We start from the raw sequence: 57671 nt of genomic DNA on the forward strand, positions 1-57671 counted from the left end.
CACTCCTGACATTCGCGTTTATACCAGCTATAACCAAGGTTTTGGCATGCCGGATATCGGCCGAATTCTGCGTGATGGTAAAAGCTTCCCCGGCGACAATCCCAGCATAGATGGCTCACTGGCGCTCACACCGATAGTCACAGATAACGTTGAAGTCGGCGCCGATTACCAAGGTAAATACTTAAGCGCTAAGCTAGCTTACTATCGTTCCGCCACTGATTTTGGTTCACGTTTGGCCTTAAATAGTGATGGTTTCTACGACGTGAAGCGCGAAAAGAGTGTGATCGATGGTATTGAAGCCAATGTCACCGCCTACATTACCAGCAATGATGATCTCGGCATGAATATCGCCTTCCAGCAGGGGGAATACGATTCAAATGGTGATAGCCAAGTCGATACCGATCTCGATGGTGCAAATATTTCGCCAAATCGTATCAACCTGTTCTGGACCCATAGCTTCGATAATGAAATGTCGACCCGCGTTCAAGCCAATTACTACATGGACCGCGATTTTAAAAACGCGGCGGGCAACAAGTATGCGGAATTTGATGGCTACACGACAGTCGATGCTTCCTTCTCAATGCCGCTTTACACTGGCACCCTGAGCCTAGGTTTGCAAAATCTATTTAATAAAGATTATTTCAATTATTACTCACAAACCATGGGTACAAATGATCGTTATTTCAAAGGAATGGGGCGTACTGCAACAATAGGCTATACCTTACCTTTCTAAGTGAAAGGCCCATTTTGAAACATAAAAAAGCGCAATTACATTGCGCTTTTTTATTGTGTGGAAGAAAGCAAATTATGCCTTGGTCACGACCCAGAGTGCGTGTAATAAACCAGGGAACCAGAACAGTAAACATAACACGATGTTTATTAGCAGATCTTTACCCGCTCCCGCCTTCAAAAATACAGCAACTGGGGGCAATAAAATCGCAATAATGACTAAAAGTAGTTTATTTGTATCCATAACAGAACATCCTCAAAACGGAGATTGTAGGCAAATCAACAAGATCTAACTTCGCAGGAAGACTCAGAATTTGCAATTCTTTTAGTTTGCAAGGCGTAAATAATCCCAGTAGCAGCCTAAATGAAGGCCCTTACCATTCCCTAAAATGAAAAAGGATATTCAACCCATTATCCGTCCAGAGTAGACTAAGATATCCAGCAAACTCCAACCGAAAATCCCTAAAAGCATCTATAGTTAAAGAAAAATATGAAGTAAAAGAATGATATTTGATCCCCAAGCCTTATTACTCATCAAGTTTATTTGCCTGCTTACTAGCACGGCTGCCGTCGCATGGGGACTCATTGCACAACCTTTAAAAATTGCCACTCAAGCCAGTATGCGCTTTTCTCTGGCGAACTTGTTCGTCCTCCTTGGCATCATACTCAACAGCCAACGCACCGAAGCCTCCAGTTACTTTTTTTGGTTCTGCTCGGATATGGCGATTTTATTTGGCTTCATTCTAGCGCGTTGGGGAACAAAGGCGCTTTTTAGACTCAAGCCCAGCGTAAAATCGGATCTTATTCTTTTAGCACTCACCGCTGGTGTGATGCTCTTGGTTCCACCTAATTTCAGCTCCGAACGCATTTTGGCCATCGTATTCTCAGCCTGCGCCGCGCTCATTTTCGCCATGTTAACTCGAGATAACTATCTTGCCATCAAACGCGATACGGGAAATCGAGTTGCCATCGCTATGGTCATGCCTTTAGTCGCCATGGTGGGTATTTTTATCATTCGTATCTTTATCGCCCTGCTTTCTCCCGAAGAAAGTCCGATGTTTATCGCCATGCACACGCAAGAAGCCATACCTGTGCTTTGGTTCTATGTCTTTCTGGCCCTATTGATCAATATCGTGATGATAGGTAATGCCATGACTCGGCTTGTCAGTAAAATCCGCATGTTAGCGGAGCGGGACCAACTCACAGGCCTGTGGAATCGCCGTGCTATGCATAAGTTTTTAAACAATATCCATCAACGCTGGCTGCGGGATAAAGTACCTTACAGTATGATTTTATTGGATCTTGATCATTTTAAAGATATCAACGATCAATATGGGCACGATGCGGGCGATCTCGCCCTGTTGACGGCGGCGAGACTGTTTGGCTCGGTATTGCGAGAAAATGACGCCCTATGTCGTCACGGTGGAGAGGAGTTTCTGGTGATTTTACCCGCGACTGATGCACCCGCGGCCAGAGTCGTCGCCGAGAAATTGCATCAAGTACTTAAGGACAATTCATTTATCTGGCAAGGTGTTACGATTAAAATCCATGCCAGTTTAGGTTACGCCACGATTTATCAAGGATGCCAACCTGACAAACTACTCATTCAAGCAGACCAAGCTATGTACCGCGCAAAATCTGAGGGCCGAGACCGTATTTGCCAAGCTTGCTAGGCTTTTGCAACATAACGCTGCAAAGATTAATCTCCTTTCGCCGGCCAAGCCAAAGTATCGGGCTCACGCCATGCAACTAGCGCCTCAGTGACACCTTCAGCACCAAAATGCTCACCTTGAGTCGGCAAATCCCGATAAGCGTAATCATGCCAACCTGTCACGTCATCACCATAGCGAAAATGCAGACAATAGGCATGCAGATAACACCGATCCGCGGCCTCTCCGCCATATAAATCATCCCCTAAAATGGGTACACCTAAGCTCGCCAAGGCAACTCTTAATTGATGGGTTTTACCTGAGTGGGGTTTAAGCAAATATAAACGCAATCCCTCGCCAACACTCAAGGAGAAAAACTGCGTAATCGCTGGATTCTCTTTAGTCCGCAGTAACTTAAACATGCTACGACGCGACTTTGCCATGTCACCAATCACCCAGCCTTGCTTCTTCTTCGGCTTGCCTTTCGCGAGGGCGAGGTAATATTTCTGCACTTTATGGGCGGTAAACAGCTCAGTAAATTGCTTGGCGGCGACCGCACTCTTAGCCAGAATCAACAGACCGGACGTGGGTGTATCGAGGCGATGAACAGCAAAAAGCTTAATCCCTAAATCTTGCTCAGCCTGCGCCACCACGCCTGCAGTCCCATCCTGACTGTGGAAATGCACTTTGGCTGATTTGGAAATAACAATAAAATCAGCCTTATCGGCTATGATTCGATACATGGAGTACTCGGCGTTGTAATGCGGATCATCGGCTTAAAACTGAATAGTGACGACTAAGCCAGGATGATTATCCGTGAGATTAATTTTGGCATTGTGCCGTGAGAGAATCGCTTTGACCATAGATAATCCTAAACCAGTACCCTGTAAATGCCGGCTAGGGTCGAGGCGCACTAAACGTTCGAACACTCTTTCTTTACTCTCGTCTGGAATACCAGGGCCATTATCGCGGATCTGAATTTGTGGGCCTGACTGAATAATCTCAATCCGCGCACCTTGGCCAGAATACTTCATCGCATTATCGACAAGATTATATAAGGCTTGGAATAATAAGTATTTGTCCCCAAAAACCTTATGGTCAGCCAGCAGCGATAAACTCAAGGTTTGCTCGTTAGATTCAGCCACAGCATCGGCCATATCCAATAAGTCAGTACACAGTTGCGCTAGGCTTAGCTCCTGCAAATCGAGTGTCTGCTGACCTTCTTCGATACGCGTGAGCGATAACATGGCATCAAACGTCGCTAAACAATGATCGAGCTCCTCGGTCAAAATGGCGCAACCTTCGCTAATCTCATTGCTCGGCTTACTCGCCAACTCTTCAATACCAATACGGATATGTGACAGTGGAGTACGTAAATCATGGGCAATATTATCGGTCGCACCACGCACTGCCATCAGGTTATTTTCAAGAATATCCAGCACATTATTAAACTGCAGCGCCAACATATCGAACTCATCCTGACGCCAACTCAAGGGTAAGCGGGTGTCATAATGACCGCGTTCAATCTGTTCACTCAAGCGGTTGTATTGCACTAATCGACGTAAAATCGCCTTAGAAAACAGATAGCCGAGCGCTAAAGTCAACACTACGGTAAGCATGACAGCCGTCGCGGCGGCACTGATAAACTTATCAATTAACGTCGCTAAGTTATCGGTACGGGTCGCAATCAACACTGGGCCGTAGCGGGTCATCACCAGACCGCCGGTAAGAATATGCAGCTTATCTGGACCACCGGTTAAGATAGGAAAATCCCGCGTTTGCGGCAGCATGGGCATGCCTTCGGGCATAAAACTCAAGGCACCGACCATATCGTAGCTATTACGCCAAGCGATCAGGGCCGTTTGTGGATCGGCGGCGCGGATTTGAGCGGCAAAACTACGGCGATCAACCGTTAGGGCAAGTTGCTGATAACGTTGGGTCTCTGACTCTAAATATTGAGTCACTTGATACTGCTGCTCAATAATCAACTGTCGATAAAGGGCAAATAGCAACGCCCCGATGATCACTATCACTAAGGTCGAAAAAACGATTGTGATGCGCCAGGCGCTGCTTTGGTAAGGCTTAATGCCTTTGTCGTAAGCGATAACCCGCTCCCCTCACGGTTTCGATAAGCTCGCCATGGCCTAACTCTTCAAATTTACGGCGTAATTTTGCGATATGCACATCGATGACGTTCGTGCGCGGATCGAAGTGATAATCCCACACTGCTTCGAACAATAAGGTGCGGCTAATAACTTGATTAGCATGTTCCATCAGATACTTAAGTAACTGGAACTCTTTCGGCTGTAGCATCAACTCCTGCCCGTCTAAAGTGACATTACGGGTCAGTAACTCCATCTTCAAACCACCAACAACGAGATCAGTTGTCACAGGCACAGATTGCCCACGGTGCATCAGTTTTTCAGCGCGAACTAATAACTCGGAGAAAGCAAACGGCTTAGTCATATAGTCGTCGCCGCCCGCGCGCAGGCCTTTCACTCGCTCATCAACGTGCGCTAAAGCGGATAAAATCAGCACTGGGGTTTGATTGCCCGTTGCCCTTAAGGCGGCCAATAATTTTAAGCCATCGAGCTGGGGTAACATGCGGTCGAGGATCACGAGATCGTACTGACTACTCGTCGCAAGTGACAGGCCTTGATGGCCATCGCTCGCTGTTTCGATATTGTGGCCCTGCTCAAGAAATCCTTTGACGATGTAATCAATCGTCGTCGCATCATCTTCAACTAAAAGTATTTTCATCTGTATGTTGCGCTCCTCAATCTTAAGCACTCGTGTGAGCACTCGATTGACTTAGATATTTCAATCCCACTTGAGTAAAGGTAACGGGCGTAAATTTTCGACATCAAAAGCCAATTTAAACTTACCCGTATCATCGAGCAGCTTAAGTTCTAAGTAACTGATACCTAAGTCGTGGTCTAACTTTGCTTCAGTTAAGAAGGCTTTATGATCTTTAGTGGCCTTAACGATTAGACCTGAAAAGGTTTGATCTTTTGCCGCGATCATACGCGTTGCCTCAACCTCACCCAGATCATCGGCGCTTACTTTACTCGCCTTTTGTTTCAGTAACTTACCATCACGGGCACGATATTCAAACCGCGTTATAGAGTTTGCTAAAGGATTAATCAACTCAAATTGATAGACTAATTCACCCTCTTGCTCTTCCATATGAAATTCGGCAATCACACCGGAGAACCCTTTTTCAATCTGCTGCATAACGCTCAACGGCGGTACATAGTCTCCACCCGCAAACATCGAATACATGCTCTGAGCCGCCGTTGCGACACCAGATACCAACATGAATCCTAGCAACCATAGTCTCATGGCCCCTCCATATAAATCAGCTAAGTTTGTATCTTATGAGACAATCAGTTAGAAGTCGATGGACCTATTGCGCCTGTATGCAATTCCAAGCTAATCCCTCACAATTTACCACTGGATATAGAATCACACTGTGTCAGCGTTAACTCAGGTTCGGCCATCAATTGATCTGAAATCCAACGTCAACAGAACCTAAATCGCTGATAAGCCAAACACGAAATCATTTTGTGGCTAATGTGTTAAGTCTACCTAATACCAGCTTAAACACCGATGGAAACAAGATTAAGCTTTGATCATCTGAGGATTTTTAAACATGACATTTTCAGTGATAACCCTCAATTTCGCCATTTAGAATCAAGAGGATTGAATTTTAGCGGTTATTTTAGTCTATCTGTGTCATTAAAAAGTGGGATTGGCAAATAAATCGCCCTCGACTAAAGTCAGATAACTTAGTGTCAGGTAACGGTATTTTTAAATCGGAGCGCAAATGAAACCAGTCATACGATGGATAAGCTTAAGCTTGTTATTAATAGCAGCATTAAGCGCTTATGCCTATGGCAGCGCCACCAGTGCATTGGTGTTCATCATCTTAGGCATGCTATTGGAAGGGACATTTTGGATTGGATTACTCGGTAAGCGAAAAACGAAATAAACAGCCTCAGTTAATTTGCAACTAGTGCGTGATTCGTCCTAACTATCCCAGTGTGAAATCGGCGCAGGCATAGCATGGGCATACCCCTGTTGATAATCACATCCCAATAAGGTTGCCACATCAATGTGCGTCAAAGTCTCCACACCTTCACAAACAACCTGCATTCCTAATCGCTGTAAATACTCAACTAAGCTCGTCAACATACGCATTGAATGTGAAGAGCGACAAGCTTGCAGCAAAAGGGAACGGTCTAACTTGATGACATCATAGGGCAATACCATCATACGCAAGAAATTACATTCTTGGGTGCCAAAATCATCCAGTACTATGCTGGCTCCTCGTGCCCGTAACATTTCAATCAATTCATGCTGTTTATCATCTAATAAAGTGTGTTCTAACACTTCAAACCAAATTTTGATGCACAGCACTTTTGCTTGAAGCAACAGCATTTGTAATAAATTTTGGTAAGTCACACTGTATGGCATAGGATTTAAATTAATGGACAGTATGCCAACGCCTTGATCGGCTAATCGAGGTAAGTCTTTGATAATCGACCTCAACATCCATATATCAATATGCAAAGAAGCATTTTTATCTAACAATAAAAAATCAATACCTGTATATGCATGACACTTGGCATCCCAACGGCGTGCAAGTGCTTCATATCCTATAACGGTTTTATCAACCCCGATAATAGGCTGATAAAAAGGCATAACCACATCAGACATAATGCAGCTTGCAATATCTTCACTCACTTTTTTACGCTTAACTGACAGCATAGATACCTACAGAATATTAATATATCTGACTCATTTTAACTAAATTGGCACTCGCTTCTATCAGATAAATCCTAAAAACAAAAAATCACTGCACTTTATTATAGGACTATTCCTATTAACGCATAAAAATCACCCATATAAAATACAGCTAAAATGTTGTTCCAATCTAACAGCAACATCAACCAAAAATGAAATCAAGACAACTCAATACAAGGTAACTCAATAATAATGCGATTATATTTAGCGCTTTTTGGTATTATTTTTTATAGCTCTCAAGTTTATGCTGCGGCAGAAATAAGCATAGGAACCTTATTTGACTATATGCCTAGCAATAAAACCACTTATTTGAAAAAAATAATGAACATGGGCGATTCAACCGCATTTATTAAAATATCGATTAACGAAATAAAATATGATGAACATGGCCTGCCCTATGAAGTGCCTGAACAAGACGCAGAAAACCGCGCCTTGATAGCAAGCCCGTCTCGCTTAATTATCCCAGCCAAGGGAGTACAAGCAACGAGATTGTTATTCTTAGATAAAAAAGACACAGAACGTTACTTTAGAGTTCGCTTTGTACCAGTGCAGCCAAAAAACAATGATGGATTTGATGAGCAAAAAACTGAACAAACGCGTGAAAAACTCACTGCCGGAATACAAATACTAACAGGTTATGGGGCATTTTTATTTATCACCCCAGAAGAACCTAAATACTCAACTGAAATAACGGAAGACACAAATAGCGCAGAAATAAAAAATAACGGGAATACGACTATCATTTTAGATTTTTTTGAATCATGTAACAAAAAAACCAAAGAGTGTTCCACAGCGACCAAATTGCACATCTTACCCAGTTCAAAAAAACAACTGGTAAAAAATAGTAACGAAAGCTATCACTTTCAATTGATTGAAGGTGATAAAACCAAAAGCATAGTTATTGGTAACTAATGCATCCTAAAGGAGACTGTAATGAAAATATGGAAAGCGGCCCCAATAACCTTATTAGTGGCCATGAACTCATTTGCGGCTGAAAAGATTGAACATCAAGTCACTGTGATTGCACAAATTCCGTCAGAGAACTTTTTTGTGCAACCAACAGGCAATGATAACTGGATCAACAGCCAGCAAAAGTTAGCATATAACGCCCATACAAAAAAGCTAGATCAATTAAATAAGCAACTAGAAGTTAAAAGTACTATTGGTGCTATTACGGGTTACTTATCAAACCCAGCCATTATCGCCAGTGGCAATGATAATATTGCACTAACAGTTAAAGTGGGCGGTATTGAACTGAAGACATCTGCGACTGAATTAGTCGATGTCGACAATGCTAAAACGGGTAAAACCCTTGCACTAGAGATCATTCCTACTGCGCCAGCAAGCGGCTATGTAGCAGGTAACTACCAAGGCATGGTCAATATGATTTTCGAATCGGAAGCGCCAATTAAAAAACCATAGAGATTTATTAAGTTAAATTTCAAAAAAGCTCCCGCGAAGGGAGCTTTATTAATTTTCAAGTTAACGACTCATGCTTTTCATTTTTTCGATATGAGGCAACACACTTGTCATCTTTGATCCTGACGATTCTGACGATTCTGATCGCAACGCTAATCTTTAGCTCTTGCTCTTTGGCGAATAACACGCCATCGGACTCGCTCAAGCTGCTAAAACAATATCAAGACTTGCCTGATGGATTTTCTGAGCATTTTTTCAATGCCCCATTAACAGTAAGAATCACCATCGATAATAAATTTCTTGGCGAAGGTGAAATAGTGTTAGGACTCGATACCAGTGTACAACTATTAAAACTCATTGACGTGAGAGAAAGCGATCTTGACGAACGTCAGCAACAATTATGGGTAACACAATTAAACCAAAAACATAAGTTGGGTTTGTGCCCAAAAGGCTGTCAGGGCGGCATATTAGCGATTGAATATAATTTGGAGAACTCTCAATTATCTATTTTAACGGCCAATATCGAAAAGCAGCCATCAAGCTCGCACTACTATGCCTTGCCTGAACAGGGAAGCTACGGCGCGCTATTTCGACAACAACTCAATTGGAGTCAATCCAATGAGAGCGATTACGCAGGCCGTTATAATTTGCAAGCCCAAGCAAGTTTAGGCCAGTGGACCACACTGCTTGAAGGTGAAGTCACTCAAAATAATGAAGAGACACTCAACTCGACTATTCAACAGTTGTATACAGAACGTCAAAACGAAGGACACTTCTATCGACTCGGGTATTTCTCCCCTTATGCCCAAGGTTTAGTTCGTCAGCCCATCATTTATAGCGGCAGCTCACAAGCTGTGATGGGCGTGATGTTGGGTGACTCTAATCAGTTATTGGTCGATCAAGCCTATGCCAGTGCCACACCCATTTATGTCACTCCGAATCGTGCAGGTGTGGTAGAAATCTACCAAAATGGGCAATTGATCAACTCGCAACAGATTAACGCAGGCTTACAAGCCATTGATACTAAAGTATTACCATCTGGCATATATGAAGTTGAAATTCGGATTCTAGAAGATGGCCAAGTCACTGAACGTCGTCGAGAAATCATTAACAAACCCATTCAATGGCAAAACACTGAAGAACCCTTTCGGGTGAACTTGTTTGCTGGAGAAAAGTTACAAGAAATAACGAATTGGGATGATGAAAGCAGACGCGGACTCAGCACGGGGGTACTCGCAAACTACTTATTAACACCGGCGATCATCCTTGGCGCTGCGGCTCAATTTATGGATAAAGGTTGGCACTACAGCGTTTCGGCTGATTGGGACTGGAACCAACAACTGCGCTTTTTGGGTAATTGGGTGATGAATGAACAACAGGGCAGCGATTTTGATTTGCAAGCAGTTTATAGCTATAGACACGGCAGCTTTGTACTCAGCCATCAGCAACAACTCAGCCAATCGCAAAGCAGTGATATCACGAATTCTAATCCCCAAAAGACGAGTGCATCTCTGCAACATAACCTAGGGAGAGGTCACTCTGTTTCGGCCTATTTGTCACATCAATCTGAGCAAGGTCAAGGCATTGACTTAGGTTGGCAGTACAGCGGCAAACTCTGGGGACGCCAAATGAGCTGGAGTTTAAATGCGTTCGATCGTCCCAGCAGCATTAACACTTCAGGCCAGCGCGACCAAGGCGGAGCACTTTATTTCAGTATGAACTTAGGCGATCAAACGCGGCGAATGGGTGGTGGCTTAGGCAGCAGAACTTCACGTTCTGGCGGGCAAGAACAGCATGCCTATGTTGATTACCAACAGCAACTAAACTGGCGTGGCATTGAAACCATAGGGATGGGACTAAACACGGATAGCTATGGTGTTGGCGCAACCGCCAATAGCCGCTTTAGCAACAATATTGTTAGCGGGGATGCCTATGCACAGTCATCGTCCTATAACAGCGGCATCACCGGCGGTATCAACCTCGATAGTATGGTTGCACTAGGGCAACAGGGTGAACTCAGCATCTCAGGCCAAAGCCAAAACCACGATGCGGGCATGATAATCGATGTCATGGCTGATACCCCAGACATCATTTTACAAGCAGAAGATGAGCACGGTGGCAGTGTCACCTTAAAGCCTGGGCGCAACTTAGTGCCAGTGACCGCCTATCGCAGTGGTAGCGTACAACTCGCCATACAGGACTTTGATGACACACCTTCAGTCATCCAACCGAGCGTATTGCATTACCACCTCAATAAGGGAGGCGTCAGTTACCAACAAATCAGAGTCATGAAGACTGTTACTGTGATTGGCCGCTTAGTGAATCAACAGGGATTGCCGCTTAAAGGCGCGCTTATCGCCAACCATGCGGGACGCAGCTTGAGTGAGACCGATGGCTTTTTTGCCGTTGAAATGAGTGAACACCATCCGAGCTTACAAGTGGAGTATCAAGGTATACAAGAGTGCAACCTTGAACTCGATTTACACCGAGTTAAACGTGAACAGAATCTATTGCTATTAGGCAATATCACTTGTAATGCCCAAACATGGGCACAACAAACATTAACAGAGAACCTAGCCAAGTGAATTATCGTTACGCTTTATATACTTTGATGGGATATCTACTACTCAGCCCATTAACACAAGCCGCCACCATTCAGGTTACTGCTGAATATAAACCTGCGCCCTATGATATTAATGGCAGTAAGTTTATTAACACGACACCATGTTCAGTAGAATGGCAAGCGGAAGGATTCTGGTGTAACGGCACTGCCTCATTAGAAAAAGAGCAGGCTATAAATATACCAATAAAGATGACCTCACGACTCGTCAGCAATGATGATAAATTGGAACATGCCATTACCTATCAGAAATTTACCGGCGAAAAGACCGTAGAGTTAACTAAAACGGGAAGTGGCAACGTCCATAAAATGAAGTTTAAATTAACGCAAATTGGCGCAACTCAAATGCCAAATATTATAAGAGAAGCTGGCACAAACGGGACACTTTGGCTAGAGAAAACTGTGCAGGGAGATTGTAGTTTTAGACAAGAAACTTGGGCTAGCCCAAGTAGATTTGAATATTTCTATGATATAAAGAATGCTAACCAAAAATCAGGTGGGATTTGTTACAATAATATATTTAAAACTACATTCACCTCAAAACACATTACCATCCAAAGGATTTATATTGGCTATAAACTGCAACCTCCCGATCCTTTAAAAATGGAAAATGGCACCTATAAGGGCAGTTTAACGTTGAGCCTTGGACGCAATAAAGATCTCGACTTTGGTGATGCAACCTATTCAGACTCAAACGTAACCATAGAATTTAGTTTAAGGGTCACGCATCAACTTAAGGTTGAGTTCCCTGCTGGTAGCAATAAAGTGATATTACAACCACCCAAAGGCTGGGCACCATGGATGAATAGTGGAAAAGCCCCCCAAAACTTGAAGGCTGAATTACCGTTTAAGCTTTGGTTTAGCGCACCATTTGATGTTTCATTGAGTTATTGCCAATATCAAAACAATGGCCAGTGCCAACTTAAAAATATTAAAAACAGTCACAAAACAAATATTGAAATCAGCTATATCAATGGTGAAGGAACATCAATACTGCTATCAACATCAAAGTACAACTTTACAAATACAGATGGAACATATATTAATGTTGCAAGAAAGCTATTGTTTGAAATTAGCAAAACCAACTTAACTGAAATGATGAAATATCCAGGAAGCACTTACCAAGGGGATGTGACGATTATGTTCGAGGCTAAAATCCCTCCACTTTAACATTAAAACAATCCCTGTTGCTGTGCATAATGAAACAACTCACTGTCACTCTTTAAACCGAGTTTTTGCATCGCATTGGTTTTTTGTGTGCTAATGGTTTTTACACTGCGGTGTAAATAACTGGCAACTTGAGTCACTGACATACCATTTGCCAGTAAACGTACCACTTCTATTTCTTTCAGTGAAAGTTCAACTGGGATGGCATATTGATTAATACCTTGTTCATTTAATAATTCACGGACGGTTTCGCCAATGTAAACAGAGCCTAACAATACTTTTTTAACTGTTTTTTCTAATTCGGCAATGACTGATTTTTTTAATAATAAGCCTTGTATTCCAATCTGTAACAGCGCTTGTAATACACCTAAATTATGTACTTGAGTCAACACTATTATGGGTAAATTTGGATATTTTCGTCTTAGCTGTTTAATCATGGCCATACCATCGACATTGTCATCATTAGGCATACTAAAGTCTGTGATCAATAAGTCACATTCATGTTGTTCTAATGTACGCCATAATTCGGAAACATTATTTGCTTCAGCAACAATGTCACAACTTGGCTGCATTTCAGCCATTAAACTACGCACGCCAGTGAGTATAATAGGGTGATCGTCGGCAAGGATGATCTTAAAAGCCATATATAACTCCTCGTGATAATGTGAACTTATGGATGCCTTATCTATACTACTTGGCATCGGTGTTTTTTTCGAGACTTAATACACTTTGGTCATAGAGATGAGTGCGACTCAAAAATTGCGTTACCAACTTCTTTGCATCTTCAGTTGCTTATCCCTGCTATGCATGACTTTTATCACTCATGCCGAACAGCCCAAAACCACAACCATTAGAGTAGGCGTACTCGCCAATGGCTGGGGACCTTTTCAACAAATTAATGACCAGATAACAACGGGATTTAGTGTCGAACTCATACAACTGCTCACCAAAAATCTTAATTACCAAATAGACTGGAAGGTTTATCCCAATTGGATGAGCCTCTATTCTGCTGGCTGTAATGGGGAAGTCGATGTCTTGCTTGACGCTTTTCGTACCACAGAGCGCACTCAATGCCTTATGTTTAGCCGCTCATACTACACCTCCCCTACTGTTGTCGTTATTCGTTATGACAGCCGATTTTTTCGCGATGTGAGTGAATTTGGCCAAGCTCGGATCGCCGTTGAAAAAGGATTCTCGACGGAGAAATTAGTCAAACTGCATTATCCAACCGTAACAGAAGTAACATTTTCTAATACAGAACAAGCACTTTCCTCCATCATTGATAAAACGACCGATGCCTATATAGGTAATCTTCATGTTGCAAACCAATACATTAGTGCACACCCTGAACTTCTTATCGTTGCCCAAGCCCCCCTGATGATGGAAAACTTACATTTAGGGATCACGAAGAACAATAGCCTGCTTGTAACACAACTCGATAACGCCTTAATGGCTCTGAGTGTAGAAGAGCGCAATGCTCTCGAAGTGACTTGGCTAGGTATGGGTGATCTTCATTTTTTAGGCCACAGTAATTTTCTACTTAGACCCAATGAACGCGAATGGCTGGCAGGTTTACCTTCACTCAGAGTCGGATTTGTAAGTCATTGGATGCCATTCTCTTCGGTTAACAATAACGGCATCTTGGTTGGTTTAATTGCTGATTACCTTGAGCAATTTAGAGAAAAACTAGGGCTAGATTATGCGGCGCAAAAAACCAGAACGTGGGATGAAATTCAAAGCGCACTCGTTAACCATGAGATTGATCTCGCCATTATTCCCACGCGATTGAAAGCACAATATCCAGACTGGCACATGAGCGAAGTGTTTACGTCTTTCCCTATTGTTATAGCCACTGCCCGCAACAGTCCGCGAATCGCGGGGCTGTCAGAACTGAACTTTCAACGCGTGGTCATCACAGATAATCTACTGCTGCCAAACATTAAAAAAGCCTATCCGAATATCGATGTTGTAGTTTCAGCCAATCCCGACGAGGGCCTGACCTTAGTAGCAAAGGGCAAAGCAGCAGCTTACATAGGTAATTTGGCCGTTGTGACTATGCTTATCGACGACAAATTTGACGATGAATTACGAGTAGCGGCACCAACGCCTTATAAAGATGAACTCGCTGTTGCCGTTCGTGAACCTTATTGGCCACTTATCCCATTAATTAACCGTGTTTTCTCCAGTATGAGTGAGAAAGAAAAACAGCAGATCCGCAATACTTGGCTAGCCGTAAATTACAGCGAAGGCATCTCTTGGCACACCTTACTCAAAACACTACTGCCGATTGCGATAGGGTTACTACTTTTCATTGGCGGCTTAACCATAGCCTATTTAAAACTCAGGCAAGAAATCAATAAACGGCGCATCGTCGAAAATGCTCTAGCCATCGCAAAAGAAAACGCCGAGCAAGCCACTAAAAGAAAAGCTGAATTTCTCGCAGCCATGAGCCATGAGATCCGCACGCCCATGAATGGGCTCGTGGGTATGGCAGAGCAACTCAGCTTTACCCCTCTTGGTATAGAACAAAAACAAATGGTGCAAATCATTAGCAATGGTGCGGAAGAAATCCTCCAGATCATTAATAACATTCTCGATTTCTCTAAAATAGACATGGGAAAAATGCGTCTGGAATCAACACCAATACTATTGCGTGAAGTTCTCGATAGTACGCTTAATATGGTCATGAATGATTTACGCACTAAAGGCTTAAGCCTCTACTTACACGTTGACCAAGGCGTAGCAGCACGGGTAACAGGAGACAGCCTTCGCATAAAGCAAATCCTATTCAACTGGGTAAATAACGCCATTAAATTCACTGAACGCGGGTTTATTGAAGTCTCAGTCAAGCTTGAAGCCGAACAAGAAGGTCAACAATTACTGCTCATTGGCGTACAAGATACGGGTATCGGCATGAACACTGAGACTCAAGCGCGAATATTCAATATTTTTGAGCAAGCTGATGTCTCGACAACACGTAGCTATGGTGGTGCAGGTTTGGGCCTTGCTATTAGCCATACACTCGCCGAAATGATGGGCGGCGACATTATCCTGAATAGCGCCCCTCATTTAGGCACATTTATTGGTTTACGCATTCGCTTACCTGTAGTGGCTCAGAATGAATTTGATGAACAATTGCAGGGATTAAAAGCATATATCGCCATCGGCGATATAAAATTACGTCACACTTTATCTTGGCATTTAGCTTCATTAGGCATTGTATTAACAGAGAATAAAGCCAATGCAGACCTGTTGTTTACTGATAATGCTTCGGATGATCGGCAACACATACTCTGCACTCACTTTAATGAAGCACTGGGTTATAGATATCAAAATGAGCAATGTTTATTGAATGCTAACCCCTTAACATCACAGGCTGTGAAGGATGTGTGTTACATCAACATGGGGTGGATTGATACTATTGTCTCAACCCCGCAAAGGGATATTCAATTTAAGTTTAACTGGCCAGAATGCAAAATATTATTAGTTGAAGATCATCAACTTAATCAGATATTGGTGCAGCGACAGCTGAAACAGTTACGCCTAACATGTGATATTGCAGATAACGGTGCCCAAGCGCTCGCCCTCATGCAAAAGACTCAATATGACTTAGTGTTATGCGATTGCCGCATGCCAGTGATGGATGGCTACACTTTTTGCCAACAAGTGAGATCGCAGGAAATCGAGGGGCAACATATTCCCATCATCGCACTCACGGCCAACGTGCTAAATGAGCAAAAACAAAAGTGCATGGCAGTTGGGATGGATGACTTACTGGCAAAACCACTGCACTTAGATGAGCTGTATGAAATGCTTTTGAAATGGCTACCGTCTGCAAAACCAGCACTTATCGATATAAAAATATTAGAGGATGCCTTTGGTCGCGAAGAGACATTAAGCAAAATGTTATTAATGTTTAAAACTGAGCTCGAAATCTCACTTCAGGATATTCAACTTAAAGCACCTCAACTTGCGGATAAGATCCATAGATGTGCGGGAACTATCAGTATGTTAGGACTCACATCAATAGCAGAGCACGCTTGGATACTCGAAGAAAAAATGAGGCAACAGGGAAATAATAATGCTGAAGCGGAATTGGCTCAATTTCAAACAACAATAGCCCAATTGATAACTGAGCTAGACGCGATAATGCGAAATCGCACCTAAATGGTGGCAGGTTTACTCAAAGTTATCATGGTGGACTAAGCTATTCCAAAATATGAATTTGTTCGGATTTGAGTGCCACCGTAGTTTGCATCCCCTTAGTAAGAGCAAGCTTTTGGGCAAAATGCAGCGAGACTTCGGTGTTAAGTTGTAACGGGGTGCCAGTGACGTAGCAGATAAGCCGAACGGATTCGCCCATCACCAGCATAGCGTCGATCGTGACATCTAATTTATTAAAACTGCGGCATAAACGCCCTTTGGAAATCGAATTAAAACGAATACCTTGATTGGGGATAACCCAACGGACTCGACTTCCCACAGGGCGATCTTTGCCATAGTCGCAGGCAATTAACTGCTCGCCAAATTTAAGCCAAGTGAGATTTTTAGTGCAGTCTTGAAATACCACTTCACCATCAAAAATATTTCTTAGCCCCATCTGCCTAGCCACAGCTTCATTTCGTGGCCGCGATAACACCTCGAAAGGTGCACCTTGCTGTAGCATCTTGCCTTGGCTGATCAAAATCATCGAATCAGCCAGCAGTAAGGCTTCATTTAAGTCGTGGGTGACCATAATCACTGGGCAAAGTAACTGTTCTTTGAGGCGCGCAAGCTCAAGGTATAAACGCTCGCGAGTTTCCCTGTCCACCGCAGAAAAAGGCTCATCCAGCAACAAAACCGACGGTTCGCGGGCAAGCGCTCTGGCAAGCGCAACGCGCTGGCGTTGGCCGCCCGATAAATGCGCCGGTAATCTATCAGGTAATCCCTGTAGATTGACCCGTTCGAGCCAATCTTTCGCGCGCGGTATGCGCTCCAATTTGGGGATATGGTCAAGTCCAGCGACTACGTTTTCTAAGGCAGTGAGATTCGGAAATAAGCCAAAATGCTGCGGCATATAACCGATATGGCGTTGCTGCGGGCTTAAGGCGATACGCGCTTTATCATCAAACCAAGGCCGATCGCCAAAGTGGATTTGTCCCGTATCGGGATGATTTAACCCAGCGATCATCCGTAGCAGTGTGGTTTTTCCACCGCCAGACGGCCCGACCACAGCAAGTACTTCACCCGCTTTACAGCGGAAATCGGCGTTGAGTTTAATGTGTTTATGATTTTGGATCTGACACTGCAGATCAGCGATGATTTGCGCCACGCTGACCTCCTAAACGCCGCGATAGACTGGTTGTTAGTGCTAACGCCGTCACGGCAAACAGCAATAAGACTAATGACATAGTGCCAGCAGCATTAAAATCGAATGATTGCACACTGTCATAAATTGCAATCGAAATCGTCTTGGTCTCGCCAGCAATATTGCCGCCCATCATCAGCACAACGCCAAACTCCCCAAGCACATGGGAGAAGCACAGAACTAATGCCGTTAGCACACCCGGCCACACCATAGGCAATTCAATTTTAAGTAGAATTTTAAGTCGACTCATGCCGCAACAAGCCGCTGCGTCGCGAACATCATTCGGCACAGCTTCGAATGCGCGTTGTATCGGCTGCACAGCGAAGGGAATATTGACTAAAACGGAGGCGATAACCAGACCTGAAAAGTGAAACACCAGTTGCTGACCCATGACTTGCTCAATCCATTGTCCGAGCCAACTTTGACTGCCAAGCCCCACCAGCAAGTAATAACCAATCACAGTCGGCGGTAATACTAAGGGCACCATGATCAGCGCCTCGACCCAAGACTTGCCGACAAATTGACGATAGGCTAATGCCCGTCCAGCCAAAATAGCTAAAGGAATCAACACTAAAACTGTGATTCCACTCAGCTTGACCGATAACCAAAGTGCCTGCCAATCCATCATGGTTGCTCTGGCAATGAAAAACCATAATCGGCCAAAACACGACGGGCACTATCGGCTCTTAAATAATCGTAAAAATGCTGAGCTGTTTCACCCGCCTTGGCCATTAATGCCATACGCTGAAACAGTGGGCTATGCATTTTTGCTGGCACTATGGCGTAATCACTATGTTTGGCAAAAGTAGGAGACATAGCTAAAGAGAGCGCAATAATCCCGCCCTGGGTTGAACCACTAATCGCAAACTGCCCTGCTTGGGACACATTTTCCCCAAGGATCAATTTAGGTTGAATCGCATCCCACAACTGCACAAACTGCAATGCTTCTTTGGCCTTTTCGCCATAGGGAGCGTGATCAGGATTAGCAATAGCAAAACGGGTAATTTTTCCTGCAGCGAGTGCTTCGGCTAACCCCTTAAGTTCAGGATCAACGGACAAACGACCGGTTTTAGGTACAACAATAGCGAGTTGCCCTTGGGCATAAAGAACGCCAGCATCACGGGCAACGCCAGCACTGTGCAATTGCTGAATATATTTTTCATCCGCAGATAAAAATAATTCATAGGGCGCCCCATTTTGGATTTGAGTAGCAAAATTGCCCGATGACCCATAGGATATTTTTACTTTTAGCCCAGTTTCATTGGTAAATTTTTGGCTAATATCATCGAGGGCAAAACGTAAATCAGAGGCAGCGGCAATTGCGGGAATCGCTGTATTATCCGCCGCTCGACTGCTAGATGGCGCGACCGCCAAGCACCAGAGTAATGCAAAAACACAGGTATGAAAGAAACGGGTCAAACTCTGCATTGGGTCACCTTAGTGCAATATTCGCGCGGGTCTTAAACTGGCAAGCTGCGTTGCGACTACGAGTTATCTGTCACACGACTAGTCTTTGTGTTGCCATAACTTAGCCGCTTGTTCATCGGCATCTTTCGCTTCAACCCAACTTTTACCTTGCTCGCCCGCTTCTAATTTCCAGAATGGCGCTTTGGTTTTTAAAAAGTCGATTAAGAATTCACAGGCAGCAAAAGCGGCCTTGCGATGGGCGCTGGTTACGCCGATAAACACAATCTGCTCACCCAGAGCCATAGTACCGACACGGTGAATAACCGTCACTTTATTGAGCGGCCAGCGGCTACGCGCCTCGGCAACGATTTGTTCTAACACGGCTTCGGTCATACCCGGATAGTGCTCTAAGGTTAAATCTGTCACCACGGCACCATCGTTAAAATCACGCACTTTGCCGACAAAAGTGACTACGGCACCATCGCTATCATCTTGAGCTAGCTGGCGATATTCGTCAGAAACACTAAAATCGACCTCTTGCACTCGAACTGCAGGTAATAAACGCATATTAACCTCCTGTAACCGGTGGGAAAAAGGCGACTTCATCACCATCGTTTACAGGTGTATCCCATTGGCTAATGGTCTGATTTACCGCCACCAGCAATTTGTCAGAGGTTAATACTTTAGCCCATTTGTCGTCGGTTGCCGCCAGCGTTGCCCGTAATGCTTCGGCAGTTTGTGTCTGCTCGCTCGCCTCTAGGCTTAATTTAGCTGTGCCCAACAATTCTCGAACTTGAGCAAAAAACAACACGTTAATCATAGTCTTCTCTCGTTTTTGATCTGCTAAACCTTAAAATGTCCCGACTTGCCGCCACGCTTTTCCAACAGACGGACTTGGGAGATCACCATATCTTTTTGCACGGCCTTGCACATGTCATAGATAGTTAACGCCGCCACTGAAGCCGCAGTTAACGCTTCCATCTCTACGCCCGTTTTGCCGGATAACTTGCACAGGCTAGTAATACGCACGCGGTTATGTTCAGGTTGTGCCTCTAAATCGACTTCAACTTTCGTTAGCATCAGCGGATGGCAGAGAGGGATAAGATCTGAGGTTTTTTTCGCAGCTTGAATGCCCGCAATACGCGCGGTCGCAAACACATCACCCTTGTGGTGGCTACCACTCATGATCATCTCGAGTGTCGTGCTCGCCATCTCGATAAAAGCTTCTGCACGGGCTTCGCGCTCGGTAACGGCTTTTTCAGTTACATCGACCATATGGGCATTGCCATCGGCATTAATATGAGTAAATACATTGCTCATTGGAGCGATCCTTTAATTGAGGTCAAAACAGGGTACAAGGGAAATTGAGCTTATACTCGCGCTAAATTGGCTATGGCAACAGACCTAAAATCAGGTCTAGCCGCCAATAGAGGCAAGATGCTGAGTGACACCTGTGATGCCTTGATGCAAGTAATGGGTTTCTTTCTTCTGGGCTAATTGACCGTGCAGACGCTCAATTAATTCCGCTTGCTGGTTAGAATGCTGTAGCAGATCACGTAAATCGACACCGGATTCCGTAAAGAGGCACAAGTGCAATTTACCCTTAGCAGATACCCGTAAACGGTTACAGGTAGCACAAAAATTATTGGCATAGGGCATGATCAAGCCGATACGGCCCTGATAATCGCTGCGGCTGAAATTTTGGGCTGGACCATCGGAGGCACTTGGCGTATCTAATTGCCAACCATCTGCCAGTAACTGTGCTTTGATGTCGGCGCCCGCTAGGTGATGGGCTTCAAAATACTCACGACCAAGACCCGTTTCCATCAGCTCGATAAAACGCAGGTCGATTGGCGTGTGTTTAATCCAGTGTAAAAAACGTGACAAATCTTTATCGTTTAAGCCTTTAAGCAGTACGGCGTTGATTTTTACTCGCTCGAAACCTGCCGACAAGGCGGCATCAATCCCCCGCATCACTTCATCAAACTTATTTTCGCCGGTGATCTGGTAAAACATTTTGGGATCTAAACTATCCACGGACACATTGATACGACGCAAGCCAGCATCGAACCATTCTTTGGCATGCTTTTCGAGTCGATATCCATTAGTGGTCGTCGCAATAGTATGAATGCGCGGGTTATCAGCGACGACACGAATGATGTCGGTAAAGTCTTTACGCAGGGTAGGTTCACCGCCTGTAATGCGGATTTTTTGGGTGCCGACTTGGCTAAATGCGGAGACTAAGTTTTCTATCTCATTGAGAGATAAGAATTTTGGTTTACCTTCAGGATGATAACCATCAGGAAGGCAGTAACTGCATTTGAAGTTACAAACGTCAGTGACTGACATCCGTAAATAGTGAAATTTTCGACCAAAGCTGTCTTGTAATTGAGACATGATCACCTTTCCAAGTGTGGGAGGTGAGAGCATTTCTTATCCCACCCCGGTGGCATTATTACCACGGCTACACCTCCATATCTTTCGACTTAGGCAGGCAAGCTCGGAGAACCGTCGTCGGTGATTATAGGCCGAAAGTACTCACTAGCTATACCCCTAAACAGGTATTTATTAACCTAGATCACGCTAGCGTGAATAATCTGTGACAGTCCTCACCTAAAGATTTGTATTGAATTAGACTAAACTGCAGCTTAATCCACTGTGACCTTATCTTATTTTCAGGTAAGGTGGTGCAAGCAATAAAACGCCCGTTTACAAACTACAACACTCGATAAAAATCGGGGAAACGTGAAGGAAGAGGTGAACTGATGGAACGCGAATCAATGGAATTCGATGTTGTTATCGTCGGTGCTGGTCCAGCTGGCTTGGCCACGGCATGTCGATTAATGCAAATATCACAGGATTCAGGTAAAGAAATTACCGTCTGTGTGGTAGAAAAAGGCTCAGAAGTGGGCGCGCATATTCTGTCAGGCGCTGTGTTCGAGACAAAAGTGCTAGACGAGCTATTCAGCGACTGGCGCGAAAAAGATGCTCCAATAAAAACCGCTGTCACCCACGACGAAATTTACCTACTCAGCTCCGCCACCGACGGCCGAGTGATGCCCAATGCCTTTGTGCCAAAAACCATGCACAACGACGGCAATTTTATTATCAGCGTCGGTAATCTGTCCCGCTGGCTTGCCAATCGCGCAGAAGAACTCGGTGTCGAAATATTCCCCGGCTTTGCCGCCAGTGAACTGCTATTTAACGCCGATAACAGCGTTAAAGGTATTTTGATTGGCGATATGGGAGTGGGTGCCGATGGCGAACCCAAAGACAGCTTTATGCCCGGCATGGAACTGCATGCTAAATATACCGTTTTCTCCGAGGGTTGCCGCGGCCACTTAGGCAAGCAACTTATCGAAAAATACCATTTAGATAATGGTAAAACACCACAGCATTACGGTTTAGGCTTCAAAGAAATTTGGAAAGTCCCCGCCGAGCAACACGAACAAGGCAAAGTCGTTCACACAGGTGGCTGGCCATTAACCGAGGGCGCATCGGGTGGCGGCTTCCTTTATCACATGGAAGATAATCAAATTGCGGTCGGCCTTATTATTGATTTGAACTACAAAAATCCGCATCTGAGCCCATTTGACGAATTCCAGCGCTATAAAACCCACCCTGTGATTGCTAAGTATTTAACGGGTGGCGAACGCCTTAGTTATGGCGCCCGCGCGATTACTAAAGGCGGCTTAAACTCACTACCTAAGATGAGTTTTCCTGGCGGTCTTATCATAGGCTGCAACGCGGGTACGTTGAACTTTGCTAAAATCAAAGGCACTCACACTGCGATGAAGAGCGGGATTGTTGCAGCAGAAACCTTAGGCAAAGCCATGATGGCAGGGGTTGAAGGCGGTAAAGATCTCGACTGTTACCAAACCCACCTTGAAGAAAGCTGGCTATACGAAGAATTGCATAAATCCCGTAACTTTGGTCCAGCAATGCACAAATTTGGTACCTATTTAGGCGGCGCATTCAACTATATAGATCAAAACTGGTTTGGCGGAAAGTTCCCTATCACACTGCGTGATGAGCACCCAGACTATGCGCAAATGGCACCTGTGAGCGCTTACAGCAAGATTGATTATCCAAAACCCGATGGCAAGCTTAGCTTCGATAAACTGTCCTCAGTATATCTGTCGAGCACTTATCATGAGGAAGATCAGCCCTGCCATTTACGTCTCAAGGACAGCAGCATTCCACTGGGCATTAACTTGACTCAGTTTAATGAGCCAGCACAGCGTTACTGCCCAGCAGGCGTGTATGAAATCGTCGAAGAGGCGGGTCAACCCAAGTTTGTAATCAATGCGCAAAACTGCATTCATTGCAAAACCTGCGACATAAAAGATCCGAGCCAAAACATCACTTGGGTTACACCGGAAGGCGGTGGTGGTCCAAACTACCCCAACATGTAACATTTGGATGATAAATGTAAATAATGGCGCTCAATGGAGCGCCTTTTTTTCACCTTTTACACGAATAGTTCACTTTTTTTGCTTGCCCTTACTCGCGACATTGGCCACAATTGCCACACAAAAAAGAGTTCGTTTTCAATCACCATCTCATTTCCATCTATACTCTACATAATTAGATCTACAGCAAGACCAACAGGTTAGGCCAAATAAGTGTTCTATACGCTGTTTTATTCGGCAATCGGCCTAGACTAAGGTTAACTTTTAACATTTCTGTCCGATAATCTTTTACCGTACAAGAGTGCGTTGACCGATAACTCAAAATAGTCCAACACAGGCATATTGATATTTATGATATTTAATAACCTCACCATTAAGCAGAAAATTCTGTTAACAGTGACATTTGCAGTACTGTTGTCGACCATACTCGTCGGCGTATTAAGCCAACGTAGCGCGAAAAATGTCGTACAACAAAGGATGTTAGGTTCGGAATTACCGAGCTTAATGATGCAAATTCGCAATAAGATCGATCTCGACATTTCCACTTTGATGAATGCTGCAGAGCAATTGGCCAGTAGCCGCATGTTACTGCAATGGCTCGAAGACGGTAGACCGCAGGCCCAAGAAACCCAAGTCGTAGCCCAACTCAAAGACATCACTCGTCAGTATAAGCTAGCGCAAGCTTCCTACGCAGATAGACAAACTGCCGCCTACTACACTCAAGATGGTTTTTTGCGCGTGCTCACTCCTGCGCAGGATGGCTGGTTTTTTGGTTACCGCGACAGTGGCCAAGAACGTATGTTAAACGTATTCACTGAGGCCAACGGCGAAGTCAAACTCTTCATCAACTACCAGCAACCTAATGGTCGCGGCTTAGTCGGGCTCGCTAAATCACTCGATGATATGGTGCGCTTGCTGAGCTCGTTTAAGATTGAAGAAACGGGATTTGTTTACTTAGTGGATGCCAAGGGAGAAGTGAAACTCCACCCAGATACGAGCCAAATTGGTAAGAGCAACCTAAGCAACTTATACAAGGATGCAAGTTCAAGCTCATTATTAAACCGCGGTGATTTCAATCTGATCAATACCAAGATCAATGGCGAAAACATGCTGGTTGCCAGTAGTTATATCGCATCTATGGATTGGTACTTAGTGGCACAAGTGCCAGAAGCCGAAGTGTTTGCGCTATTAACCGAAGCGGCTTATCAGATCTTAATCTGGACACTGATCATTGCAGCGGGCTTTATTGTACTCGCCATCGTTGTTGCAGGATCTGTGAGTCGTCCCATTGCCCAAGTTGCCGCTATGTTCCGCGACATAGGCGAAGGTGAAGGTGACTTACGCCAACGCTTACCCGTCAATGGTGAAGATGAGATTGCGCAACTCGCTAAGGGATTTAACAGCTTTATCAGCAAGATCCAAGATTCGGTCATCGAAGTGGCGCAAACCAGCGAACAGCTCGGTTTCTCCGCTAAGGATGTGTCGAATCAGGCACAGCAAACCTTAGAAGACAGCCATGAGCAGAAAGATCGCACTATGATGGTGGTAACGGCCATTAATGAAATGGGCGCGACGGTTAACGAAATTGCCAGTAATGCCGCCCAAGCTGCGGTTGCCGCCAGAGATGCAGATACTGAAGCCAGCAGCGGCCAAGTTGTGGTAACCCGTGCCCGCGATACCATTAACCAATTGTCAAAAGACGTTGGCCAAGTGGGTGAAGTGATTGAGTCCCTCGCGACCCACACTAAATCCATCGGTGGTATTTTAGATGTGATCCGCGCTATCTCTGAGCAGACTAACTTGTTAGCCCTCAACGCGGCCATTGAAGCAGCACGTGCCGGCGAAGCTGGACGCGGATTTGCTGTCGTAGCCGATGAAGTGCGTAACTTAGCCTCACGCACAGCAGCATCGACCAATGAAGTGCAAGGCATGATCGACAAGCTGCAATCGGAAGCCAGCCGCGCGGTTAATGCGATGGCCCAGAGTCGTACCCGCTCCCACGAAGGCGTTGTGGCCGTCGATGAAGCCAGCAAATCGTTAATTGGCATTAGCGCTCGCATTGGTCTTATCAGCGACATGAACATCCAAGTTGCTGCGGCAACGGAAGAACAATCCACAGTTGTGGAGGACATCAACCGTAACGTCACTGAAATCAATGACATTACTCAACGTACTGCCAATACTGCACAAGCGGCGGCACAGGCGAGTTTAGCCTTGAATCAACTGTCACACCGCTTAGATACCTTAGTGGCCAAGTTTAAGGTGTAAAACCTTAAAACTTACGCCATAAAAAACGCCTTAGATGTTTCCATCTAAGGCGTTTTTCTTTAACTCGCAGAGGTAATTAATCCATAGCAATAAATTTAATCGTTAATGGATAGCGATACACTTTACCTTCGCTGGCCTTAATAATCGCCAGCACAGTGCACACCAAATCGAATATGCCGAGTATGGCTAAAAAGATGAAACCAATGCCGACCAAAGCTAATACGCCACTGATAATCACATAAATCAACAGGCTCAATTTAAAGTTCAAACAACTACGGCCACATTGATCGACAAATGCGGACTCTTCACGCTTCATCAGCCAAATGATCAAAGGACCAAGAATAGAGCCCAACGGCACTAAGTATCCAATAAAACTTGAGGCGTATACCAGTAAACCAAAATCTTTATCACTTTTTGTAACGGGTTCAATCATAGGTCATCCCTGTTTTATCATTTTGAATATAAAGCCTTATTTTCCACTCGGCCCATATAAACGCATTTGCCAATCTTCTACTGTCTGTAATGCTAAGCGGCGTTGTAGGCTATTAACCCAACTCAGCGCTAATCCCTCGCAGGAAGCTAAACGATCATAGGCACTGGTATTAAACGTTGGCGAGAAATAGAGTGACATGGCCTCGGCAACACTGATATCAGTACGACGCTCAACTAATTCAATCCTATCGTTTAACTGAATAATCCCTGGGGTTAAGATTCTATAAAACCAACCACATAATTGGCTTTGCTGCATGGCGAGGGCGAATTCTCTGTGACCAAATTGCAGATTCAATTTAAAACAAGGTGAACGCGGCTGAGTCACTTGCACTTTTACTGCGCCAATTTGCAAGATATCGCCAATATTGACTTGAGTTTCGTTCAGTCCAACTGTGCTAATGTTCTCTCCCATGCTGGGCGCATCTTCGAGCTGGGTGATTAAGTCCCAACGACGATATTGGCCGTAGTGCTCGCGGGGGAAATGATGTAGCACGCGATCAAGGCCGCCATGGTGTTTTGGATCGGCCTGCGCGTCCCCTTCAACATGGTCGATATGCACTAACAGTTGTTGAGCCGCTTGCTTACCATCAATCCCCGTAGCAACACCGGACATTTCTTGAAGATGGGTTCCTAAGTACAATCCAGACAATTTATTAATCAACAACTTTGACATCTGCAACTCCAAATCAATGACCTATCGCGCATTACTGTCAGAGTGTAAACCGCGATACGCCAATAACACAATCAACCCGCGCCATAACCCACAAAGGTAGGCTAAACATTGCTGCCAAGAAGAACCGAGTAGAGTCTATGAATGATTTAACACCACTTGATTTCGGCCCGCTTCTTTTGCCTGATACAAGGCCAGATCGGCACGTTTGATAAGGTCCTCCGCAGGCTCTTGCACTTGATGCTCAGCAACACCAATACTGGCAGTAATAGAAATGTGTAATCCATTCACTTTAATTTCCCGCTGGGAAATGAGGTCACGGATCTGTTCTGCCAGTTCTGCCGCTCGGGATAAATCCATCTCAGGAAGTAAAATTAAAAACTCCTCACCGCCCCAGCGACATAAAATATCCTGTTGTTGTAGTAAGCCACGCAGCATATTAGTCATGGTTTTTAATACTAAGTCACCAATCCCATGCCCATAACTGTCGTTCACTTTTTTAAAGTGGTCGATATCCAGCAAGAGTATTGAAATCGGCGATTGTGTCAGCTTAGCTTTATCTAACGCCTGCCTAAAGTACTCATCAAACACCTGACGGTTAGCGGCGCCAGTGAGCTTATCTGTAGACGCCATAATTTCTAGTTTGCGCTGATAACGACCTAAGGTCATGTTGGAGATGAATAAAATACCTAGGGTCACCATTAGGCTTAACGCCAAATTACCCCAAAACGTATTTAACAGTTCCCGCTCTTGTGGCGCATCCTCCTGCTCAACAATCAAATACCACTTAAACTCAGGAACTAAGCGACTATTGAGATAAACCGTTTTCCCGTTTTTCTGATAGCTGAAGGCGGCACTTGGGCTGGTTAAAATACGCGTAGCCAAATTATCAAGCCCTACGTTCGTTTGCAGCGAATCCGTACCGTCATATTGATCGCCATGCAAAGTGACATTACCTTGCCGGTCGGTAAAGAACACTCGGCGGTTATAACGCTTTTGATATAACTCAATTAAGGCTTTAACCTTTTCAACCGCCAACCCCACACCGGTAACACCAATGAATTTTCCTTCAAAATCAAAAACTTTATAGTTAACAAATACGGTTGTCTTACTGCGGTCTGCCGTATCGGCATCAATATTGACCTCATAATGTTCAGATTCAGGTAAAGAACGCACTCGAAAATACCAAGCATCGTCAGGCTCTACATCTTGGATTTTTTTTAAAATGCCCGTGGAATGGTAATAATTTCGACTTTTCTCAGACACAAAAAAGCTAGTGACAGTACCGTATTTTTCTTGGATTTCCTTAAGGTAACGAATGAGTTTTTCGGGCTCTTGCTCATGACTTAAGGTCCAATCCCGAACAAAGGTATCCTGCGCCATCAAGGATGAAATAAAGATGGGTCGTAACAAATCCTGTTGAATTTCTGAATAAATATTGTCACTTGTGAGCGGTAAGGTATTGCTCTCTATTTGTTGGCTCAGTGAATCATGAGCCACTTTGTAACTGATACCGCTAGTCACTAAAAAGGCGACCAAAAGCAAAACAGACAGAAGCCAAATAAATTTATTTTTATCATTCCAAGCGTTATTGCCCATTCTCAACTCCAAAGACTACAGAACACCTTGAGTGGCTTATTATTTTAATTTAACGATAACTATTTTAGTTGAATAAATGTTAACGCAATTGCGCCATGGCCGCACAAGATTTCTGTCGTATTGGCGTTCTACAATGGAATAACTTTATTTTGAGCAAAAAAATGCCTCGTTGGGGAAACGAGGCAAAAACATACTAACCAATAAATGGGAGAAAAGTACAAGAAAACGTTAAGGGACAAGCTATGCGCCACAAGACATACTCTAGCAAGGACGTATGACAAAAAGATGACTCAAACTGGTCACAATAATACTTATCATGTCGTTTGCTTTGTCTCTAAATACTGTTTTAGTGCCTCACCCGGAATAGAACTATCGGTTGCCACCGCAAATGCCGCCCAAATCGCCCCTTCTGCCATGGCCTCAGTAATTGATTGGCCAATGCAGAGACTGTGGATCAACCCTGCCGCATAGGCATCACCCGCGCCAGTGGTATCAACAACTGTGGCAGGGATAGCAGCAACATGCTGCACTTGATCGTGCGTGTAAACCTTAGCCCCATTGATACCATCGGTGACAATAAAGTAACGCAGACAATCGCCACCAATGCTTTTGCCATATTCCCAAGATGCGCCATCACAACGCCCCTGAATATCACTCATGGAGGCCAATAAAATATGACAAGGTCTCTGTCTGTCGTCCTTGGCTAATTGCGCGACCACAAGACAATGTTCTAAAGCTGTTTTTGCCCAGCTGACAGAGCCTTCAGCGGAAGTATTAAAATACAACGCGTCCCATGGCTGCCATTTCGGCGGTACAGATAATTCAAATATGGGTCTTTGTGGCCGAATAATGGTGCGCTCGCCGTCTGGCGTCATTACAAGCAGCATTTCGCATGTATTGCCGGTGCGGCGCTGCACTAAGCGACAATCGAGCCCTTGCGTACTGGCTTCTGCAATGAGCCAATCCCCCATGTCATCACGGCCCACTTGACTCACCAGCGCGACGCTATGCCCAGCCCAGACTAAACCTAATCCGGTATTTGCCCCACCGCCGCCGAGCCTTTGGCCGCCATCTTGATAATGGAAACGTCCACCTGTTTTTAAAGGTTTATCAAGCAGTAAGATCCGATCACAGTTGAGATTGGCAACTAACAGAATATTAGCCATTACAAGGCTCCAAGGGGCAAAAAAGCATCAAGGCCAGAAGATAAAAACAAAGAAATATCAATCTAGAGCAAAATGCTCACAGGCACAATCCAATCATCGAGATAGAAACACTATAAGGATATGGCAGCGCCTTGATGTAAGCATTTGTCCCGAAGAAGACGAGGAAAACAGTTATACACCCATACGGTATAACATAGCTGTTAACTCTAACACTTTGTTTAAAATCGATTTATAGAAAAGATAACGTCTCAGGACAAAATGAAGCGTAACCATTTTGAAGCCGACTCGATTAATTATCAGTAGACATAGTTAAAATGCATGCAGGATACATATATTAAATTTATGAATGGAATCAAACGCTATGCTAATGGAAATATGGGATACCGCCGAAGAAAAATCTGAGCAGCTACGCCGTTATCAGCTCTGTATAGAAGAATTTAATGAATTGAATTTTCACGATGTTTATATTGCAGAAATCAAACAAGAATACCAACAACTTGCTGAACAAGTAAAAGTGCAGTCAACCTCGGATCCCGAGCGCTAACTGCACTTTGCCATCTAGTTACTCACGATAAACCTTCAATTACTTTATTGGCGTCAATGGTGATAAAGACGCAAATTGTACTGCTAATGTCCAATCTGTAATGACCATATCTGAAGGCTGCCAACTGTCATCAACCCACTCATAAACCAAGCCAGGGTTTTCCTCTGCGTTGACTAACAAACGCCGTCCATCTTGCAACACAAGCGTATAATCGAGCCCCTGCGCATCGACACTTTCAATGTCCCCCAAGACATTGTGCTTAATGGCCGAAATAGTTCCGGTTGCCTTAACGGCATCGTTTTCCTTTGCACCGCTGTAAAACTTTAACGCCTCGTTTGCGGCAGTCTTGTGAAAAACAAACTCCTCAGTCACACCCACTACGATCGACGGATCAAGCTCATACCAGGCGGGTATCCATAATGCGTTAATTGTCATCCCGTTATATCCTGCATAATAATTTTACGGACGGGATCATTCTGCCTTAACCCCGACAGAGAAAATACTCTTCAGGGATAAAATAATTTTAATCCCTGTAAGGGATAGCATCACTAAATTGAGCGCATCACTTTCTTTGTAAGATAATTCCAAACCAAAGGGTCATACCTGAGATGCTTTAAGCTCCAGCACTGATGTTGGACCCAATTGGTCTTTCTGTTAGTTTGTAAAACACTTTGCCTCAAACCGACACATTAAGCTGACAAAGTGATCCTGAGCTCAGTAATCGCGTATAGAGTCACACACGATAGATTAATCTTCCCATGCTTGCACCGCAGGCCGATAAATACGGAGTTTACTTGTCTATGGATAAGCCCATAACGCAACCCCCTCAAACCCTTAAGCTCATTGGTGAAACTGAGGCCGGAAAGCGTCAAGAGCTTAAGCAATACTTTAATCAGACATGGGCTTTATACGAGTCTCTGTATGATTTGATCCAAGAAGATAGCGCCTATTACCTCAAAGCCGAGCCGCTGCGCCATCCGTTAATCTTTTACTTTGGCCATACGGCCACTTTCTATATAAACAAACTCAAACTCGGTAAATTTCTCGATGAACGGGTAAACGACAACTTCGAATCCATGTTCGCCATTGGTGTCGATGAGATGTCTTGGGATGATTTGAACGAACAACATTATCCGTGGCCGGATGTAGCAGAGGTGCGCAGCTATCGCCAACAAGTTAATGCTGTCATCAATCGTGTTATCGATGAAATGCCTCTAGCGTTACCTATCACTCAAAATAGTCCAGCTTGGATCATTTTGATGGGCATTGAACATGAGCGTATTCATTTAGAAACCTCATCGGTGATCATCCGCCAACTGCCGCTGGAACATGTCGCGCCCAACCACCTCTGGCCTGCGTGCCAAGACACCGCCCCTGCCGAGACTAACAGTTTATTGGCTGTAAAAGGGCAAAAGGTGACCTTAGGCAAAACTGAACAAGACCAAACCTACGGTTGGGACAATGAGTACGGCCATAAAATATTTAACGTTAACGACTTTAAGGCTGCTAAATTCTTAGTCTCGAATCAAGAGTATCTCGCATTCGTCGAGGCTGGCGGCTATCGCTCACCCCAATTTTGGAATGAAGAAGGCCAAGCTTGGCTTGCCTATACCCAAGCACAAATGCCGCGTTTTTGGCGCTTCAGACAAGATAAATGGTGGCAACGTAACTTAGCGGAAGAAATCCCGCTGCCATTAAACTGGCCTGTTGAAGTGAATCAGCTCGAAGCTAAGGCCTTCTGTAATTGGAAAGCCGAACAAAAGCAAAGCAATATACGTCTATTAACTGAAGCTGAGTGGTATATCTTACGCGAGAATGTGCCCGCCGATGCGCCCGATTGGCATGAAGTGCCGGGCAATATTGCTTTGGCTTATTACGCCTCTTCTTGCCCAGTGAATCGCTTCGAACATAATGGCTTTTTCGATATTGTCGGTAATGTTTGGCAATGGACAGAAACCGCAATCGACGGTTTTGACGGCTTCGTCGTACACCCACTTTACGATGATTTCTCCACCCCAACCTTCGATGGCAAACATAATCTCATCAAAGGCGGCTCGTGGATCTCTACGGGTAATGAGGCAATTGCTTCATCACGCTATGCGTTTCGTCGACATTTTTATCAACACGCGGGCTTTCGCTATGTGGAATCCAGCCAAAATCCAGCTCAAATGGCCGAGGTCAATGTGTACGAAACAGATGAACTGATTTCCCAATACCTTGAATTCCACTATGGCGCCGAATATTTCGGAGTTGCTAACTTCTGCGTCAATGGTGTGCAGCAAGCGCTGAGTGAAATTCAATTGACTCATACAGCTAAAGCCCTTGATATCGGCTGCTCCGTTGGTCGCGCGAGTTTCGAACTGGCAAAAGTGTTTGATCATGTTGATGGTATCGACTTCTCGGCGCGCTTTATTCAACAGGCCTATGCGCTGACAGAACAAGGTGAAAAACGTTACACCATACGCACCGAAGGCGACTTACAGGAATTTAAGAGCGCGAGTCTCGCGAAACTGGGATATGAACTTGAGGCTAAAAAGGTCAACTTTATGCAAGGTGATGCCTGTAATTTAAAGCCCATCTACACAGATTATGATTTGGTTTATGCCTCAAATCTTATCGACAGGTTAAACGAGCCTAAGCACTTTTTAACCAGTATTGCCCAGCGGATTAATCAAGGTGGATACCTTGTGATTGCCTCGCCATACACTTGGCTTGAAGATTATACGCCCAAGGATAAATGGTTAGGTGGCGTTAAAGTCAAAGGAGAGAACTTCACCACCTTAGATGGTTTGACCGAAACCTTGATCGGCCAATTTGAGCTGGTCGCAGTGAAGGAAATTCCCTTCGTGATCCGCGAGACTAAACGTAAATTCCAACATTCCATCTCAGAAATGACAATTTGGCGTAAACGTTAATGCTCACTCATGGGATAACCAACTGAAGTCCTGATAAAAATATCCGCCAGAAATCCATTTCTGGCGGATGTGTAACATCCAGCTCAGTCACATTTACAGCACCAACTAAGGTGAGAACACTGTAAATGCAGCGAAAAATATCTACACCTTAAACTGTGCCGTTGTTAAACCAAGCTGATTTGCTAACCCCAACAGACTCCGCGTACTCGCTGCTACTTGGCTGATAGCCGCACTATTTTCCTCCGCCGCCACGCTTAAGCCCGCAATCCCCTGCGCAATCGTCGCCGAAACCGTTGTTTGTTCTTCCGCAGCGGTTGCGGTTTGAATCATTAATGCCTTTAAGGTTTCTAAGCGCAAAGCAATATCATCCACCGCGGTCTGCATTCCATCGGCATCTTCTGCGGTTTTAGAGGCTTCAGTGGAACAAGTCACACTATGCAACGCCAGCACGCCAGACTGCTGCTGAATGCCTTTTAGCACTTGGCCAATATCCTGAGTCGCTAATTGAACCTTCACCGCTAACTGGCGAACCTCATCGGCAACCACAGCAAATCCACGACCATGCTCGCCAGCTCTCGCAGCTTCAATCGCCGCATTAAGAGACAAGAGATTAGTTTGTTCCGCAATCGCATTTATCACAGCTAATACTGAGCCGATTTTCTGACTATCCGCCTCAAGACTGCCCACCTGTTGATGAATAGTTGCAAAACTGCTCAAGGTCACTTTTAAGCTTTTACGAGTACTGGCCAAGTTTTGCGAAAGAATTTCACTCGAATGGGTACAGGCGGACACTTCATCGGAGGATCTCATCGTATTCGTGCTGATTTCAGCTGCGGCATAACTCATTTCTTCAACGGCAGTGGCCAACATATCAGTTTCTTTAGCCTGCATCTGAATACTGCAATCGGCTTGGGTCATGGCGGCAGAGTTTTGTTCGGCGGCTGATTCAAGTTCATGCCCAACGCCCACCAGCTGACTGATAATTTCTTTGAGCTTAGTTTGCATCCGCGCCAACCAACTCATCAGGTGATTATCCGTTTGAACATGCGGTAAATTATGAGTTAAATCGCCAGAGGCGATCATACTGGTCAAGTTACACATGTCCTCAGGCTCACCGCCGAGCGGCTTTAATACAAACCCTGTAACTAACTTAGCGGCAGCGAACGCCAACACTAAGGCTGCTGCACAAACAGATAAGCCGATAAACATCATACGGTAGGCGGGAGCTGCTATTTCACTCACATCAATTTCAGCCATCAAACCCCAACGCAAACCAAGCTCAACGACAGGAGAATAAGCGGATAATACGGGATTATTGTTATAGTCATTCACTTGCATCACACCCGATTTACCAGCCAGCGCCTCCTTTACAGCCAGCGTATCAACACCATTCTGAGCTACCGTTCCCGCAAACGAAGCCGTAACAGTGCGATTAATGGGATCGAGAAAAGAATCAGAACGCATACGATTATTTGGGCCAATGAGATAAGTTTCACCACTTTGCCCCATACCCTCACGAATTTGCATAACTCTGTTTATGCGATCGATTGATACTTGAGCCGCCACCACCAATCTTTGCTGATTGAACTGAATCGACTGGCCAATAAATGCCGCAGGTTGACCATTTGAAGGCGCGTATGCGGAAAAATCTTGTAATAATACTGTGCCCGCCGATCCCAATGCCTTATTAAATAACTGTGCTAATCCCGAATCATGGAAGGGTCCAGTACGCAAATTGGTGCCGAAATCAGACTCCTTCGCCACTGTATATAAAACGGTGCCATCGTCACTAATAATAAATAGGTCATAAAAACCGAGGGATTTATTTAATGACTGCAAGGTTTGATCTATGTCAGTAAGAGTATCGAGGCTTTTTTGGCTGGCAATTACGGCGCTGACGGCCTGCAGGTTATCGGAAAAGTCCTGAAACATGCCAACAATCTGCCGTTGCTTGATCTCACGCACAGCCACTAAACGAGACTGAGCCTCGGCAAACAATTCATCGCGAGCAATGTAAGTCACTATTGCGGTGGCAAATATGAGGGGTAATAGGACAATCAATAAACTGATAAGCTGAATTTTACGAGTAAAACCCATGGTGAGACTCCTTGTCGCGCGTCGAATTCCATTCCTTCAATCTTTGCAGAATCAAACCTGCCTTAAAACTATAGGAGAAGAATCTCAGCTAAACAAAGCGGTGCCGACTATTTTCATCAAAAGTTCACTAAAATGCCGACAACTCATTATTTTTAAGTAAAAAAATGATTAACAACTTTAAATGACAGCCACGCCATACCGACCATTTCAAATAAAATGATATAGTGGGAAATAAGCGATAAACCGAACGTTAGCATCAACTGATATTGAATGCGCACATCCATGCGACAATGATGCATTGAAATTTATTAAATATGCATATAAATTCATATCAAGCCAATTTATAGAGGATTAATAATGAGTTTACTCGAGCAAGTGTCAGTATCTAAAAAAGCCAACATCTACTTTGATGGCAAAGTGGCTAGCCGTAGCGTATTTTTTGCCGATGGCAGCAAGCAAACCTTAGGTGTTGTATTACCAGGGGAATATGAGTTCTCAACCTCCCAAGGCGAAATAATGGAAGTCACCAGTGGCCGTTTTGAGGTGTTGTTACCGGAGAGCTCTGTATGGCAGGAGTTTAGCGAAGGAACTCAGTTTGAGCTGGCTGCAAATGTTAGCTTTAAAATTCGTAACACAGCCATTGCCGAATATTGCTGTAGCTACCTCTAATCATCTCGATTGAGTGGCAGTACGATTAATATTTCACATCAATCGTGAATCGAATGCTCACAGTGACGGTTTATCTCAGCACTGTGAGTATGTTTGTCCTACCGAACCATTTCACCATCAGAATGCCTTATCCATCTGACATTTATCAATTTGGCAATTTTATTAACCTGGCTCAAGGCAGCGTAAAACTCACAATGCAAAGCATACTAAATCGAATGTGTTGAAATCGCCGATAAGAACAACACTAGACGACCGGTCTAATTTAATTTATCCTAACCCACATGAAAATTGAAACTCAATCCACTCGCCAGCACATTCTCGACATCGGCTACAAGCTGATCGTACGCAAAGGCTTCTCCAGCGTCGGCTTATCCCTACTGCTGCAGGCGGCCGAAGTGCCAAAAGGCTCGTTTTATCACTACTTCAAATCCAAAGAACAATTTGGCGAAGCGCTTATTACTGATTATTTTGAAAAATATCAATTAGATTTAGACGCATTATTCAATGACTCAACACTGACAGGCCATCAACGCTTGATGCAATACTGGCAACAATGGTTGCACGTACAAGCCGATGGCTGCGTAGATCAAAAGTGTCTGGTCGTGAAACTCAGCGCCGAAGTGGCCGATTTATCCGAAGCCATGCGTGTTGCCTTACTTAAAGGCTCCGCCGGCATCATAGAGAGGTTAACGACTTGTGTTCAAGTGGGTATACTCGACAGTTCAATCGCCCAGCAAGATCCGCAATCAACCGCTGAAATGTTGTATCACATGTGGTTAGGCGCCAGCTTAATGAATAAGTTGGGCCACAGCCCTGCGGCACTCGAACGTGCACTCGTGACGACTAAAGCCATTTTAACGCCTAAAACGGCCCTTTAACCTAATACCGACTCAAAACTAATATTTGCTGATATCGATCAGCCCAGATTTTTAAAGAATACAGCTTCACGCCCCAAAATTAGACGACTGGTCTACTAATTTAACGGGCGATTAATTAATGCAGCTCAATTAACGCTGCTCATTTAAAGTAATAATAGGAATAACATCATCCATGCTAAATTTTAACTATTACAACCCGACCCGAATCCGTTTTGGTAAAGACACTATCGCCGAAATTGATTCCCTAGTACCGAGCGATGCTAAAGTGATGATCCTCTTTGGCGGCAGCAGTGCTAGAAAAACAGGCACGTTAGACGAAGTTAAACAATCATTGGGTAATCGTTTCGTTGTCGAGTTCGATGGCATTGAGCCAAACCCAACCTATGAAACCTTAATGAAAGCCGTCGCCCAAGTGCGTGAGCAGAATATCGACTTCCTCCTCGCGGTTGGCGGTGGTTCGGTTATCGATGGCACTAAATTTGTGGCCGCTGCAGCGGTATTTGAAGGCGAACCTTGGGACATTCTCACTAGCTGGGGTGCAAATGTAACTCAAGCTATGCCTTTTGGCTCAGTCTTAACCTTACCTGCGACCGGTTCCGAAATGAACAACGCCAGCGTAGTAACCCGCAAATCACTGCAAGCTAAGCTGCCATTCCGTAATGACTTGGTTTATCCACAATTCTCAATACTTGATCCGACGAAAACCTTCACCCTACCAGAGCGCCAAGTGGCCAACGGTGTTGTCGATGCTTTTGTACATATCACAGAGCAATACCTCACTTACCCAGTTAACGCCGCCGTGCAGGACAGATTTGCCGAAGGTCTTTTACAAACCTTGATTGAGCTTGGTCCACAAGTGCTAGTTCAACCCGAAGATTACGACATTCGCGCTAACTTAATGTGGGTTGCCACTATGGCACTCAACGGCACGATTGGCGTCGGTGTTCCCCACGACTGGGCAACTCATATGATAGGCCATGAACTAACTGCACTTTACGATATCGACCATGCGCGCACATTGGCAATCGTATTGCCAGCCCTGTTGCAATGTACAAAAGAGGCTAAACGCGAAAAGCTACTCCAGTACGCCGACCGTGTGTGGCACATCAACACAGGTACAGATGACGAGCGTATCGACGCCGCTATCGCAAAAACCAAGGCTTTCTTCGAAGCCATGGGCATACCAACACATTTATCTGCCTATGATCTCGATGCCAGCCACGTTGATACTGTAGTGAAACAGCTTGAACTGCACGGCATGGTGGCACTAGGCGAACATGGCAATATTGACCCAGCCATGAGCCGTGACATTTTGACTTTAGCCCTATAACGTCAAATGAACTAAACCCAAAGCTCACATAGATTGATGTGAGCAACTAAGGTAAAGGTATGAAAATGAATATATTAATGGTACTCACGTCGCATGATAAACTCGGTGATACCGGTTTAAAAACCGGCTTTTGGCTAGAGGAATTCGCCTCACCTTTTTATGTTTTTAAAGATAAAGGTTTTGACATTACCTTAGCCTCACCACTGGGCGGTCAACCACCACTCGATCCAAAAAGTGATGAGCCAGACTTTCAGACCGAAGCCACTGCGCGCTTTAGCAAAGATCCTGAGGCTCAAGCACTGCTAGCAAATACCACTCGCTTAAGTGAAATCAATGCAGCCGATTATGATGCGGTTTTCTATCCGGGCGGCCACGGTCCACTGTGGGATCTTGCCGAAGATAAACATTCTATCGCCTTAATTGAACAGTTTTATCAAGCCAATAAACCCCTAGGGCTCGTATGTCATGCGCCTGCTGCATTGCTGCACCCTAAAACCAGTGATGGCAAGCCATTGGTCAGCGGCAAGCGTGTTACCGGTTTCAGCAACTCTGAAGAAGAAGCCGTGCAACTCACTCATGTCGTGCCATTTTTGGTTGAAGACATGCTGCAGAAAAATGGTGGCAATTATGTCAAAGGTGATGACTGGACAAGCTTTGTCGTCGCAGATGGCCATTTGATCACAGGCCAAAATCCGGGATCATCCGAAGCCGTAGCCGAAACCATAGTTGCGCAATTAAACGCGAGAGGCTAAGCGATAAATACGCGACGCTCAGCTTGAAATGAACAAAGACAGGCGCGCAAGTGTGCTAAATGCGTTAAAAAGAGCTGTCGCACCACAATGGTGCGACAGCCAAAATGTACTCTCACTGTCCAAAGGAAAGCCCATGATCACCTTGCACCATCTCAATAAATCACGCTCTAAACGTATCATCTGGTTGCTAGAGGAACTCGGTCAACCCTATGAAATTAAGAGTTATCAACGTGATAGCCAGACTTTTCTCGCGCCACCCGAACTTAAGCAAATTCATCCGTTAGGCAAATCACCCGTTATCGAAATGGACGGTCAAGTGATAGCCGAATCGGGTGCGATCACCGAATATCTTATTGAAAAATATGCGGCGAATACCTTAGCCCCCGCCAGAGACAGCGCAGACTATGTCAGTTATCTGCAATGGCTACACTTTGCCGAAAGCTCAGCCATGCTGCCTTTGTTACTGCGTATGTTCGTGCAAAAGGACGGTTGTAAAACCAATTTCCTTGAAGATTATGCGGCGATAGAAGTCAGCAAGATAAGCCATTACTTCAATGATATGTTGGCCGATAAAACCTATCTTGTTGCAGACAAGCTCACGGGTGCGGATATCATGATGTCCTTCGTCGTAGAGCTACTGGCGAACAGTGGCGATCTCGCGAAATTTGAACACATTGAACGCTATGCCACTCAATTATCCCAACATGCCGCTTGGGTCAAAGCGAGTGAGATCGAGCAACAACTCGATGCAAGCCTATAATTGATGGATCGAATTCGGGCACATGTTAGTGCCCGAGCTTAACCCACTTTAACTAACCCCTGTTTCTGCCTCCCCATTTTCTGTCGACTTTATACCTTCTCTGTGGTGACATCCTTAACCACTTAGCGCAACAAACACCATGATTTTTGATGTAAAAGAGACTAATCTTGATTAACTCTATCTCAAGGCTACAGGGACTTTAGCATGCGTTCACTCACACTCATCGGCTTAGTGCTATTTAGCATGTTAGCGCAAGCGACTGTTTATAAATGGGTTGATAAGAATGGCAAAGTCCATTACTCCGATGAGCCGCAGCCAAATGCCCAAGTCGTTGAGCTAAAAGATAAGACCTTAAATCAAATTGCCCTTCCTCTACCCAAAACAGACTTAAACAGCTCAAATCAAGCAATTGAATCTATTCAATATCAAGTCAATATTACCTCTCCGACCGAAGAGGAAACCGTCAGAGATAACAATGGCGATTTCGACGTCGTTGCGACTATCACCCCAGAGCTAAAAAGTCAGTATTTGATGGCCCTCAAACTCGATGGCAACCCCATAGGTCAGCCGCAAATTGGCGGTACCTTCAAACTCAAAAACATCGACAGAGGTGAACATACCTTAGTCGTTGACGCTTTGACTCAAAACGGCAAAGTCTTTGCATCAAGTTCACCAAGAAAGATATTTCTTCATCAAGCAGCTAAGCGTTAATGTCACTATTTGTATAGTAAAAGTTAGTATAAAAACTTTAAATACATGAAGTTAGATTAACTCCTCCTGACTAAACCGTTTGATGAAGACAAGTTGCAGCTTGCACCAGATTGGTGCACCATAGTGGTGCAACCCTATTTCTAGGAACGGTCGATGGATAAAGAGACACTGCTCAATCATTTAGTTACCGCTGTACTTGTCATAGATAAGGATCTCAAGCCTTGTTATGCCAACGCAGCAGCAGAGCAATTATTAGGTGTTGGTAGCCATAGACTCGTAGAACAAACTTTGCCCGAGCATTATCAAGTCCTCGGTGTCGACGCCAAGCTATTAATGGATGCAGTAACAGCTGGCCAAGGCTTAACGGTCAATACGGCAGCACTAGTCACGCTCGATGGCCAACATCATACCGTTGATTTAACCCTTATTCCCCTCGATGATGAGGCAGAGCTCAGCCTGCTCGAACTGCGCCAAGTCGACCAACAAAGACGCATTCATCAGCAGTTGAGTCAAGATGCACAGCAACAAGCGGCGCAGTTTTTAGTGCGCAACTTAGCCCATGAAATCAAGAATCCTTTAGGCGGCCTTCGCGGTGCGGCGCAGCTATTATCGCGGGAGCTGGATGATCCGGCGCTGAAGGAATTCACTACGCTCATCATAGAGCAGGCCGATCGGCTGCGTAATTTAGTGGACCGTCTGCTCGGCCCCCAAAGGCCGACACAGCACAGTCTGCACAACATCCATCAAGTGGTGCAAAAGGTCTATAAGTTAGTTGAAATGGCGCTGCCCGCTAACATCCAGCTCAAACGGGATTACGATCCATCCATTCCCGATATCGAGATGGATCCTGACCAAATGCAGCAAGCTGTGCTGAACATTTTACAAAATGCGGTGCAGGCGCTTGAGCATACGGGGGGCGAGATTTTGATCCGCACTCGCACTCAACACCAAGTCACTATAGGTTCACATCGCCACAAGCTAGTGTTAACCCTATCGATTATCGACAACGGCCCCGGTATACCGCCTGAGCTAATGGACACATTATTTTATCCCATGGTGACAAGCCGTGAGCAAGGTTCAGGTTTAGGCCTCTCGATTGCCCATAATATTGCCCGTTTACACTCGGGAAGGATCGATTGCCTCTCCAGCGCAGGGCACACAGAATTTATCATTTCATTACCGATTTTAAGCGCTAAATAATTTCGACAGTACCTACCCATACCGTATGAGGAAGCAAGATGCGAATTAGTGAACAAGTGTGGATCCTCGACGATGACAGCTCGATACGCTGGGTACTCGAAAAGGCACTGCAAGGTGCTAAGCTCAGCACCGCCAGCTTTGCCGCCGCCGAATCCCTGTGGCAGGCATTAGAAATATCGCAACCGCACGTGATAGTGTCGGATATCCGTATGCCCGGCACGGATGGTTTAAGCCTGCTCGAACGATTGCAGGTGCATTATCCCCATATTCCCGTGATCATTATGACAGCGCACTCAGACTTAGACAGTGCAGTGAGTGCCTATCAAGCGGGCGCATTTGAGTATCTGCCTAAACCCTTCGACATTGATGAGGCAATCTCTCTGGTTGAGCGCGCACTTACCCATGCCACTGAACAGAGCCCAGCACCCGCGCAGGAAGCCCAAGTCAAAACACCCGAAATCATAGGTGAAGCGCCAGCGATGCAGGAAGTGTTTCGCGCCATAGGCAGGCTTTCACGCTCATCGATCAGCGTGCTGATCAATGGTCAATCGGGTACGGGAAAAGAGTTAGTGGCTGGCGCTTTACACAAGCACAGCCCACGTAAAGATAAGCCGTTTATCGCGCTGAACATGGCAGCGATCCCTAAGGATTTGATCGAATCTGAGCTATTCGGCCACGAAAAAGGTGCCTTCACTGGCGCAGCCAATGTCCGCCAAGGTCGCTTCGAACAAGCAAACGGTGGCACGCTCTTTTTAGATGAAATCGGCGATATGCCGTTAGACGTACAAACACGGTTACTCAGAGTGCTCGCCGATGGCCAGTTCTACCGCGTCGGTGGTCATAATGCGGTGCAAGTCGATGTGCGTATCATAGCGGCGACCCACCAAGATCTTGAATTATTAGTGCAAAAAGGCGGCTTTAGGGAAGATTTGTTCCATCGCCTCAACGTGATCCGCGTGCACTTGCCGCCACTGTCACAAAGACGGGAAGACATTCCCCAGCTCGCCACCCATTTTCTCGCCTCTGCAGCAAAGGAAATTGGCGTAGAAACTAAAATAATGACCAAGGAAACCGCGGTAAAACTCTCCCAATTACCTTGGCCCGGTAATGTCCGACAACTCGAAAACACCTGTCGTTGGTTAACCGTAATGGCATCGGGGCAAGAAATTTTACCCCAAGATTTACCGCCAGAATTACTGAAAGACCCTGTGAGTGTCACCCACACGGCGAAAGGCAGCCAAGATTGGCAATCGGCACTGACTGAGTGGATAGATCAAAAACTCTCGGAAGGAAACAGCGATCTGTTAACTGAGGTGCAGCCCGCATTCGAACGCATACTGCTAGAAACGGCGCTGCGCCATACTCAAGGCCATAAACAGGAAGCGGCGAAACGTTTAGGCTGGGGACGAAATACCTTAACGCGGAAATTAAAAGAACTGTCGATGGATTGAGTAGATAAAATAACGTTCTCATCAAGGCTAACTATACAAACGCATTAACCTTAAGCAACAAAAAAGGGATATTCACATATCCCTTTTTTATATCTAGATTGTGCTAACTAACATGACGACCACTAGCCCAAGCAGAATTAGAACTGATAATGCAGACCCACAGCAAACTGTTTAATATCAGTGTCGATATCTATAGAGTTGTGACGATCTGCTTCTAGATCACCCGTAGTCACATCGTAGCTTACGCGGATATTTAAGTGCTCTGTTACCGCAGCATTAACGCCAACACCATAGGTCCAACCGAAACCGGTGAAGTCTTCATCATCGGAGCCGTCATCAATCACCAGCGCCATAGAAGCGATGCCCACTTTCGCATAAGCAGAGAAGATATCATTGATTTGTGCGGTAAATTTAGGCGTGAAGCTTAATGCGCCGGCACCTATATCAACATCTCTGTCGCCAAGATCTCCAGTGGCGAACAGGTTGGCTTCTAAACCAAACCACTCATTGAAGTTGTAACCACCGTAAACGCCAAAGCCAGTACCCGACTCTGATTCATCTAAAACATCGACAGTCACTTTATTGAGGGCTCCGCCCACATAAAAGCCAGTTGTGTCGGTTGCAGCAGAGACTTGAGTCGCCAGAAATGCAGACAATAAAGCAGCGGCAACAATTGATAATTTTTTCATCATAATTCCCTAATGATTTAACGAAAGTATTAAACGGCGTGGATATTACAATAAGCAGATCTGGGGTGTCATCGTTTAAATGAGCAAAACACTAGCCGTACAGCATTTATTCAGCTTGAGTCAAAAACGAAAGCTATAGTTGATATTTATAGAGGGAAATCATACTCACTTTAGACATTATCTTTTTATATCTAAAATCATTAACGGCTTTAACTTAGCACCCGCAACAATCCTATAAAACTTGCATATAGCCAACGGATGAGGGAACGACGCCTTCTCACATCCAAACATTCGGATACGACAACTCTGCCAGACGCCACACAAGTAATACGTGTACGCCAAAGAAATAATGGCCAGACATGGACTCGATAAGCTTGGTTAGCAATGTCGAGCTCAATTTTCTGCGGTAAGTAATAAAGATGTTTACGCAGGACTAACTGACTCCAAGCTCCCGCTATCACAGGAGATACGGTACTATCTGCTTGATTTACTATCGAAGGTTTCTGTTCCATTAGGAGCGTGATTTCTGCATTCACAGGAATGCTAACGTCAGAAACCACAAATTCGGCTATCAACTCAAAGCGAGTCGATAGCCTATGATAGCGGCATATCAATCGAGTGGAATGATCCCATCTGTGACTTTGCTTCTGCATCCATGCCATAGCTTGCCCTTCATTTATGTTTCGTTTACATCAGGTTTAACCGGATCTTGGTGAATAATAACCTCGGCATCTTCGAAGGCAGCTTTGACTCTTATTCCTGTCGTGTCGGCAATACTGTGGGCTTCATTCAAACTCAAATTACCATCGAGTTCTAAATGAAATTGAATAAAAACAGTTTTGCCTGCTTGACGAGTGCGTAAATCATGCAGCCCTTGCACCCGTGGATCTTCCATCGCGATTTGCGTAATTTGCTGGCGAGTTTCTTCGTCTAGCTCTCTGTCTAACAAGGCTTGAATTGAGCGATAACCTAAGCCAAAGGCTTGATGACCAATATAAAATGCAATCATTACCGCAAATAAACCGTCAGCCCACCACCAACCGTATTGCGCTAATACTAGTGCCAACAATACCGCACCATTAAGGAATAAATCTGATTTATAGTGCAGCGAATCAGCTTCAACCACAGTACTTTTTGTCGCCGCTAATGCGCGTTTCTGCAACATGACTAAAGCTAACGTCATCACAATCGCTATGATAGAAACAACTACACCTATGGTGGCATTTTCAACCGGAACAGGTGTTAATAGACGCTCACCACCATAGAACAGTAATAAAAATGCGGAGCCCATAATAAAGGCGGATTGCGCTAGAGACGCTAACGGCTCAGCCTTACCATGACCATATCTGTGGTCATGATCCGGCGGCACAAGCGCGTAACGAATGGCAATAAAATTGATAATAGAAGCGAGAGCATCGGCAAAGGAATCCGTCAAAGATGCCAACATACTGGCAGAGCCGGAATAAAGCCAAGCGAACATCTTGATAAGAATAAGGATCAAAGCGGTAGCCACGGAAGCGCGGCTAGCCAGTTTGACCCAAAAATCATATTGGGAAGTTTGAGTCATAAGGGATCTATCTTGGGAAGCTATGACCCTATTGTATATCAGCTAAGACGCTTAACCGCGAGGTTCTTTACCAGCTTGTGCTTCAAATCGCGCTTTAAACTTAGCTTGCTGCTCTGGTGTCAGCAGATTAAATATTTGATTATGCAGCTTCATACGCTCAATGGCTTGAGTTTGACGCTGCTCTTGCTGCGCACTCATCAGTGCCTTTGCTTGTGTTTCATCAAAACTAGGCGCGGTAATTAAGGCCTGCATCTCAGTGCGATGGGCCAAGCGTTCCTCTTTCGTTGGACGATTATCAGCGCGCGTGGCTTTCTGATCGGCAAACAACTTTTTGACGTCAGCTTTCTGGGCATCCGTTAAATCGAGCCCTTCAAACATACGATGCATGCCACCGTGGTCCATATGTCGGCCGCCATGTTCCATGCGGTCGCCTTTATGGAATTCAGATTTAGATAAGTCGCAGCCAGCATCCTTAGGTGCAGCATTAACTGCCGTCGCGAAAACCGCAGAACTCGCTAGAATGGCAAACAGGCTCGCTTTCAAAGGTGATAATGTTTTCATAGTGTTAACCTCGATGGTTCAACTTTAATATGGCAATTAATAAGACACAGTGACGACCCTTTTAAGCCGAGTCACTTTCGACCCTTCCAGTCTAAACCCCTATATGTAAGTGAGGGCGTTGCCTGAGTAAATCACTGTAAAGTTGCGGCAATAACTCTATTCTTTACTTTGGCTTACATTGCTACACAGCAATTGACATCAAAACAGGTATACTCAGCCAAAGCGCTAAAAGTGTCTATGATAAACAGGCACATGAGGCCACATTACAGAGATTAAGGAACAGTATGAGTCGGATATTATTAATCGATGACGATCTGGGGTTATCTGAGCTACTAGGGCAACTGCTCGAGTTAGAAGGGTTTCAATTAACCTTGGCCTACGACGGTAAACAAGGTTTAGATCTGGCACTGACCGCAGATTACGATCTGATCCTACTCGATGTCATGCTACCTAAATTAAACGGTTTTGAAGTGCTACGCGCACTGCGCCAACATAAACAAACCCCAGTATTAATGCTGACCGCTCGCGGCGATGAAATCGATCGCGTAGTTGGGCTTGAAATCGGCGCCGATGATTATCTGCCAAAGCCGTTTAATGACAGAGAGTTAATCGCCCGTATCCGCGCCATTATTCGTCGTTCGAACTTAACAACCCAAGAAATCCATGCCGCGCCCGCCCAAGAGTTTGGCGATCTACGCTTAGATCCATCGCGCCAAGAAGCTTACTGTAATGAGCAATTAATCATACTCACAGGCACTGAATTCACTCTGCTGCACACCCTAGCACTGCACGCTGGAGAGTTGATGAACAAGGAAGAGTTAAACGAGAAAGTGCTCGGCAAAAAACTCATGCCCTTCGATCGCAGCTTAGACATGCATTTATCGAATCTACGTAAAAAACTCCCCGAGCGTAGCGATGGTCGGCCAAGGGTGAAAACCATCCGTGGCAAAGGTTATATTTGGCTCCCATAACGGCGGTATCGACTGTGCCTAATCGTTTATTTATCAAATTATTGCTCGGATTTTGGCTTTGCAGCTCGCTAATCATCGCCTTAGTGGGTCTGTTACCATTGCTACAACAAAATCACGACCGTGCACCACTACCACCTCACCTTGAAAAAGTCCTATCGACGATAGCTAAGCGCATTCAAGAAAACCCCGCCTTGCTGGAATCCGATTTTCTTCGGCGCTGGGAAAGACACAGAGACATGGAAGGCAAACCTCTGCGGGTCTATCTTGTCAACAGCCAAGGCCAAGTGATCAACACCCACAGGGTGAGTCGCGGTGTACGCAGCTTTATGCTGATGGCAGATGAAGAAAAACAACCGATTAGCCATCAGTTTAAAGATGAGCTGGTGTTTGGTCCCTATCAATTTAATCTGGGCGCTGAAACGTATTCACTTTATGGCCGCCTACCGGATAATCATCCACGGCCTTGGTTCTTCTTCTTCGCCGAAAATAAGTTATTAACCTTAAGCCTAGCGATTTTCCTTTCGGGATTATTATGTGGCTTGCTCGCGTGGCATTTAGGTAAGGCATTAAATTCACTTAAAAAGAGTGCTAATGCCCTCGCAGAGGGCGACTTAAGTCACCGAGTCGATAAGTCCACCACTCAGCGCAACGATGAAATTGGTCAGCTCGCCACGGCTTTTAACAGCATGGCCGACTCCATCGAAGCTATGGTGAATAATCAGCAGCGGCTCATGGGGGATATTTCCCATGAACTACGCACCCCATTGACGCGGCTACAGTTATCCCTAGCCCTCGCACGTAAAAAAGGTCAGCAGACCACAGAAACGGAACGCATAGGTTATGAAGCTGAGCAACTCGAAAAGCTTATCAGTGAATTGTTAGAACTCTCGCGGGTCAAGCTCAGTACTAACGAAACCAAAGTACATTTAGGCTTGGCCGAATCCCTGAGCCAAGTTTTAGACGATGCGGAATTTGAAGCAGAACAGCAAGGTAAAAGCATTACTATCGATATCGATGAAGAAATTGAGTTAGCACATTTTCCTAAATCACTTTCCCGCGCGATTGAAAACCTGCTGCGTAACGCGATCCGTTATGCCGCAAGCGATATTCACCTGCAAGCGAGTGCGACGGCTGATCAAGTACAAATTACCATAAAAGACGATGGTCCAGGCATAGATGCCGCCGAACTCGATGCCATTTTTAAACCTTTCTACCGCCCCGACTCGGCAAGACAGAGAGAAAGCGGTGGCTGGGGACTTGGGCTGGCAATCACTGAAGCGGCGATTACCGCCCACAAAGGTAAGATTAAAGCCGAGAACCGTATACCAACGGGCCTTAAAGTGACGATTACACTGCCGAAATAGCCGATATACAGGGTAAATGTGACAACCAATGAACAAATGCTGACTTAGTTGGAATACGCTTATCTGAATGCCCCATTAACTGACTTAACGCATAACTAAATTGACAATAGAGTTGTATATCATCCGCTTTTCTATTGGAGTCGTCACTGTTGATCATAGCGCCACGAAGATAGTCCATGACTAATTCAGCTCGATTAAATCCAGATACATCACCGATTTCTGAAATAGTTAGCCGATTCCAGCGGTTGTATTCGACTGATAATTTTTCAAAGCGCTGTCGATAATTACTAGTCGTTTGCAATAACAAGGCCTGATTTGGCATTACTCGCTCAATCACGAACCGCTGTTGCGATAATACTTGATGAAGGCGGTAACAGTGATGATATAAAAAGCGTATAAAAGGGTCAGGATAACGCAATACATCTTGCTTAGCGGCAACTAACCACTCATCGTATTGAGCACATGCAATCGCAACCACAAGATCCGCTTCAGTTGTAAAGTGATTGTATATTGTGCCTTTCGATATTTGACTCGCCTCTACCAAATGAGAACGACATAAATCAAACGTTTTATGACCTCTTAAACTACGCTGTGCAACTTGTATCAAATAATCACTCCTTTGCTCCCAGCTACTCATACCGACCTCGTCACATTTCAACAAACAAAAAGGTTGCAACTTCACAATCAAACGATAACAGAGTTTAGAGTCAGCCTATATTGAGTAATACTGATACCACTATGAATAAACTAGGTAGCTAGATGCTAAAAATAGAATTACTTGAGAGTTTTATTGCAGTAGCAGAATGTGGCAACATGTCTAAAGCTGCCGACAAAGTCTGTCGCACTCAATCAACCTTGAGCTTACAAATTAAGAAGCTTGAGGAAGTGGTCGGCCAATCTTTATTGCTAAGGGATAACAAAGGTACGACATTAACAGAGTCCGGTTCGACCCTGTTAAATTACGCCTATAAAATGATGCAACTTAACTCGCAAGCTATTCATGAATTGAAAGACAGCCAAAATAAAGAAGTGATCCGGCTAGGAGTGCCTACTGACTATATTACATGCTATTTAAACAGCTGCTTACTGGAGTTTATCCGAGAGTTTACTTGTATCGAATTGGTCATTGATACTGACGTCAGTGGCAACCTTTATAAACGGTTGCAACAAGGTGAATTTGATCTGATCGTTGCTACCCACTGGCAAGCCCCTGCCAACGGAGAGTTGCTGTTTACACGCCGCTTTCATTGGGCAGCCGCAAAGTATGGTCAAGCGCATAAACGCAATACCGTTCCAATGGCGCTCTATCCCGAAAACTGCCCTATCCGAGCTCAGGTGTTTGCCAACCATCAGCTGTCAATGCGTCCAATCAATGTCTTACTGTCGACGCCTTCCCCCCATGCTCTGTGTATGGCAGTTGAAAATGACTTAGCCATCGCACCTATTGCAGAATTTAGGATCAATGAGCATATGCAAATATTGAATCCATACGAACATGGCTTGCCACCGTTACCCGAATTTAACGAATCCCTTTATCTCAATCCTGAAACGCAAACAGACGCCACAATGCAATTGATTACCTTGATTAAAGCAAATGTGTAACACTTTGCTAATGCTGTTAACTAGTCTGCGTGTAATGGCAAACGTATTTGAAAAAATGCCAACCCTAAGGTTGGCATTTTTATAACAGCGACAAAGTCTGTTAGATCTGCTTAGAAATAGTAACCAAAATTGATATTAACCCGCTTATCCCAACTGTCCCCCATTTCAGGCAACCCGACATGGCCGTTATCCCGAGTCGAGGCATACATATTTTTACCCATAATGAAATCAATCATAGTGTAAGTTGGGCCAGCAGAAATGGCACAGCCAGTAACATTTTGATAACTGGTATCAAAGCTGTCATCGGCAACATCCGGTGTCACCATACCGAAATCATTATAAAACTTCAGACTGCCCCAATCGGTCGTTACTGTCTTAGCTATATTTACGCTGTATGCCTGCGCTTTAGATGCAATCTCATACTGCCAATTGTAGGCTGCCACAGCGATCTTATTGCTGTCGACTGCATCGGCGGCGTCATATTCATATTGCATTGCTTGCAGTTGTAGGTTCCAGCCTTTATAACTACTGTCCATGTGGAGTGCTATGGCATAACGGTCACCATTGTTGCCAGTCTTGTTGTTATAGATCTGGCCATACTCAATCGACGCCCCCATCTGGGTTTTACCACCTTCGTAGCTCGTTTCATAAGTCTGGCGAAGATTTAACTGGTTAGTCTCTTCGTTGTTGTACTCGGTACCGTTGACTGCTCCACTATACAGATCGGTTGAATAGCGATCTGCGCGACCTGCCCCATATTCAGCATTCTTATAAAAGGCCATTTCAGTGCCCCAGGCACCACTCGAATACACCCCTTTAACACCCAAATCATAATCATCTTCGAAGCCTAGGTAATAAGGCACACCAAACCAGAAGCTATTAGAGATAAAACTTGGGTTGCCAAAAGGCACTTGGTTAACACCGAACTGCAGTTGCCACTCAGGGGTTAACTCATAAAAACCATAACCATAACGTAGTGCCTGCCAACCATCATAAAAGCGATATTCACTCGCTAAGCCCCATTCTCCCAGTTTACCGTTGAATTTAATCGCCGCCATGTCAAAAGCAAGGTCGCCAGCTTTGTCTTTTGAGCTCTCACTATAGTCTTTATAGGCATAATTCATCCTGACAGTACCAGCAACATCTATACCGTCTTGTTGTTCTTGTGCCGGTACTATTCCAGTCGTTAATGCCATTGGTATCATTGCAGCAACAAAAGACAAATTTAACTTTTTCATCATCTCACCTTTTAATTTTAATTGCCGTACGCCTTAGGTACACGGCACAAGCTTATATCGCCTTATACTTGGCCGTATTACGTAGTCGTTACCATTTCAAATGAGTCAGATCACACTGAATGACTTCATCTTTATTGGCTGGCGTACCAGGATTTTGTGCTGATTCGCAAAGCAGTGTGGTTCCATAATCATTACGCTTGTCATGGGCATTACTTCTTGCCCAGACAGAAACTATGGCTCTCTCTTCTGGCTTAGCTTCACAGCTACCATCAATATCGAATGCGTGTATTGTGTTTTCGTGGAAATACATCAGGGGGTCTTGGTCGTAACTTCCTGCTAACCACATCGTGTGGCCATTATGTTGTGCAGCATCAAACTGTACTCGACGCATCGTGGCATCTTTCTTGACTGTTTTTACTAGAGGTGAGTCTGCACGAACTGCAAAACTCTTAAACTGATTGGTACATGCTGGCACGCGCATGTTGTAGTACATCTCTGAGATAGCGTGATTATGGTAGGGGTAAAGCGTATCGACTGACTGTACTGTCATACCAACTTCGGCACCTACCTTTTCGCCATTGATCTCATCGATACGCAGCAGTCCCCAATGACCGAAGATCTCAGCGTAGGCGTAGCCACCGCGAATGTTGTTGAAGTTCTTGTCGTTACGCTTACTCTCCTCGGCATACATAGGGAACCAGCCTGCGGCTGCCCACAGATTGGGCAGAGCGTTAGCGCTGATGTCATAAGGGAATACCGAAGGCATCTTCACTTCATCACCAGTGACCATCTTATAGAAATTATTAGTGAAGGTTTTACCTAATTTCTGCACCTCTTCATTGGTCACCTTCGTCTTAAAGAATTCATCAAAAGTTGTACGCTTAAAGTGCTGCGCAACAGGTGAGTTCTTGGTTAATTCACCACCGGGGTTATAGATCCAGTTAACCTCTTCACGGACACCAAAACATTGCTTGGCCTTATCGGCGTTGTTGATCACCTGATAGATGTTTTTCACCATCAGCTTCATATCGCGGCGATCCATAATGCACATCTTTTGACCACCTTGGGTCGAATCGATCATGGCCTCATCTGAATTCAGACAATGACTGTTTTCGCCGTTAGTTAAAGCTATGGCATAAGCTTTTAGATAAGTTAGCGTCTCATCCCAAAGCATATTGACATACCTCTGATCGGCCTTTGAATAGGTTACTGGCTCACCCAGACACTTAAATTGTGCATTATCAATTTCACTCTGATCTAAGAAGTCAGGTAAGTCAGCAGCCATCGCCCCATTTACCGCAAACAATGACAACGCAATAATTGTCTTTTTCATTCATCTCTCCCTTATTTACATATTATTTTTCACCACTTTCTGGAGTGGAATAATATGCTTGGAATCCATTCCAAAAATTTAACCGGCACTGATTTGCAACAATTTAACAGCAGAAAACACCATTTAACCCACAAAACAGATAACAAATCGTTTATAAATGAAAAATATGGAATTAAATGGAAAAAAGCCCCTTAGCCATGACAACCAAGGAGCATATTAAGCGAAACGGTTAACAGTAAATTGTCTTTGCAGGGATAATAAAACCGCCAATGTTGCTAAACATTTTTCACAAGTTAAGAGGAGCCAACAACTTGTAATCCTAAAAATAAGGGGGAGAGCTAAGGTTAGGGATAGCCCATGATCAACATGGGCCTCTCACTAAGAGATCTTATTCTTTATGCTTGTCATACTTAAACGTATGACAGTTACTGCATAATGGCTTTTTAGCTTTATGCTCGCCATGACACTCTTGGCAAGGCAGTTCTTTGCCATAATGAAGGTTATTATGTGGGTTTTGCCACTTATCCTCTTCACTACGAGCAGTTTGCTCAGCTAACTTATCCAGATCGTGACATTGCAAACAAGCTTGGTCTGACGGAAATTGCTTTATACCGTTGTCATGGCAAGCCTTGCAGTCTTTACCAATTACATCTTTATGATAGTCTCGAAGTTCAACAGCCTGAGTTGATAGCGATAGCGTCGGTAAACACCCCAATACCAGCGCGAATACTATGGTTAATTTATTCATGGTTTATTCCTCGTATTATCGGGTAAATTTAGACGTTCATGATGCTGCGAGCTGCCGTCATACCCATCACCATACATTCAGGAATAGAGCAACTACCAAGACGGCTCACCCCATGAATACCACCACAAACTTCTCCTGCAGCATAAAGTCCAGGGATTGGCTTACCAGTTAAACTATCTTTAACCTCTGCCTTTGTTGTCACTTGGACACCACCTTGGCAGTAATGCACTTTCGGCCATAAACGAACGACGGTAAATGGAGCTTTAATGTATTTATCTTTAGCCTTCGCCATGTTCTTGCCAAACTGTTTATCAATACCCGTTTTGACATAATTGTTATATTCTTCAATTTGCGCCTTTAATGGCTCAAGTGGTACACCAAAGTGTTTCGCTAATTCATCAAGCGTATCGAACTTCCAGCCCACATTATATTTAAGAACTTTAGCAGTATTAGGATGCTGTTTAGAATCTTTGAAGCTGGTGATTAAAATGGGCGGTAGTGGCTCACCTTTAGTATCACGACACGCCAATTCTGCATCTGCTCGGGTTTTCCGATCAGCAATCTCATCCATAAAGCGCTTACCTGTCATGCAGTTAATTGCAATGGAGTGCGGGAAGTTAAAGATTGAATAATTTGAGACATACCCAAACCCACCCTCATCTGGAGATGCCCATGGGCCTGATTGAATATGTGCAAGATGCACAGGCACAGCCCCTAAACGGAACATCTCCAACATGCCTTCACCAGTAGCGCCAGGTATGTTGGTGCAACCCACTTCGGAAGTAAGGGTAGGATCTTGTGCCATGCGCAAATCAATGTTCTGTGCAAAACCACCTGTTGCCATAATTACGCCACGTTTAGCGCGAATATTTAGCACTTTCCCAGGTTGATCTTCACCAAAATGATAGTTCTCACGCATTTTCACGCCGACAACATTACCCTTTTCACCTAATAAGAAGCCTTCGAACTTAGAACGGTTATGAGTCCGTACACCGATTCTCTGACACTCTTTTAACAATGGCTGAGTAATACCTGCACCACAACTCACGCTTGTCTGGTAAGTACGCGCAACGGAATGACCACCTAACTGCTGCAAATATGGATGGTATTCAGATCCAGCATCTAACGTCATTTGCAATGCTTCTACGGCATGTGAGGCTACGTGCTGTAATAAGCTCTCGTCAGCAATGCCGCGGCCAGAGGCAATTTGATCCGCAACCATTTTTTCAACTGAATCTTCCACCCCTTCTTTTTTCTGCATTGGTGTGCCTGGGGCAGCGAATAAACCACCATTGATTGCAGAATTACCACCGAAGTAAGACATTTTCTCGAAAATGTGTACATCTTTTGCGCCCTTGCGCGTCGCTTCAATTGCAGCCGCTAATCCAGCAAAACCTGAACCCACGATTAGAATTTCAATCTCTTTATCCCACTTAATACCGTCAGCTTTCTCAGAAACTGCCATCGCAGGCGATACCATTGCTACGCCAGTAGCGGCACCTAAACCTTTGATAAAATTACGGCGTCCTAGCAGATTTGCGTTACTCATCTGTCATCACCCTTGTTGTTTTAATAGACATAAACATCATAACGATGGAATGCATTCCAAAACGTGAGTGCATCAAGAGTTGCCTCCGCTACAAATAAACAACATGGCAGAAACATTAACCAACTTCAGTTTTGTCTAAAAAAATGACTTAAACTGCATTATGGAAACCATTCCAAATGGTGAATTCAAAACAGAGTGAAAACTAAATAGACATAAATCCGCTTTATGATTGGAATACGAAAATGGCAACACATTAGTGTTGCCATTTATTTAAAGTAGAGAAAATCGTTAAATCTAACTTTAACGAAATAGTATTAGATTACAGCTTAACTAATACACGCCCCGTGACTTGGCCTTGGATAATTTTATTCGCGAAATCAGGCACCTCTGCCAATGAAATCTGCTGGCAAGCTTGCTGATAGAAATGTGCAGGCAGTGCTTTAATCACAGCTTCCCATGCCGCTTTTCGTTTCTCAAATGGACAAGAAACAGAATCGATTCCCAGCAAACTCACTCCCCGTAAAATAAATGGCATTACGGTTGTGGGTAATGCAAAACCGCCCGCTAAACCACAAATAGCGGCGGCGCCACCGTATTGCATTTGCGCTAATGCTTTGGCGAGGATCTTGTTGCCAACGGTATCGACCACACCCGCCCAGCGCTGCGCCTCAAGCGGCTTAGCATCTTGTTCAAGCTCACTGCGATCAATCACTTCTGCGGCACCAAGCTCCTTCAATAAAGGCGCATTCTGTTCAACCCGACCACTGCAGGCGACCACACGATAGCCAGCATTGGCGAGCAAAGTCACCGCCACAGAACCCACACCACCACTGGCACCTGTAACAAGAATATCCCCACTTTGCGGTGTTACCCCAGCCTGCTGCAGCGCTTGCACGCACAACATAGCCGTAAGCCCAGCCGTGCCTATCATCATGGATTTAGCGGCATCACAACCTTGCGGCATGGGCACCAGCCAGTCGGCTTTAACTCGCGCTTTTTGCGCCATTCCACCCCAGTGATTTTCGCCCACGCCCCAGCCCGTCAAAATCACCTGATCGCCAACTTGGTATCTCGCATCAGTCGATTCGCGCACCACGCCCGCAAAATCGATGCCTGGTACCATAGGAAACTGACGAATGATTTTGCCAGCACCGCTCACAGCTAAACCATCTTTATAATTCAGCGAGGAATAGGCGACATCAACCAAGACTTCCCCTTCTGGCAAATCAGCTTCTGTAATTTGTGAAACTTGAGCAAACGTGCGTTTATCTTCTTGCGTCAGTAGTAAGGCATCAAACATGAATCGCTCTCCGAAGGCCAAGCCGTATTAAACGATATTCAAAAAGTTACCATAAAAGGCATAGACATCATTAACAAGCAGACTTATTGCTAATAGTAAATGCTGAGATCTAAACAGATTAAAGATAATGACCAAGAGTGATCGAGCGCAAGAGATAGCAAGATTTAGCGTCTTTATTGCTTTAAACTCGCTTGCTGTAAAGCGCCACTTTGACCCCAGTAGCGGGCAAACTCAGTCAAGGTCATTCCGGCATTATTCGTTAGGTTCACATCGCATTCTTTCGCGTATAGCCGCTTTACAATAGTGAATTCGGCCTTAATCACAGCGCCCATCATTGCCGTATTACCACGCTTATCTTGCAAACAAGCATTAGCACCATGCTCAAGCAATAAATCCGTTGCAGCCTCTTGGCCGTTATAAGCCGCCACCATTAGCGCGGTATAGGTTTGACTATTTCTCTGGTCAATAGGGAAGCCTGCATCGAGAAAATGCTCAAGCACTGTGATATCGCCGGTACGCGCTGCTGCAAAAAAATAGTCCACCAGCAATTGTACTTGTGCGGTATCGGGCTTGTCCGTTTGACTGACAGTTGCGGATGTAACCAATGGTGCTTGAAGCGAACCCGCCCCCATTGCCACCGACATACTCAGGGCCACAATAATCAATAATAAGATAGCAATAGTGTGTTTCATCAATGGCTCCCAGCACAGCTAAAATAGAGATTTAAACAATGAGACGTGACGAAATGCCCGCAAGACGCCCTCTTAAACTGGGCAGAAAAGAGCTTGTTTACGTCTTGCGGGACTTACTAGGTTCGGACTGTTAACGCGCAAATCTCTTCGACCAAAACAGTCCTAAAAATAACGACATCAGATTGAACGCTGTTTAACGTCAGCCAGATCACCCTTTACGGCCTTGGTTAAAAGCTCACCAAACTCTGGGTCTGCACGATAAAAGTGACTGAGCATCTGATGTTTCACATTGGCATCGTTCACTTTGCCTAAGTCTCCGGCCAAGTTAGTGATCAGATCTGCTCTATCTTGCTTGCTCAAGCTGCGATAAAAGACGCCCGCTTGGCTAAAGTTATCCTGCTTGCTAATAGCCGTTTGTTGCACAGTCCCCGTTAGCGCAGTCGTTACCGCACGATAACGATTATCTTCGGCCAAGGCTAAATGTACGCTCGGTTGATAGTTCACATCGGACTGGGTATGCCCCATATTGCCCGCACCTTCTTGGTTGTGGTTTGCCACCGCCACTAAGGGTTTATTAATCGGCAATTGCGACAAATTCGCGCCGAGTCGATACAGCTGAGTATCGGCGTAGGAGAACATACGGCCTTGCAGTAATCTGTCTTCCGACGGCTCAATCCCTGGGATCAAATTCGATGGCGTAAATGCCGCCTGCTCAGTCTCTTGGAAGAAGTTTGCAGGCATGCGGTTCAGCGTCATAGTGCCCACTTTTTGTTCTGGCACATCTAGCCACACCTTAGTGGCATCTAACGGGTTGTAATCAAACTTATTAAGCTCAGTCGGGTCGAGTAATTGAACGTACAGATCCCACTTAGGATAGTTACCCTTGTTGATCTCACTATAAAGATCATCAGTTAAATGGTTAAAGTTTTGCCCTTGGACTTTAACCACTTCATCGGGACGTAAGCCTTTAACACCTTGCAGACTCTTCCAGTTAAATTT

55 protein-coding genes and 1 riboswitch (2 of these 56 cut by a window edge) are annotated in these 57671 nt (G+C 44.8%); of the genes, 23 read left to right on the plus strand and 32 right to left on the minus strand.

Going from position 1 to position 57671, the window contains the following annotated elements; all coding sequences use genetic code 11:
• On the plus strand, nt 1-733 hold the final stretch of the coding sequence (locus L5M28_RS10245; RefSeq protein WP_263196909.1) for a TonB-dependent receptor. It extends 1445 nt beyond the left edge of the window; the window shows 733 of its 2178 coding nt (coding positions 1446-2178); its start codon lies beyond the left edge, outside the window; its stop codon occupies nt 731-733.
• 72 nt (nt 734-805) lie between these two features.
• On the opposite strand, the gene L5M28_RS10250 is transcribed toward L5M28_RS10245, so the two are convergent.
• On the minus strand, nt 806-973 hold the full coding sequence (locus L5M28_RS10250; protein ID WP_006079767.1) for a YqaE/Pmp3 family membrane protein: 168 nt from the start codon (nt 971-973) through the stop codon (nt 806-808).
• A 259-nt stretch (nt 974-1232) separates the two neighbouring features.
• Between L5M28_RS10250 and L5M28_RS10255 the strand changes: the two genes are divergently transcribed.
• Complete coding sequence (locus L5M28_RS10255; RefSeq protein WP_105251099.1) at nt 1233-2402, plus strand: GGDEF domain-containing protein; 1170 nt, start codon at nt 1233-1235, stop codon at nt 2400-2402.
• A 26-nt stretch (nt 2403-2428) separates the two neighbouring features.
• On the opposite strand, the gene L5M28_RS10260 is transcribed toward L5M28_RS10255, so the two are convergent.
• From L5M28_RS10260 to L5M28_RS10275, 4 genes are read right to left on the minus strand one after another with little or no spacing between them, the layout of a single operon-like run.
• Nucleotides 2429-3121: a TIGR01621 family pseudouridine synthase gene (locus tag L5M28_RS10260; protein WP_263196908.1), complete on the minus strand. Its 693-nt coding sequence runs from the start codon at nt 3119-3121 to the stop codon at nt 2429-2431.
• Between the two features lie 33 nt (nt 3122-3154).
• Nucleotides 3155-4411, minus strand: coding sequence for a sensor histidine kinase (locus tag L5M28_RS10265; protein WP_263196907.1), 1257 nt, complete (start codon nt 4409-4411; stop codon nt 3155-3157).
• A 49-nt stretch (nt 4412-4460) separates the two neighbouring features.
• Nucleotides 4461-5138 (minus strand): response regulator transcription factor, encoded by a 678-nt coding sequence (locus tag L5M28_RS10270; RefSeq protein WP_006079763.1) that lies wholly within the window; start codon nt 5136-5138, stop codon nt 4461-4463.
• A 60-nt stretch (nt 5139-5198) separates the two neighbouring features.
• Nucleotides 5199-5720 (minus strand): hypothetical protein, encoded by a 522-nt coding sequence (locus tag L5M28_RS10275; RefSeq protein ID WP_113941345.1) that lies wholly within the window; start codon nt 5718-5720, stop codon nt 5199-5201.
• A 484-nt stretch (nt 5721-6204) separates the two neighbouring features.
• Between L5M28_RS10275 and L5M28_RS10280 the strand changes: the two genes are divergently transcribed.
• A complete protein-coding gene (locus L5M28_RS10280; protein WP_105251095.1) occupies nt 6205-6369 on the plus strand; it encodes a hypothetical protein in 165 nt (54 codons plus the stop codon).
• Nucleotides 6370-6407: 38 nt separating this feature from the next.
• Here L5M28_RS10280 and L5M28_RS10285 read toward each other — a convergent pair whose 3' ends face one another.
• Nucleotides 6408-7148, minus strand: coding sequence for an EAL domain-containing protein (locus tag L5M28_RS10285; RefSeq protein ID WP_028759552.1), 741 nt, complete (start codon nt 7146-7148; stop codon nt 6408-6410).
• A 228-nt stretch (nt 7149-7376) separates the two neighbouring features.
• On the opposite strand from L5M28_RS10285, the gene L5M28_RS10290 reads away from it, so the two are divergent.
• The 4 genes from L5M28_RS10290 to L5M28_RS10305 all read left to right on the plus strand — a co-directional run bounded on the left by L5M28_RS10290 (nt 7377) and on the right by L5M28_RS10305 (nt 12393).
• Complete coding sequence (locus L5M28_RS10290; RefSeq protein ID WP_263203258.1) at nt 7377-8096, plus strand: hypothetical protein; 720 nt, start codon at nt 7377-7379, stop codon at nt 8094-8096.
• A gap of 21 nt (nt 8097-8117) precedes the next feature.
• Nucleotides 8118-8606, plus strand: coding sequence for a CS1 type fimbrial major subunit (locus tag L5M28_RS10295; protein WP_168826436.1), 489 nt, complete (start codon nt 8118-8120; stop codon nt 8604-8606).
• A gap of 104 nt (nt 8607-8710) precedes the next feature.
• The gene (locus L5M28_RS10300; RefSeq protein WP_263203259.1) at nt 8711-11188 is read left to right on the plus strand and encodes a fimbrial biogenesis outer membrane usher protein; all 2478 of its coding nucleotides are present in this window, start codon (nt 8711-8713) and stop codon (nt 11186-11188) included.
• Nucleotides 11149-12393 (plus strand): hypothetical protein, encoded by a 1245-nt coding sequence (locus L5M28_RS10305; protein WP_263203260.1) that lies wholly within the window; start codon nt 11149-11151, stop codon nt 12391-12393. Before L5M28_RS10300 ends, L5M28_RS10305 begins: the two co-directional genes overlap by 40 nt.
• 2 nt (nt 12394-12395) lie before the next feature.
• Here L5M28_RS10305 and L5M28_RS10310 read toward each other — a convergent pair whose 3' ends face one another.
• On the minus strand, nt 12396-13034 hold the full coding sequence (locus tag L5M28_RS10310; RefSeq protein ID WP_263203263.1) for a response regulator transcription factor: 639 nt from the start codon (nt 13032-13034) through the stop codon (nt 12396-12398).
• A 97-nt stretch (nt 13035-13131) separates the two neighbouring features.
• Between L5M28_RS10310 and L5M28_RS10315 the strand changes: the two genes are divergently transcribed.
• Nucleotides 13132-16557, plus strand: coding sequence for a response regulator (locus L5M28_RS10315; protein WP_263203265.1), 3426 nt, complete (start codon nt 13132-13134; stop codon nt 16555-16557).
• Nucleotides 16558-16597: 40 nt separating this feature from the next.
• On the opposite strand, the gene L5M28_RS10320 is transcribed toward L5M28_RS10315, so the two are convergent.
• From L5M28_RS10320 to moaA, 7 genes are all read right to left on the minus strand, one after another.
• Nucleotides 16598-17701, minus strand: coding sequence for an ABC transporter ATP-binding protein (locus tag L5M28_RS10320; RefSeq protein WP_263196896.1), 1104 nt, complete (start codon nt 17699-17701; stop codon nt 16598-16600).
• Nucleotides 17682-18362: a molybdate ABC transporter permease subunit gene (modB, locus tag L5M28_RS10325; protein ID WP_106648406.1), complete on the minus strand. Its 681-nt coding sequence runs from the start codon at nt 18360-18362 to the stop codon at nt 17682-17684. The genes L5M28_RS10320 and modB overlap by 20 nt, the downstream gene beginning before the upstream one ends.
• Complete coding sequence (gene modA, locus L5M28_RS10330; RefSeq protein ID WP_263196894.1) at nt 18362-19165, minus strand: molybdate ABC transporter substrate-binding protein; 804 nt, start codon at nt 19163-19165, stop codon at nt 18362-18364. The genes modB and modA overlap by 1 nt, the downstream gene beginning before the upstream one ends.
• 78 nt (nt 19166-19243) lie before the next feature.
• The gene (moaE, locus tag L5M28_RS10335) at nt 19244-19711 is read right to left on the minus strand and encodes a molybdopterin synthase catalytic subunit MoaE (protein WP_198572494.1); all 468 of its coding nucleotides are present in this window, start codon (nt 19709-19711) and stop codon (nt 19244-19246) included.
• A gap of 1 nt (nt 19712) precedes the next feature.
• Nucleotides 19713-19964, minus strand: a complete 252-nt coding sequence (moaD, locus tag L5M28_RS10340; RefSeq protein ID WP_006079756.1) for a molybdopterin synthase sulfur carrier subunit — start codon at nt 19962-19964, stop codon at nt 19713-19715.
• Between the two features lie 23 nt (nt 19965-19987).
• Complete coding sequence (moaC, locus tag L5M28_RS10345; RefSeq protein WP_006079755.1) at nt 19988-20464, minus strand: cyclic pyranopterin monophosphate synthase MoaC; 477 nt, start codon at nt 20462-20464, stop codon at nt 19988-19990.
• Nucleotides 20465-20560: 96 nt separating this feature from the next.
• Nucleotides 20561-21541, minus strand: a complete 981-nt coding sequence (gene moaA, locus L5M28_RS10350) for a GTP 3',8-cyclase MoaA (protein ID WP_263196892.1) — start codon at nt 21539-21541, stop codon at nt 20561-20563.
• Nucleotides 21529-21662, minus strand: a riboswitch (molybdenum cofactor riboswitch). It overlaps the preceding gene by 13 nt.
• 247 nt (nt 21663-21909) lie before the next feature.
• Here moaA and L5M28_RS10355 point away from each other — a divergent pair.
• Both L5M28_RS10355 and L5M28_RS10360 read left to right on the plus strand, forming a co-directional pair.
• Nucleotides 21910-23559, plus strand: coding sequence for an electron transfer flavoprotein-ubiquinone oxidoreductase (locus L5M28_RS10355; protein WP_105251081.1), 1650 nt, complete (start codon nt 21910-21912; stop codon nt 23557-23559).
• 348 nt (nt 23560-23907) lie between these two features.
• Complete coding sequence (locus L5M28_RS10360; RefSeq protein ID WP_263203266.1) at nt 23908-25824, plus strand: methyl-accepting chemotaxis protein; 1917 nt, start codon at nt 23908-23910, stop codon at nt 25822-25824.
• A 76-nt stretch (nt 25825-25900) separates the two neighbouring features.
• Here the strand turns inward: L5M28_RS10360 and L5M28_RS10365 are convergent, their stop codons facing one another.
• From L5M28_RS10365 to L5M28_RS10380, 4 genes are all read right to left on the minus strand, one after another.
• Complete coding sequence (locus L5M28_RS10365) at nt 25901-26257, minus strand: DUF4870 domain-containing protein (RefSeq protein ID WP_105251079.1); 357 nt, start codon at nt 26255-26257, stop codon at nt 25901-25903.
• A 36-nt stretch (nt 26258-26293) separates the two neighbouring features.
• On the minus strand, nt 26294-26989 hold the full coding sequence (locus L5M28_RS10370; RefSeq protein WP_263196886.1) for an MOSC domain-containing protein: 696 nt from the start codon (nt 26987-26989) through the stop codon (nt 26294-26296).
• 135 nt (nt 26990-27124) lie between these two features.
• Nucleotides 27125-28585 (minus strand): diguanylate cyclase, encoded by a 1461-nt coding sequence (locus tag L5M28_RS10375; protein WP_263169694.1) that lies wholly within the window; start codon nt 28583-28585, stop codon nt 27125-27127.
• Between the two features lie 314 nt (nt 28586-28899).
• Entirely contained in the window at nt 28900-29751 is an 852-nt protein-coding gene (locus L5M28_RS10380; RefSeq protein WP_263140851.1) for a PfkB family carbohydrate kinase, read from the minus strand.
• Nucleotides 29752-30112: 361 nt separating this feature from the next.
• Here L5M28_RS10380 and L5M28_RS10385 point away from each other — a divergent pair, with 361 nt between their 5' ends.
• Nucleotides 30113-30295: a hypothetical protein gene (locus L5M28_RS10385; protein WP_105251075.1), complete on the plus strand. Its 183-nt coding sequence runs from the start codon at nt 30113-30115 to the stop codon at nt 30293-30295.
• 39 nt (nt 30296-30334) lie between these two features.
• On the opposite strand, the gene L5M28_RS10390 is transcribed toward L5M28_RS10385, so the two are convergent.
• Complete coding sequence (locus tag L5M28_RS10390) at nt 30335-30730, minus strand: hypothetical protein (RefSeq protein ID WP_105251074.1); 396 nt, start codon at nt 30728-30730, stop codon at nt 30335-30337.
• A 365-nt stretch (nt 30731-31095) separates the two neighbouring features.
• Here L5M28_RS10390 and ovoA point away from each other — a divergent pair, with 365 nt between their 5' ends.
• On the plus strand, nt 31096-33210 hold the full coding sequence (ovoA, locus tag L5M28_RS10395) for a 5-histidylcysteine sulfoxide synthase (RefSeq protein ID WP_263196884.1): 2115 nt from the start codon (nt 31096-31098) through the stop codon (nt 33208-33210).
• A gap of 141 nt (nt 33211-33351) precedes the next feature.
• On the opposite strand, the gene L5M28_RS10400 is transcribed toward ovoA, so the two are convergent.
• Nucleotides 33352-35307: a methyl-accepting chemotaxis protein gene (locus L5M28_RS10400; protein ID WP_105251072.1), complete on the minus strand. Its 1956-nt coding sequence runs from the start codon at nt 35305-35307 to the stop codon at nt 33352-33354.
• 357 nt (nt 35308-35664) lie between these two features.
• Here L5M28_RS10400 and L5M28_RS10405 point away from each other — a divergent pair, with 357 nt between their 5' ends.
• The 8 genes from L5M28_RS10405 to glnG all read left to right on the plus strand — a co-directional run bounded on the left by L5M28_RS10405 (nt 35665) and on the right by glnG (nt 43058).
• Complete coding sequence (locus tag L5M28_RS10405; protein WP_219254978.1) at nt 35665-35976, plus strand: pyrimidine/purine nucleoside phosphorylase; 312 nt, start codon at nt 35665-35667, stop codon at nt 35974-35976.
• A 281-nt stretch (nt 35977-36257) separates the two neighbouring features.
• Complete coding sequence (locus L5M28_RS10410) at nt 36258-36854, plus strand: TetR/AcrR family transcriptional regulator (RefSeq protein ID WP_263203268.1); 597 nt, start codon at nt 36258-36260, stop codon at nt 36852-36854.
• Between the two features lie 172 nt (nt 36855-37026).
• Nucleotides 37027-38184 (plus strand): iron-containing alcohol dehydrogenase, encoded by a 1158-nt coding sequence (locus L5M28_RS10415; protein WP_113941361.1) that lies wholly within the window; start codon nt 37027-37029, stop codon nt 38182-38184.
• Between the two features lie 59 nt (nt 38185-38243).
• Nucleotides 38244-38936: a type 1 glutamine amidotransferase domain-containing protein gene (locus tag L5M28_RS10420; protein WP_263203269.1), complete on the plus strand. Its 693-nt coding sequence runs from the start codon at nt 38244-38246 to the stop codon at nt 38934-38936.
• Nucleotides 38937-39069: 133 nt separating this feature from the next.
• The gene (locus L5M28_RS10425) at nt 39070-39696 is read left to right on the plus strand and encodes a glutathione S-transferase family protein (protein WP_263203271.1); all 627 of its coding nucleotides are present in this window, start codon (nt 39070-39072) and stop codon (nt 39694-39696) included.
• Nucleotides 39697-39900: 204 nt separating this feature from the next.
• On the plus strand, nt 39901-40407 hold the full coding sequence (locus L5M28_RS10430; RefSeq protein WP_263203273.1) for a DUF4124 domain-containing protein: 507 nt from the start codon (nt 39901-39903) through the stop codon (nt 40405-40407).
• A 153-nt stretch (nt 40408-40560) separates the two neighbouring features.
• Nucleotides 40561-41607: a nitrogen regulation protein NR(II) gene (glnL, locus tag L5M28_RS10435; protein WP_263203275.1), complete on the plus strand. Its 1047-nt coding sequence runs from the start codon at nt 40561-40563 to the stop codon at nt 41605-41607.
• Between the two features lie 38 nt (nt 41608-41645).
• Entirely contained in the window at nt 41646-43058 is a 1413-nt protein-coding gene (gene glnG / locus L5M28_RS10440; RefSeq protein WP_006079736.1) for a nitrogen regulation protein NR(I), read from the plus strand.
• 137 nt (nt 43059-43195) lie between these two features.
• Here glnG and L5M28_RS10445 read toward each other — a convergent pair whose 3' ends face one another.
• The 4 genes from L5M28_RS10445 to L5M28_RS10460 form a co-directional block, all read right to left on the minus strand.
• Complete coding sequence (locus L5M28_RS10445) at nt 43196-43747, minus strand: porin family protein (protein WP_113941367.1); 552 nt, start codon at nt 43745-43747, stop codon at nt 43196-43198.
• Between the two features lie 209 nt (nt 43748-43956).
• Nucleotides 43957-44409: a hypothetical protein gene (locus L5M28_RS10450; RefSeq protein ID WP_263140869.1), complete on the minus strand. Its 453-nt coding sequence runs from the start codon at nt 44407-44409 to the stop codon at nt 43957-43959.
• 14 nt (nt 44410-44423) lie between these two features.
• Entirely contained in the window at nt 44424-45314 is an 891-nt protein-coding gene (locus L5M28_RS10455; RefSeq protein WP_212600228.1) for a cation diffusion facilitator family transporter, read from the minus strand.
• A gap of 51 nt (nt 45315-45365) precedes the next feature.
• Nucleotides 45366-45875 (minus strand): Spy/CpxP family protein refolding chaperone, encoded by a 510-nt coding sequence (locus L5M28_RS10460; protein ID WP_263203277.1) that lies wholly within the window; start codon nt 45873-45875, stop codon nt 45366-45368.
• Nucleotides 45876-46159: 284 nt separating this feature from the next.
• On the opposite strand from L5M28_RS10460, the gene L5M28_RS10465 reads away from it, so the two are divergent.
• Nucleotides 46160-46846 carry a response regulator gene (locus L5M28_RS10465; RefSeq protein ID WP_105251061.1) on the plus strand — a complete coding sequence of 229 codons (687 nt, stop codon included), beginning with the start codon at nt 46160-46162 and terminating at the stop codon, nt 46844-46846.
• A gap of 14 nt (nt 46847-46860) precedes the next feature.
• A complete protein-coding gene (locus L5M28_RS10470) occupies nt 46861-48210 on the plus strand; it encodes an ATP-binding protein (RefSeq protein WP_113941371.1) in 1350 nt (449 codons plus the stop codon).
• Here L5M28_RS10470 and L5M28_RS10475 read toward each other — a convergent pair.
• Entirely contained in the window at nt 48194-48847 is a 654-nt protein-coding gene (locus L5M28_RS10475) for a TetR/AcrR family transcriptional regulator (protein ID WP_212600227.1), read from the minus strand. The genes L5M28_RS10470 and L5M28_RS10475 overlap by 17 nt on opposite strands.
• A 122-nt stretch (nt 48848-48969) precedes the next feature.
• Between L5M28_RS10475 and L5M28_RS10480 the strand changes: the two genes are divergently transcribed.
• Nucleotides 48970-49812: a LysR family transcriptional regulator gene (locus L5M28_RS10480; RefSeq protein ID WP_212600226.1), complete on the plus strand. Its 843-nt coding sequence runs from the start codon at nt 48970-48972 to the stop codon at nt 49810-49812.
• A 110-nt stretch (nt 49813-49922) separates the two neighbouring features.
• Here the strand turns inward: L5M28_RS10480 and L5M28_RS10485 are convergent, their stop codons facing one another.
• The 7 genes from L5M28_RS10485 to L5M28_RS10515 form a co-directional block, all read right to left on the minus strand.
• Nucleotides 49923-51053 carry a hypothetical protein gene (locus L5M28_RS10485; protein WP_263203279.1) on the minus strand — a complete coding sequence of 377 codons (1131 nt, stop codon included), beginning with the start codon at nt 51051-51053 and terminating at the stop codon, nt 49923-49925.
• Between the two features lie 85 nt (nt 51054-51138).
• Nucleotides 51139-52383 (minus strand): hypothetical protein, encoded by a 1245-nt coding sequence (locus L5M28_RS10490; RefSeq protein WP_263203281.1) that lies wholly within the window; start codon nt 52381-52383, stop codon nt 51139-51141.
• 388 nt (nt 52384-52771) lie between these two features.
• A complete protein-coding gene (locus L5M28_RS10495) occupies nt 52772-53131 on the minus strand; it encodes a cytochrome c3 family protein (RefSeq protein ID WP_212600223.1) in 360 nt (119 codons plus the stop codon).
• A 28-nt stretch (nt 53132-53159) separates the two neighbouring features.
• A complete protein-coding gene (locus tag L5M28_RS10500) occupies nt 53160-54680 on the minus strand; it encodes a flavocytochrome c (protein WP_263196870.1) in 1521 nt (506 codons plus the stop codon).
• Between the two features lie 319 nt (nt 54681-54999).
• Nucleotides 55000-55980, minus strand: a complete 981-nt coding sequence (locus L5M28_RS10505; protein WP_263196868.1) for an MDR family oxidoreductase — start codon at nt 55978-55980, stop codon at nt 55000-55002.
• Nucleotides 55981-56153: 173 nt separating this feature from the next.
• Nucleotides 56154-56672, minus strand: a complete 519-nt coding sequence (locus L5M28_RS10510; protein WP_263196866.1) for an ankyrin repeat domain-containing protein — start codon at nt 56670-56672, stop codon at nt 56154-56156.
• A 177-nt stretch (nt 56673-56849) separates the two neighbouring features.
• On the minus strand, nt 56850-57671 hold the 3' portion of the coding sequence (locus L5M28_RS10515; protein WP_317630004.1) for a catalase. 699 nt of this gene lie beyond the right edge of the window; the window shows 822 of its 1521 coding nt (coding positions 700-1521); the start codon falls outside the window, past its right edge — the gene reads right to left on this strand; its stop codon occupies nt 56850-56852.

The organism is Shewanella sp. SW32, from assembly GCF_025653365.1.
GTDB classification, from domain to species: Bacteria; Pseudomonadota; Gammaproteobacteria; order Enterobacterales; family Shewanellaceae; genus Shewanella; species Shewanella oncorhynchi.

What these genes read in the sequence shown, in the direction of transcription:
- L5M28_RS10250 (WP_006079767.1), bottom strand. Translation starts at nt 973, where the DNA reads ATGGATACAAATAAACTACTTTTAGTCATTATTGCGATTTTATTGCCC.
- L5M28_RS10255 (WP_105251099.1), top strand. Translation starts at nt 1,233, where the DNA reads ATGATATTTGATCCCCAAGCCTTATTACTCATCAAGTTTATTTGCCTG.
- L5M28_RS10260 (WP_263196908.1), bottom strand. Translation starts at nt 3,121, where the DNA reads ATGTATCGAATCATAGCCGATAAGGCTGATTTTATTGTTATTTCCAAA.
- L5M28_RS10270 (WP_006079763.1), bottom strand. Translation starts at nt 5,138, where the DNA reads ATGAAAATACTTTTAGTTGAAGATGATGCGACGACGATTGATTACATC.
- L5M28_RS10275 (WP_113941345.1), bottom strand. Translation starts at nt 5,720, where the DNA reads ATGAGACTATGGTTGCTAGGATTCATGTTGGTATCTGGTGTCGCAACG.
- L5M28_RS10280 (WP_105251095.1), top strand. Translation starts at nt 6,205, where the DNA reads ATGAAACCAGTCATACGATGGATAAGCTTAAGCTTGTTATTAATAGCA.
- L5M28_RS10285 (WP_028759552.1), bottom strand. Translation starts at nt 7,148, where the DNA reads ATGCTGTCAGTTAAGCGTAAAAAAGTGAGTGAAGATATTGCAAGCTGC.
- L5M28_RS10290 (WP_263203258.1), top strand. Translation starts at nt 7,377, where the DNA reads ATGCGATTATATTTAGCGCTTTTTGGTATTATTTTTTATAGCTCTCAA.
- L5M28_RS10295 (WP_168826436.1), top strand. Translation starts at nt 8,118, where the DNA reads ATGAAAATATGGAAAGCGGCCCCAATAACCTTATTAGTGGCCATGAAC.
- L5M28_RS10305 (WP_263203260.1), top strand. Translation starts at nt 11,149, where the DNA reads ATGGGCACAACAAACATTAACAGAGAACCTAGCCAAGTGAATTATCGT.
- L5M28_RS10310 (WP_263203263.1), bottom strand. Translation starts at nt 13,034, where the DNA reads ATGGCTTTTAAGATCATCCTTGCCGACGATCACCCTATTATACTCACT.
- L5M28_RS10315 (WP_263203265.1), top strand. Translation starts at nt 13,132, where the DNA reads ATGAGTGCGACTCAAAAATTGCGTTACCAACTTCTTTGCATCTTCAGT.
- modB (WP_106648406.1), bottom strand. Translation starts at nt 18,362, where the DNA reads ATGGATTGGCAGGCACTTTGGTTATCGGTCAAGCTGAGTGGAATCACA.
- modA (WP_263196894.1), bottom strand. Translation starts at nt 19,165, where the DNA reads ATGCAGAGTTTGACCCGTTTCTTTCATACCTGTGTTTTTGCATTACTC.
- moaE (WP_198572494.1), bottom strand. Translation starts at nt 19,711, where the DNA reads ATGCGTTTATTACCTGCAGTTCGAGTGCAAGAGGTCGATTTTAGTGTT.
- moaD (WP_006079756.1), bottom strand. Translation starts at nt 19,964, where the DNA reads ATGATTAACGTGTTGTTTTTTGCTCAAGTTCGAGAATTGTTGGGCACA.
- moaC (WP_006079755.1), bottom strand. Translation starts at nt 20,464, where the DNA reads ATGAGCAATGTATTTACTCATATTAATGCCGATGGCAATGCCCATATG.
- moaA (WP_263196892.1), bottom strand. Translation starts at nt 21,541, where the DNA reads ATGTCTCAATTACAAGACAGCTTTGGTCGAAAATTTCACTATTTACGG.
- L5M28_RS10355 (WP_105251081.1), top strand. Translation starts at nt 21,910, where the DNA reads ATGGAACGCGAATCAATGGAATTCGATGTTGTTATCGTCGGTGCTGGT.
- L5M28_RS10360 (WP_263203266.1), top strand. Translation starts at nt 23,908, where the DNA reads ATGATATTTAATAACCTCACCATTAAGCAGAAAATTCTGTTAACAGTG.
- L5M28_RS10365 (WP_105251079.1), bottom strand. Translation starts at nt 26,257, where the DNA reads ATGATTGAACCCGTTACAAAAAGTGATAAAGATTTTGGTTTACTGGTA.
- L5M28_RS10370 (WP_263196886.1), bottom strand. Translation starts at nt 26,989, where the DNA reads ATGTCAAAGTTGTTGATTAATAAATTGTCTGGATTGTACTTAGGAACC.
- L5M28_RS10375 (WP_263169694.1), bottom strand. Translation starts at nt 28,585, where the DNA reads ATGGGCAATAACGCTTGGAATGATAAAAATAAATTTATTTGGCTTCTG.
- L5M28_RS10380 (WP_263140851.1), bottom strand. Translation starts at nt 29,751, where the DNA reads ATGGCTAATATTCTGTTAGTTGCCAATCTCAACTGTGATCGGATCTTA.
- L5M28_RS10385 (WP_105251075.1), top strand. Translation starts at nt 30,113, where the DNA reads ATGCTAATGGAAATATGGGATACCGCCGAAGAAAAATCTGAGCAGCTA.
- L5M28_RS10390 (WP_105251074.1), bottom strand. Translation starts at nt 30,730, where the DNA reads ATGACAATTAACGCATTATGGATACCCGCCTGGTATGAGCTTGATCCG.
- ovoA (WP_263196884.1), top strand. Translation starts at nt 31,096, where the DNA reads ATGGATAAGCCCATAACGCAACCCCCTCAAACCCTTAAGCTCATTGGT.
- L5M28_RS10400 (WP_105251072.1), bottom strand. Translation starts at nt 35,307, where the DNA reads ATGGGTTTTACTCGTAAAATTCAGCTTATCAGTTTATTGATTGTCCTA.
- L5M28_RS10405 (WP_219254978.1), top strand. Translation starts at nt 35,665, where the DNA reads ATGAGTTTACTCGAGCAAGTGTCAGTATCTAAAAAAGCCAACATCTAC.
- L5M28_RS10410 (WP_263203268.1), top strand. Translation starts at nt 36,258, where the DNA reads ATGAAAATTGAAACTCAATCCACTCGCCAGCACATTCTCGACATCGGC.
- L5M28_RS10415 (WP_113941361.1), top strand. Translation starts at nt 37,027, where the DNA reads ATGCTAAATTTTAACTATTACAACCCGACCCGAATCCGTTTTGGTAAA.
- L5M28_RS10420 (WP_263203269.1), top strand. Translation starts at nt 38,244, where the DNA reads ATGAAAATGAATATATTAATGGTACTCACGTCGCATGATAAACTCGGT.
- L5M28_RS10425 (WP_263203271.1), top strand. Translation starts at nt 39,070, where the DNA reads ATGATCACCTTGCACCATCTCAATAAATCACGCTCTAAACGTATCATC.
- L5M28_RS10430 (WP_263203273.1), top strand. Translation starts at nt 39,901, where the DNA reads ATGCGTTCACTCACACTCATCGGCTTAGTGCTATTTAGCATGTTAGCG.
- glnL (WP_263203275.1), top strand. Translation starts at nt 40,561, where the DNA reads ATGGATAAAGAGACACTGCTCAATCATTTAGTTACCGCTGTACTTGTC.
- glnG (WP_006079736.1), top strand. Translation starts at nt 41,646, where the DNA reads ATGCGAATTAGTGAACAAGTGTGGATCCTCGACGATGACAGCTCGATA.
- L5M28_RS10445 (WP_113941367.1), bottom strand. Translation starts at nt 43,747, where the DNA reads ATGAAAAAATTATCAATTGTTGCCGCTGCTTTATTGTCTGCATTTCTG.
- L5M28_RS10450 (WP_263140869.1), bottom strand. Translation starts at nt 44,409, where the DNA reads ATGGCATGGATGCAGAAGCAAAGTCACAGATGGGATCATTCCACTCGA.
- L5M28_RS10455 (WP_212600228.1), bottom strand. Translation starts at nt 45,314, where the DNA reads ATGACTCAAACTTCCCAATATGATTTTTGGGTCAAACTGGCTAGCCGC.
- L5M28_RS10460 (WP_263203277.1), bottom strand. Translation starts at nt 45,875, where the DNA reads ATGAAAACATTATCACCTTTGAAAGCGAGCCTGTTTGCCATTCTAGCG.
- L5M28_RS10465 (WP_105251061.1), top strand. Translation starts at nt 46,160, where the DNA reads ATGAGTCGGATATTATTAATCGATGACGATCTGGGGTTATCTGAGCTA.
- L5M28_RS10475 (WP_212600227.1), bottom strand. Translation starts at nt 48,847, where the DNA reads ATGAGTAGCTGGGAGCAAAGGAGTGATTATTTGATACAAGTTGCACAG.
- L5M28_RS10480 (WP_212600226.1), top strand. Translation starts at nt 48,970, where the DNA reads ATGCTAAAAATAGAATTACTTGAGAGTTTTATTGCAGTAGCAGAATGT.
- L5M28_RS10485 (WP_263203279.1), bottom strand. Translation starts at nt 51,053, where the DNA reads ATGATGAAAAAGTTAAATTTGTCTTTTGTTGCTGCAATGATACCAATG.
- L5M28_RS10490 (WP_263203281.1), bottom strand. Translation starts at nt 52,383, where the DNA reads ATGAAAAAGACAATTATTGCGTTGTCATTGTTTGCGGTAAATGGGGCG.
- L5M28_RS10495 (WP_212600223.1), bottom strand. Translation starts at nt 53,131, where the DNA reads ATGAATAAATTAACCATAGTATTCGCGCTGGTATTGGGGTGTTTACCG.
- L5M28_RS10500 (WP_263196870.1), bottom strand. Translation starts at nt 54,680, where the DNA reads ATGAGTAACGCAAATCTGCTAGGACGCCGTAATTTTATCAAAGGTTTA.
- L5M28_RS10505 (WP_263196868.1), bottom strand. Translation starts at nt 55,980, where the DNA reads ATGTTTGATGCCTTACTACTGACGCAAGAAGATAAACGCACGTTTGCT.
- L5M28_RS10510 (WP_263196866.1), bottom strand. Translation starts at nt 56,672, where the DNA reads ATGAAACACACTATTGCTATCTTATTATTGATTATTGTGGCCCTGAGT.